57 protein-coding genes, 1 tRNA gene and 1 pseudogene (1 of these 59 cut by a window edge) are annotated in these 52,208 nt (G+C 62.9%); 30 read left to right on the top strand and 29 right to left on the bottom strand.

Annotation, left to right across the window (positions count from 1 at the left end):
• Positions 1–214: 214 nt before the first annotated feature.
• Genes AC1DHL_RS19015 through AC1DHL_RS19005 form a run of 3 tightly spaced genes read right to left on the bottom strand, consistent with a single transcriptional unit; the run spans position 215 to position 2,803 of the window.
• Positions 215–991 (bottom strand): glycosyltransferase family 2 protein, encoded by a 777-nt coding sequence (locus AC1DHL_RS19015; RefSeq protein WP_478162970.1) that lies wholly within the window; start codon positions 989–991, stop codon positions 215–217.
• Positions 958–1,755 (bottom strand): lysophospholipid acyltransferase family protein, encoded by a 798-nt coding sequence (locus AC1DHL_RS19010; RefSeq protein ID WP_478162969.1) that lies wholly within the window; start codon positions 1,753–1,755, stop codon positions 958–960. Before AC1DHL_RS19010 ends, AC1DHL_RS19015 begins: the two co-directional genes overlap by 34 nt.
• 16 nt (positions 1,756–1,771) lie before the next feature.
• Positions 1,772–2,803, bottom strand: a complete 1,032-nt coding sequence (locus AC1DHL_RS19005) for a chorismate transformation FkbO/Hyg5 family protein (protein WP_478162968.1) — start codon at positions 2,801–2,803, stop codon at positions 1,772–1,774.
• Between the two features lie 215 nt (positions 2,804–3,018).
• Between AC1DHL_RS19005 and AC1DHL_RS19000 the strand changes: the two genes are divergently transcribed.
• The 8 genes from AC1DHL_RS19000 to rng are packed head-to-tail and all read left to right on the top strand — an operon-like array spanning position 3,019 to position 9,897.
• Positions 3,019–3,744 carry a YebC/PmpR family DNA-binding transcriptional regulator gene (locus tag AC1DHL_RS19000; protein WP_478102820.1) on the top strand — a complete coding sequence of 242 codons (726 nt, stop codon included), beginning with the start codon at positions 3,019–3,021 and terminating at the stop codon, positions 3,742–3,744.
• A gap of 25 nt (positions 3,745–3,769) precedes the next feature.
• Positions 3,770–5,065, top strand: a complete 1,296-nt coding sequence (purD, locus tag AC1DHL_RS18995) for a phosphoribosylamine--glycine ligase (RefSeq protein WP_478102821.1) — start codon at positions 3,770–3,772, stop codon at positions 5,063–5,065.
• The gene (gene hemF, locus AC1DHL_RS18990; RefSeq protein ID WP_478102823.1) at positions 5,065–5,991 is read left to right on the top strand and encodes an oxygen-dependent coproporphyrinogen oxidase; all 927 of its coding nucleotides are present in this window, start codon (positions 5,065–5,067) and stop codon (positions 5,989–5,991) included. Before purD ends, hemF begins: the two co-directional genes overlap by 1 nt.
• Position 5,992: 1 nt before the next feature.
• A complete protein-coding gene (gene nadD / locus AC1DHL_RS18985; RefSeq protein ID WP_478102825.1) occupies positions 5,993–6,613 on the top strand; it encodes a nicotinate (nicotinamide) nucleotide adenylyltransferase in 621 nt (206 codons plus the stop codon).
• Positions 6,613–7,278 carry a ribosome silencing factor gene (gene rsfS, locus AC1DHL_RS18980; protein ID WP_478162967.1) on the top strand — a complete coding sequence of 222 codons (666 nt, stop codon included), beginning with the start codon at positions 6,613–6,615 and terminating at the stop codon, positions 7,276–7,278. The genes nadD and rsfS overlap by 1 nt, the downstream gene beginning before the upstream one ends.
• The gene (gene rlmH / locus AC1DHL_RS18975) at positions 7,275–7,742 is read left to right on the top strand and encodes a 23S rRNA (pseudouridine(1915)-N(3))-methyltransferase RlmH (RefSeq protein ID WP_478162966.1); all 468 of its coding nucleotides are present in this window, start codon (positions 7,275–7,277) and stop codon (positions 7,740–7,742) included. The genes rsfS and rlmH overlap by 4 nt, the downstream gene beginning before the upstream one ends.
• Before the next feature lie 10 nt (positions 7,743–7,752).
• Complete coding sequence (locus AC1DHL_RS18970; protein WP_478102828.1) at positions 7,753–8,358, top strand: Maf family protein; 606 nt, start codon at positions 7,753–7,755, stop codon at positions 8,356–8,358.
• Positions 8,359–8,370: 12 nt separating this feature from the next.
• On the top strand, positions 8,371–9,897 hold the full coding sequence (gene rng, locus AC1DHL_RS18965) for a ribonuclease G (protein ID WP_478102829.1): 1,527 nt from the start codon (positions 8,371–8,373) through the stop codon (positions 9,895–9,897).
• Between the two features lie 111 nt (positions 9,898–10,008).
• On the opposite strand, the gene msbA is transcribed toward rng, so the two are convergent.
• Positions 10,009–11,793 (bottom strand): lipid A export permease/ATP-binding protein MsbA, encoded by a 1,785-nt coding sequence (gene msbA / locus AC1DHL_RS18960; protein WP_478162965.1) that lies wholly within the window; start codon positions 11,791–11,793, stop codon positions 10,009–10,011.
• Positions 11,794–12,029: 236 nt separating this feature from the next.
• Here msbA and tolB point away from each other — a divergent pair, with 236 nt between their 5' ends.
• The 5 genes from tolB to AC1DHL_RS18935 all read left to right on the top strand — a co-directional run bounded on the left by tolB (position 12,030) and on the right by AC1DHL_RS18935 (position 15,474).
• On the top strand, positions 12,030–13,256 hold the full coding sequence (tolB, locus tag AC1DHL_RS18955; RefSeq protein ID WP_478102832.1) for a Tol-Pal system beta propeller repeat protein TolB: 1,227 nt from the start codon (positions 12,030–12,032) through the stop codon (positions 13,254–13,256).
• Positions 13,257–13,275: 19 nt separating this feature from the next.
• Positions 13,276–13,785: a peptidoglycan-associated lipoprotein Pal gene (gene pal, locus AC1DHL_RS18950; protein WP_478102834.1), complete on the top strand. Its 510-nt coding sequence runs from the start codon at positions 13,276–13,278 to the stop codon at positions 13,783–13,785.
• A gap of 2 nt (positions 13,786–13,787) precedes the next feature.
• On the top strand, positions 13,788–14,525 hold the full coding sequence (gene ybgF / locus AC1DHL_RS18945; RefSeq protein WP_478102836.1) for a tol-pal system protein YbgF: 738 nt from the start codon (positions 13,788–13,790) through the stop codon (positions 14,523–14,525).
• A 13-nt stretch (positions 14,526–14,538) separates the two neighbouring features.
• Positions 14,539–15,342, top strand: a complete 804-nt coding sequence (locus AC1DHL_RS18940; protein WP_478102838.1) for a tRNA threonylcarbamoyladenosine dehydratase — start codon at positions 14,539–14,541, stop codon at positions 15,340–15,342.
• 56 nt (positions 15,343–15,398) lie between these two features.
• A tRNA-Lys gene (locus AC1DHL_RS18935) sits at positions 15,399–15,474 on the top strand.
• A gap of 100 nt (positions 15,475–15,574) precedes the next feature.
• On the opposite strand, the gene AC1DHL_RS18930 is transcribed toward AC1DHL_RS18935, so the two are convergent.
• On the bottom strand, positions 15,575–16,549 hold the full coding sequence (locus AC1DHL_RS18930) for a HEPN domain-containing protein (RefSeq protein WP_478162964.1): 975 nt from the start codon (positions 16,547–16,549) through the stop codon (positions 15,575–15,577).
• 250 nt (positions 16,550–16,799) lie between these two features.
• Between AC1DHL_RS18930 and AC1DHL_RS18925 the strand changes: the two genes are divergently transcribed.
• From AC1DHL_RS18925 to AC1DHL_RS18885, 9 genes are all read left to right on the top strand, one after another.
• A complete protein-coding gene (locus tag AC1DHL_RS18925; protein ID WP_478162963.1) occupies positions 16,800–17,153 on the top strand; it encodes a hypothetical protein in 354 nt (117 codons plus the stop codon).
• Positions 17,154–18,038: 885 nt separating this feature from the next.
• Entirely contained in the window at positions 18,039–18,338 is a 300-nt protein-coding gene (locus AC1DHL_RS18920) for a helix-turn-helix transcriptional regulator (RefSeq protein ID WP_478162974.1), read from the top strand.
• Positions 18,335–18,658, top strand: a complete 324-nt coding sequence (locus AC1DHL_RS18915; protein ID WP_478162962.1) for a helix-turn-helix domain-containing protein — start codon at positions 18,335–18,337, stop codon at positions 18,656–18,658. Before AC1DHL_RS18920 ends, AC1DHL_RS18915 begins: the two co-directional genes overlap by 4 nt.
• The gene (locus tag AC1DHL_RS18910) at positions 18,655–19,383 is read left to right on the top strand and encodes a hypothetical protein (RefSeq protein WP_478162961.1); all 729 of its coding nucleotides are present in this window, start codon (positions 18,655–18,657) and stop codon (positions 19,381–19,383) included. Before AC1DHL_RS18915 ends, AC1DHL_RS18910 begins: the two co-directional genes overlap by 4 nt.
• Positions 19,380–19,625, top strand: a complete 246-nt coding sequence (locus AC1DHL_RS18905; protein ID WP_478162960.1) for a hypothetical protein — start codon at positions 19,380–19,382, stop codon at positions 19,623–19,625. The genes AC1DHL_RS18910 and AC1DHL_RS18905 overlap by 4 nt, the downstream gene beginning before the upstream one ends.
• Positions 19,626–20,048: 423 nt before the next feature.
• The gene (locus AC1DHL_RS18900) at positions 20,049–20,357 is read left to right on the top strand and encodes a helix-turn-helix transcriptional regulator (protein ID WP_478162959.1); all 309 of its coding nucleotides are present in this window, start codon (positions 20,049–20,051) and stop codon (positions 20,355–20,357) included.
• The gene (locus AC1DHL_RS18895; RefSeq protein WP_478162975.1) at positions 20,318–20,443 is read left to right on the top strand and encodes a hypothetical protein; all 126 of its coding nucleotides are present in this window, start codon (positions 20,318–20,320) and stop codon (positions 20,441–20,443) included. Before AC1DHL_RS18900 ends, AC1DHL_RS18895 begins: the two co-directional genes overlap by 40 nt.
• Before the next feature lie 3 nt (positions 20,444–20,446).
• Positions 20,447–21,325 carry a hypothetical protein gene (locus AC1DHL_RS18890; protein WP_478162958.1) on the top strand — a complete coding sequence of 293 codons (879 nt, stop codon included), beginning with the start codon at positions 20,447–20,449 and terminating at the stop codon, positions 21,323–21,325.
• A 77-nt stretch (positions 21,326–21,402) separates the two neighbouring features.
• A complete protein-coding gene (locus AC1DHL_RS18885; protein ID WP_478162957.1) occupies positions 21,403–21,555 on the top strand; it encodes a hypothetical protein in 153 nt (50 codons plus the stop codon).
• A gap of 60 nt (positions 21,556–21,615) precedes the next feature.
• Here AC1DHL_RS18885 and AC1DHL_RS18880 read toward each other — a convergent pair whose 3' ends face one another.
• The 7 genes from AC1DHL_RS18880 to AC1DHL_RS18850 form a co-directional block, all read right to left on the bottom strand.
• Entirely contained in the window at positions 21,616–21,843 is a 228-nt protein-coding gene (locus AC1DHL_RS18880) for a helix-turn-helix domain-containing protein (protein ID WP_478162956.1), read from the bottom strand.
• A gap of 277 nt (positions 21,844–22,120) precedes the next feature.
• Positions 22,121–22,354 carry a hypothetical protein gene (locus AC1DHL_RS18875; RefSeq protein WP_478162955.1) on the bottom strand — a complete coding sequence of 78 codons (234 nt, stop codon included), beginning with the start codon at positions 22,352–22,354 and terminating at the stop codon, positions 22,121–22,123.
• Between the two features lie 38 nt (positions 22,355–22,392).
• Positions 22,393–22,665: a hypothetical protein gene (locus tag AC1DHL_RS18870; RefSeq protein ID WP_478162954.1), complete on the bottom strand. Its 273-nt coding sequence runs from the start codon at positions 22,663–22,665 to the stop codon at positions 22,393–22,395.
• A 3-nt stretch (positions 22,666–22,668) separates the two neighbouring features.
• Positions 22,669–22,977 (bottom strand): hypothetical protein, encoded by a 309-nt coding sequence (locus tag AC1DHL_RS18865; protein WP_478162953.1) that lies wholly within the window; start codon positions 22,975–22,977, stop codon positions 22,669–22,671.
• A gap of 278 nt (positions 22,978–23,255) precedes the next feature.
• Positions 23,256–24,101, bottom strand: coding sequence for a hypothetical protein (locus AC1DHL_RS18860; RefSeq protein WP_478162952.1), 846 nt, complete (start codon positions 24,099–24,101; stop codon positions 23,256–23,258).
• A gap of 226 nt (positions 24,102–24,327) precedes the next feature.
• Positions 24,328–24,462 carry a hypothetical protein gene (locus AC1DHL_RS18855; RefSeq protein WP_478162951.1) on the bottom strand — a complete coding sequence of 45 codons (135 nt, stop codon included), beginning with the start codon at positions 24,460–24,462 and terminating at the stop codon, positions 24,328–24,330.
• Positions 24,459–24,701, bottom strand: a complete 243-nt coding sequence (locus tag AC1DHL_RS18850) for a hypothetical protein (protein ID WP_478162950.1) — start codon at positions 24,699–24,701, stop codon at positions 24,459–24,461. The genes AC1DHL_RS18855 and AC1DHL_RS18850 overlap by 4 nt, the downstream gene beginning before the upstream one ends.
• Between AC1DHL_RS18850 and AC1DHL_RS18845 the strand changes: the two genes are divergently transcribed.
• Positions 24,685–24,966, top strand: coding sequence for a hypothetical protein (locus tag AC1DHL_RS18845; protein ID WP_478162949.1), 282 nt, complete (start codon positions 24,685–24,687; stop codon positions 24,964–24,966). The two genes, AC1DHL_RS18850 and AC1DHL_RS18845, sit on opposite strands and share 17 nt — an antisense overlap.
• 158 nt (positions 24,967–25,124) lie before the next feature.
• Here the strand turns inward: AC1DHL_RS18845 and AC1DHL_RS18840 are convergent, their stop codons facing one another.
• Positions 25,125–25,703, bottom strand: coding sequence for a helix-turn-helix transcriptional regulator (locus tag AC1DHL_RS18840; RefSeq protein ID WP_478162948.1), 579 nt, complete (start codon positions 25,701–25,703; stop codon positions 25,125–25,127).
• Between the two features lie 139 nt (positions 25,704–25,842).
• On the opposite strand from AC1DHL_RS18840, the gene AC1DHL_RS18835 reads away from it, so the two are divergent.
• The 4 genes and pseudogenes from AC1DHL_RS18835 to AC1DHL_RS18820 all read left to right on the top strand — a co-directional run.
• Positions 25,843–26,883 carry a hypothetical protein gene (locus tag AC1DHL_RS18835; RefSeq protein WP_478162947.1) on the top strand — a complete coding sequence of 347 codons (1,041 nt, stop codon included), beginning with the start codon at positions 25,843–25,845 and terminating at the stop codon, positions 26,881–26,883.
• A 116-nt stretch (positions 26,884–26,999) separates the two neighbouring features.
• Positions 27,000–27,395 carry a hypothetical protein gene (locus tag AC1DHL_RS18830; RefSeq protein ID WP_478162946.1) on the top strand — a complete coding sequence of 132 codons (396 nt, stop codon included), beginning with the start codon at positions 27,000–27,002 and terminating at the stop codon, positions 27,393–27,395.
• A 44-nt stretch (positions 27,396–27,439) separates the two neighbouring features.
• Positions 27,440–27,580 carry a hypothetical protein gene (locus AC1DHL_RS18825; protein WP_478162945.1) on the top strand — a complete coding sequence of 47 codons (141 nt, stop codon included), beginning with the start codon at positions 27,440–27,442 and terminating at the stop codon, positions 27,578–27,580.
• A gap of 102 nt (positions 27,581–27,682) precedes the next feature.
• A pseudogene (locus AC1DHL_RS18820) lies at positions 27,683–27,889 on the top strand (transposase domain-containing protein); the annotation flags it as partial.
• A 183-nt stretch (positions 27,890–28,072) separates the two neighbouring features.
• Here AC1DHL_RS18820 and AC1DHL_RS18815 read toward each other — a convergent pair.
• Together AC1DHL_RS18815 and AC1DHL_RS18810 are read right to left on the bottom strand one after the other, a co-directional pair.
• Positions 28,073–29,059 carry a S1 family peptidase gene (locus AC1DHL_RS18815; protein WP_478162944.1) on the bottom strand — a complete coding sequence of 329 codons (987 nt, stop codon included), beginning with the start codon at positions 29,057–29,059 and terminating at the stop codon, positions 28,073–28,075.
• A 9-nt stretch (positions 29,060–29,068) separates the two neighbouring features.
• Positions 29,069–29,269 (bottom strand): hypothetical protein, encoded by a 201-nt coding sequence (locus AC1DHL_RS18810; RefSeq protein ID WP_478162943.1) that lies wholly within the window; start codon positions 29,267–29,269, stop codon positions 29,069–29,071.
• A gap of 287 nt (positions 29,270–29,556) precedes the next feature.
• Between AC1DHL_RS18810 and AC1DHL_RS18805 the strand changes: the two genes are divergently transcribed.
• Positions 29,557–30,171: a hypothetical protein gene (locus AC1DHL_RS18805; RefSeq protein ID WP_478162942.1), complete on the top strand. Its 615-nt coding sequence runs from the start codon at positions 29,557–29,559 to the stop codon at positions 30,169–30,171.
• 306 nt (positions 30,172–30,477) lie between these two features.
• Here AC1DHL_RS18805 and AC1DHL_RS18800 read toward each other — a convergent pair whose 3' ends face one another.
• Positions 30,478–31,110: a hypothetical protein gene (locus AC1DHL_RS18800; RefSeq protein WP_478162941.1), complete on the bottom strand. Its 633-nt coding sequence runs from the start codon at positions 31,108–31,110 to the stop codon at positions 30,478–30,480.
• Between the two features lie 708 nt (positions 31,111–31,818).
• Between AC1DHL_RS18800 and AC1DHL_RS18795 the strand changes: the two genes are divergently transcribed.
• Positions 31,819–32,697 carry a hypothetical protein gene (locus AC1DHL_RS18795; protein WP_478162940.1) on the top strand — a complete coding sequence of 293 codons (879 nt, stop codon included), beginning with the start codon at positions 31,819–31,821 and terminating at the stop codon, positions 32,695–32,697.
• Here AC1DHL_RS18795 and AC1DHL_RS18790 read toward each other — a convergent pair.
• From AC1DHL_RS18790 to AC1DHL_RS18780, 3 genes are all read right to left on the bottom strand, one after another.
• Positions 32,653–32,952 (bottom strand): NrdR family transcriptional regulator, encoded by a 300-nt coding sequence (locus AC1DHL_RS18790; RefSeq protein ID WP_478162939.1) that lies wholly within the window; start codon positions 32,950–32,952, stop codon positions 32,653–32,655. The genes AC1DHL_RS18795 and AC1DHL_RS18790 overlap by 45 nt on opposite strands.
• 141 nt (positions 32,953–33,093) lie before the next feature.
• Positions 33,094–34,527 carry a tyrosine-type recombinase/integrase gene (locus tag AC1DHL_RS18785; RefSeq protein ID WP_478162938.1) on the bottom strand — a complete coding sequence of 478 codons (1,434 nt, stop codon included), beginning with the start codon at positions 34,525–34,527 and terminating at the stop codon, positions 33,094–33,096.
• A 250-nt stretch (positions 34,528–34,777) separates the two neighbouring features.
• Positions 34,778–36,988, bottom strand: a complete 2,211-nt coding sequence (locus tag AC1DHL_RS18780; protein ID WP_478102839.1) for an LTA synthase family protein — start codon at positions 36,986–36,988, stop codon at positions 34,778–34,780.
• Between the two features lie 310 nt (positions 36,989–37,298).
• On the opposite strand from AC1DHL_RS18780, the gene AC1DHL_RS18775 reads away from it, so the two are divergent.
• Positions 37,299–38,171 (top strand): hypothetical protein, encoded by an 873-nt coding sequence (locus tag AC1DHL_RS18775; protein ID WP_478162937.1) that lies wholly within the window; start codon positions 37,299–37,301, stop codon positions 38,169–38,171.
• 8 nt (positions 38,172–38,179) lie between these two features.
• Here AC1DHL_RS18775 and AC1DHL_RS18770 read toward each other — a convergent pair whose 3' ends face one another.
• The 10 genes from AC1DHL_RS18770 to AC1DHL_RS18725 form a co-directional block, all read right to left on the bottom strand.
• Positions 38,180–39,394 (bottom strand): PP2C family protein-serine/threonine phosphatase, encoded by a 1,215-nt coding sequence (locus AC1DHL_RS18770; protein ID WP_478162936.1) that lies wholly within the window; start codon positions 39,392–39,394, stop codon positions 38,180–38,182.
• 2 nt (positions 39,395–39,396) lie between these two features.
• Complete coding sequence (locus AC1DHL_RS18765; protein ID WP_478102845.1) at positions 39,397–39,891, bottom strand: Rab family GTPase; 495 nt, start codon at positions 39,889–39,891, stop codon at positions 39,397–39,399.
• Between the two features lie 2 nt (positions 39,892–39,893).
• The gene (locus tag AC1DHL_RS18760; protein WP_478162935.1) at positions 39,894–41,756 is read right to left on the bottom strand and encodes an OmpA family protein; all 1,863 of its coding nucleotides are present in this window, start codon (positions 41,754–41,756) and stop codon (positions 39,894–39,896) included.
• Positions 41,757–41,775: 19 nt separating this feature from the next.
• The gene (locus AC1DHL_RS18755) at positions 41,776–42,483 is read right to left on the bottom strand and encodes a hypothetical protein (RefSeq protein ID WP_478162934.1); all 708 of its coding nucleotides are present in this window, start codon (positions 42,481–42,483) and stop codon (positions 41,776–41,778) included.
• On the bottom strand, positions 42,480–42,917 hold the full coding sequence (locus AC1DHL_RS18750; protein WP_478162933.1) for an ATP-binding protein: 438 nt from the start codon (positions 42,915–42,917) through the stop codon (positions 42,480–42,482). Before AC1DHL_RS18750 ends, AC1DHL_RS18755 begins: the two co-directional genes overlap by 4 nt.
• Positions 42,917–43,273: an STAS domain-containing protein gene (locus AC1DHL_RS18745; RefSeq protein WP_478102853.1), complete on the bottom strand. Its 357-nt coding sequence runs from the start codon at positions 43,271–43,273 to the stop codon at positions 42,917–42,919. The genes AC1DHL_RS18750 and AC1DHL_RS18745 overlap by 1 nt, the downstream gene beginning before the upstream one ends.
• Before the next feature lie 179 nt (positions 43,274–43,452).
• Positions 43,453–49,317, bottom strand: a complete 5,865-nt coding sequence (locus tag AC1DHL_RS18740) for a GAF domain-containing protein (protein WP_478162932.1) — start codon at positions 49,315–49,317, stop codon at positions 43,453–43,455.
• Positions 49,318–49,480: 163 nt separating this feature from the next.
• Positions 49,481–49,714, bottom strand: a complete 234-nt coding sequence (locus AC1DHL_RS18735; protein WP_478102857.1) for a hypothetical protein — start codon at positions 49,712–49,714, stop codon at positions 49,481–49,483.
• Between the two features lie 186 nt (positions 49,715–49,900).
• Complete coding sequence (locus tag AC1DHL_RS18730; RefSeq protein WP_478102858.1) at positions 49,901–50,473, bottom strand: hypothetical protein; 573 nt, start codon at positions 50,471–50,473, stop codon at positions 49,901–49,903.
• A gap of 13 nt (positions 50,474–50,486) precedes the next feature.
• On the bottom strand, positions 50,487–52,208 hold the 3' portion of the coding sequence (locus tag AC1DHL_RS18725; protein WP_478102860.1) for an ABC-F family ATP-binding cassette domain-containing protein. 303 nt of this gene lie beyond the right edge of the window; 1,722 of the gene's 2,025 nt are visible here — the last part of the coding sequence; its start codon lies beyond the right edge, outside the window; the stop codon is at positions 50,487–50,489.

The following is a 52,208-nucleotide window of genomic DNA, read 5'->3' as shown; positions in this document are numbered from 1 at the left end:
GCGGGCGGTGTGCGCTGGGCCGGCCGTTGAGGCACCGCCGAGCAGCGCAGCGGTACGCGGATCAGGGCTGCGCGTGTTTGAGCGAAGCGAGTTTCGCGCGGACCCCGCGTACCGCGAGCAGCGCAGGGCAGCCGCGAAGCGGCCGGTGACGTCGGCCGGCCCAGCGCACACCGACCGCCTCCGCCACCCCAACCCCAACCCCAACCCCTAGAACTCAACCCTGAAACGGCGGCGCCCCCCGCATCTTGCGAAACAGCAGCCCCGGCAACCGCAGCACAAACTCCACCATCAGCCGCGCATGCATCCAGGTGAGCAGCAGGTTGTCGCGCACATAGCGAAAGTGCGACACCCCGCCTTCTTCCGCCGTCAGGTACTTCACCGGCGCGTCGATGTTGACTGGCTTGACGCCGCGCCAAGCCAACCGCACGACTGCTTCAGTGTCGAAGTCGAAGCGACGCATCCATGGTTGGCGGGCCATCGTGGCGATCAGGTCGGCGACTGGATAGACCCGAAACCCATAGAGCGAATCACCGACGCCTGCGAACAGGGTTTCGAGCTGGGTCCAACTGTTCGAGACGCGCCGGCCGCGCACCCGCAACAGCGGCGCGCTCGCATCGAAGACGGGGCGGCCGAGCACCATCGTCTCGGGCCGAGCCTGTGACGCTTTCATGAAGGCCGGGATCAGTTCCGCCGGATGCTGCCCATCGGAATCCATCGTGAGTGCATGCGTGTAGCCAGCCTCCTGGGCGGCACGCAGGCCGTGCAGCACAGCGGCACCCTTGCCCTGGTTGTGCGGCAGTACCCAGACCCGCAATCCCGGATCGGATGCTGCCATCTGCTGAATGCGTTCGGCGGTTCCGTCGGTGCTGCCGTCAACCACCACCCAGACCGGATTCCATTGAGCACGTGCCGCGTTGACCGTCGAGAACAGGCGTTCGCCCGTGTTGTAGCTGGGAATCAGGACAAGGTGGGTGCGCGAGACGTCTGGCATGCGGGCTGCGCGTGGGGAGCGCGCTGTTCCATGGATTGGCGGAAGTATTGTTCGATTTGCTGCAGCAGCGCATCGCTGTCCTGGGAGGGCGCGAAGCGTTGTCCCAACCGTAGCGTGAAAACGATGGGCAAGGGCGGTACGCGCCACAGCGGCCACCCCTTGGCCAGGTAGGGCGAATCAGTGTCGATGAAAACGGTCTGGATCGGTGCCTGCGCCAGCTTGGCGATCAGCGTGACGCCGGGCCTGAAGGCATTCAGGGGCGGCGTCACGGTCCGCGTGCCCTCGGGGAAGATCACCAACTGCCCGCCGTTCCTGAGGTCTTCGACGGCCAGACGCACCATCGTGCGGGCCGAGTCGTTGCGGATGTAGCGCGCCAGTCGTGCACCGGCACCGAGAAAGATGTTCCGCATCAGGTCGGCTTTCATGATGCAGGCACTGCGCGGCAGCCTTGCCACCAACAGCAGGGCATCGAGCATGGTGGGATGGTTGGCCACGAAGATCAGGCCGCGTTCGTCGCGCAAGGCGTCGAGGCAACTGGCGTCGATGCGCATCATGCCGCTGAAGGACGCCGCGGCCCAGAAGAAGCGGTAGGCGCGCGCGATGACCATTCGGCCCAGTGTGCGCCCTGTTTCCAGGGGCAGCACCGGGTAGAGCAGCATCGCAATCAGGTTCCAGACGAGGGAAATGCTCCCCAGCAAGGCGAGCAGGATGTAGAGCGGCAACGCGAGCGGGATCGAGAGCGCCTGACGAAGCGGCCGGTTCATCGCAAGAGGCGCGTCGTCAAGCGCGCAAGCTGCCGCTGGCAACGGCATGGGCTTCGATTTCCACCAGAAGGTCCTGGCGGCAGATGTCGGCTTCGAGGTAGACCGCGTGGCTGACCGTGTGCGCGTCCACGCCGAGCTTCTCTTCGAGCACCCGCCGCACGATCGGCGCGTCGGCCGCGCGGCGGACATACACCACGCAATCCAGCGCGGAGAGGTCGAACCTCGCGGTCGTCCGCTCATTGGCCGCGGCGATCACCGCGCCCAGGTTGCGCAGTGTTTCCTGCGTCTGGGTCAGAACTTCGCCGATGTGCACGGTCTCGTGCCCGACGATGCTGGCCGTTCCGGAGATGAAGAGCGCGACTTCGCCGCCGCCGATCTCCGCAATGGCGGCGCGCGAGAAGGTGGGTGCGCGCGGCCCGTAGGTCGGCGGATAGCGGTAGGCCGAGACCTGCCGCGGGTTCTCGATCGGCAACGGTGCCGTGCGCCCGGCGAGGAATCGGATGCAGAGCGCACCTTGATGGATGCCGAGCGCACAGGCCGCCGGTGCCCCTTCGAACGCAGCGTGGCCCGCTTCGACGAACGCCTCTTGCCGCCCGAGGTTGAACTGCCGGTAGCGTTCGAGACCGCCGCCGTCGCCATTGATCTGCGGGAGGTAGTTCCAGATGCGCAGCAGGTGCGCGCTGCCTGTTTGCTCCAGCGACCGGAAAAGATCGTGATAAGCCCGCTGGGCGAGCGTGGCCAGCCCCTGCTTTTCGACGGCTTCGTCAAGGTCGATCGCGCCGAGCATCCAGTGCCCGTCGCAGCGCCAGCGCACGACGCCGGTCGTTCCGGATTCGATGTGTTCGCTGGCGTGCCAGACGTCCGCCATGGCGCCACGCGCCGACAGCACGCGTGCATTCACGGTCGGCATCCACGGGAGCCCATCGGGGGTTCCGTAGCCAAGCGCACCGAAGGGTGAACGCCCGCTGGCGGCAAGGGCCAGGCTCTCAGGCAAGGAAAGACGCTCGACGCGCAGGGGCGGCGCCCCGAAAGGTACTCTTGCTGTCACTTGGCCTCGACAATGGTAGGAATGTTCATGCGCGGTGGCTGGGTGATCCAAAGAAGAAGATGCCGAGGAAGGCGGATGGCGCATCAGCGCGGGATTATCCCAAAAAGGCATCGACGCCCGCTTCACCGCCTGTCACATTGCGCCGGTCGCGGCCCGCGCCGGACAGTAAACTCGCTCCTTGCTTTTGAAAACTCAGGATAGCGAGAGATTGAGCCATGGCCGGACACAGCAAATGGGCAAATATTCAGCATCGGAAGGGCCGGCAGGACGAGAAGCGAGGAAAGCTCTGGACCCGCGCCATCCGTGAAATCATGGTGGCCGCGCGCACGGGCGGCGGCGACCTCGGCGCCAATCCACGGCTCCGGCTGGCGGTCGAAAAGGCCAAGGCGGTGAATCTGCCGGCCGACACCGTCAAGCGCAACATCGACAAGGCCACGGGCAACCTCGAAGGCGTCAACTACGAGGAAATCCGCTACGAGGGCTACGGCATCGGCGGCGCGGCCATCATCGTCGACACCATGACGGACAACCGCGTCCGTACCGTCGCCGAAGTGCGTCATGCCTTTGCCAAGCACGGCGGCAACATGGGCACCGAAGGCTCGGTGGCCTTCCAGTTCAAGCACTGCGGGCAGTTCGTGTTCGCGCCGGGTACCAGCGAAGACAAGGTCATGGAAGTGGCGCTCGAGGCTGGCGCCGAAGACGTGATCACCGACGACGACGGCGCCATCGAGGTGCTCACGGCTGTCGGCGATTTCGAGGCCGTCAAGAACGCCCTCGAGGCGGCCGGCCTCAAGCCCGAAGTGGCCGAGGTCACGATGCGCGCCGAAAACACCATCGACCTCGCCGGTGAAGACGCCGCGAAGATGCAAAAGCTGCTCGACGTCCTGGAAGACCTGGACGACGTGCAGGATGTCTATCACAACGCTGCGTTGTCCGAATGATGGACGCGCGAACGAAGGCCCGCGAATGAAGGTACTGGTGATCGGGGGAGGGGGCCGCGAGCATGCGCTGGCATGGCGGCTGGCGCAGTCGCAACGCGTGAGCAAGGTCTACGTTGCGCCGGGCAATGGTGGTACGCGCACCGATGCGCGCTACGAGTGCGTCGATATCTCGGAGCCCGCGGCGCTGCGCGCGTGGGCGCAGCAGGAAAAGATTTCGCTGACCGTCGTCGGGCCTGAGGCGCCGCTGGCGGCAGGCGTGGTCGACGAATTTCGCGCGCATGGCCTGCGCATCTTCGGGCCGACCAAGGCCGCCGCGCAGTTGGAGAGTTCCAAGGCCTTCTCGAAGTCGTTCATGAAGCGACACGGCATCCCGACCGCCGAGTACGAAGCCTTCACCGATGCCGCCGCTGCGCACGCCTATGTGGACGCCAAGGGCGCGCCGATCGTGATCAAGGCCGACGGGCTCGCGGCCGGCAAGGGTGTCGTCGTTGCCACCACGCTGGCGGAGGCGCACGAAGCCATCGACTTCATGCTGCTCGACAACAAGTTCGGCGTCTCGCACAACGAAGGCGGCGCCCGGGTCGTCATCGAGGAATTTCTCCAGGGCGAAGAAGCCAGCTTCATCGTCCTGTGCGACGGCAAGAACGTGACGGCGCTCGCCACCAGCCAGGACCACAAGCGACTGCTCGACGGCGACGAGGGACCGAACACCGGCGGCATGGGCGCCTATTCGCCCGCGCCGGTCGTGACCGCCGAGGTGCATGCGCGCGCCATGCGCGAAATCATCCTGCCGACAATCCGAGGCATGGAAAAGGACGGTATTCCGTACACCGGCTTCCTGTACGCCGGTCTCATGATCGATGCTGCGGGTCACCCCAAGACGCTCGAATTCAATTGCCGCATGGGCGACCCCGAGACGCAACCCATCATGTTGCGGCTCAAGTCCGACCTGTTCGAAGTCTTCTGGCACGCGACCGACAGCACGCTCGATCAGGTCGAGCTGGATTGGGATCGCCGCGTGGCGCTCGGCGTCGTGCTGGCGGCACATGGGTACCCGCTCTCGCCGCGCAAGGGTGATCGCATCACCGGGATTCCGCCCGAATCGCCCGATGCCGTGGTCTTCCACGCAGGCACCACGCTCGAAGGCAGCGAACTCACGACCAGCGGCGGGCGCGTGCTTTGCGTGACCGTGCTGGCCGACAGCGTCAAGCAGGCGCAGCAGCGCGCCTATGCGGTCGCGGCACGCGTCCAGTTCGATGGCGTGCAGTACCGCAAGGACATCGGGCACCGCGCCGTGCACGCGCGCGGTTCGCAATCTTGATGCAAACCCCGCCAGGCGTCGAGCCGGCGGAAGTCGGCGACTACCTTCGCGGCTTGCAGAAGAACATCGTCGCGGCCGTCGAGGCGGCCGACGGTGGCCGTTGCGTTCGCGACGAATGGCACAAGGATCCCGGCGAAGTCTTGCAGGGCAGCGGACTGACCTGCATCCTCGAAGGCGGTGTGTTGTTCGAGCGCGCGGGTTGCGGCTTTTCGCAAGTACGGGGCTCGAAGCTGCCGCCTTCCGCGACGCAGCACCGGCCTGAGCTTGCTGGCGCGCCTTTCAAAGCCATGGGTGTGTCGCTGGTGTTCCACCCGCGCAATCCATACGTGCCGACAGTGCACATGAACGTTCGGATGCTGGCTGCGCTGCCGGCCGATGCATCACCCGTGTGCTGGTTCGGCGGCGGCATGGATCTCACGCCGTACTACGGCTTTGAGGAAGATGCCGTCCACTTCCACCGGACTTGCCGCGATGCGCTCGCACCTTTCGGCGAGGACAAATACCCGCGCTTCAAGACTTGGTGCGACGACTATTTCTTCTTGAAGCATCGCAACGAGCAGCGCGGCATTGGCGGCATCTTCTTCGACGACTTCTCCGAACTCGGATTCGCGCAAAGCTTTGCCATGCTGCGTTCGGTCGGCGATGCCTTCGTGCCGGCCTACATGCCGATCGTCGAGCGCCGCCGCGACACACCCTACGGTGAGCGCGAACGCGAATTCCAGCTCTACCGCCGCGGTCGCTACGTGGAGTTCAACCTCGTGTGGGACCGGGGCACGCATTTCGGCCTGCAATCCGGCGGACGCACCGAATCGATCCTGCTCTCCATGCCGCCGCTCGCCAGCTGGGCCTATCGCCAGCAGCCCGAGCCCGGAAGCGCGGAGGCGGCGCTCTACAGCGACTTCATCGTGCGGCGCGAATGGCTCTGAAATGGCTCTGATGAAACCGCGGATCGGCGTCTTCGGCGGCGCCTTCGATCCGCCCCACGAGGCGCACGTTGCGCTGGTGCAAGCGGCACTTGCGCAACTCGATCTGGCCGAACTGCGGATCTTTCCGACAGGGCAGGCCTGGCACAAGGAGCGCACGCTGAGTGCAGCCAAGCATCGACTCTCCATGTCGCGGCTTGCCTTCGCCGGACTTGCAAACGCTGAGGTCGATCCTCGCGAAATCAACCGCCCCGGGCCCACCTACACACTCGATACCCTGCGCGAATTGCAACAAGAACATCCGGCCGCGCAACTCGTGCTGATCATGGGTGCGGACCAGGCTCTGTCGCTTCCCCGCTGGCACGGTTGGGAGGACATTCTTTCGACCGCTATAATTTCCGTAGCATATCGCGCAATATCCACGGGCTCTTCTGGCGAATTCGATCCTTCGAAACTGCCATCCCTTCCAGCCGGCGCGCGATTCGAAAAGCTCGAACTCCCGCCAATGGACATCAGCGCGACCGACATTCGGGCGCGCGCCGCGCATGGTGAGGGCCTGTACGAACTGGTTCCGCCGGCGGTTGCACGCTATATTGAACAACACCATCTCTACCGATCCGCCTGATGAGAACTGAAGCCGCCGCCAAAAAAGACACCCAGAAACTCCAGAGAGCCATCATCGATGGCCTAGAGGACGTCAAGGCGCAGGACATCCAGGTTTTCGATACCGAGCATCTGTCTCCACTGTTCGAGCGCGTGATCGTCGCTTCCGGAACCTCCAACCGTCAGACCAAGGCGCTCGCCGCGAGCGTGCTCGACGCTGTGCGCGAGGCCGGTTTCCACAAGCCGCGGGTCGAAGGTGAAGCCAACGGCGAATGGATCATCGTGGATTGCGGCGCGGCGGTCGCGCACATCATGCAGCCGGCCATCCGCCAGTACTACCACCTCGAGGAAATCTGGGGTGACAAGCCCGTGCGCACCAAGCTGGGTGCGACGAAGCCCACGGCGGTCAGGGCCTCCGAGTACGAAGAGAAGGCGCCTGCCGCGAAGAACACCTCGCTGCGCCGTTCGAGCGCAGCCAAGACAGCGATCCGCGCTGCCGAGCAAGCCGCCAAGCAGAAGCCCGCGGCCAAGAAGGTTGCAGCGAAGAAAGCGGCACCCAAGCCGGTCGTCAAGACCGTGGTCGTGAACAAGGCGCCTGCCAAGAAGGCCGCCGCGAAAACGCCTGCGAGGAAGACCGCACCGGCAGCCAAGAAGGTTGCGCGCAAGACCGCTGCCTCCAGGTCATGAAACTGCTGGTGGTCGCAGTCGGGCAGCGCATGCCCGACTGGGCGCAGACCGCCTGGGACGACTATGCCAAGCGCTTTCCGCCTGAGCTGAAGCTCGAACTCCGGGCGGTCAAGACAGAGCCTCGCGGTTCCAAGACCCTGGAAACACTCTACGCCGCAGAGCGCGAGCGGATCGAGGCCGCCATCGCCAAGGGCATGCGCATCGTTGTCCTGGACGAGCGCGGCACATCTCTCACCACGAAAGCGCTCGCCGCCCGGCTGCAGGCTTGGCAGGGCGAGGGCGACGATGTCGCATTGGTCATCGGCGGGCCCGATGGACTGGACCCGGCCTTCAAGGCCGCTGCGCATGAGCGGATCCGGCTTTCCGACCTGACGCTTCCGCACGCGATGGCGCGGGTGCTGCTGGTCGAGCAGCTCTATCGTGCCTGGTCGGTCAACGCGGGTCATCCTTATCACCGCGAATGAGCCGACTGGCATGAACCCCGGTTTCATCTACCTCGCTTCGCAGAGCCCGCGACGCGCGCAACTGCTCGGGCAATTGGGTGTTCGTCATGAACTGCTTCTCGCGGGCCCCGAAGAGGACGCGGAGGCGCTGGAGGCCGTGCAGCTCGGCGAATCGCCCACGGCCTACGTACAGCGGGTCACGGCGCTCAAGCTCGATGCGGCCGTCCGGCGGCACGAGCGTCTGGCACTTCCTGGCGCGCCGATCCTGTGCGCCGACACCACGGTCGCGCTGGGACGCACGATCTTGGGCAAACCGGAAGACGAGCCCGATGCCGAGCGCATGCTCGCCATGCTGTCCGGCCGTACCCACCGCGTGATGACCGCCATCGCGCTTCAACACGGTGCCGAACGCCAGGCGCTCCTCAATGTGTCCCATGTGCGCTTCGCGGCGATCGATCCGACGCAGATCGCGGCGTACGTCGCCAGCGGCGAGCCGATGGGGAAGGCGGGCGCCTATGCCATCCAGGGCAGGGCGGCAGCATTCATCGAACACATCAGCGGCTCGCATTCGGGCATCATGGGCCTCCCGATGTTCGAGACCGCCCGGCTGCTGCGCCAGGCTGGCTTCAGGCTTTAGACCTCACAACCGATGCAAGACATCCTGATCAACTGGTCCCCGCAAGAGACGCGCGTCGCCGTGGTCGAGCACGGCGCTGTCCAGGAACTCCACCTGGAACGAACGCTGGAGCGGGGGCTGGTCGGCAATATCTACCTGGGCAAGGTGTCGCGGGTGCTGCCGGGCATGCAGTCGGCCTTCATCGATATCGGGCTGGACCGGACCGCTTTCCTGCACGTTGCGGACATCCTTTCACCGTTCACCCCGGGCTCACGTGCCAGCACGGCATCGCCGGAGCGCGACCATCGCAATGCCGCCGTGATGGTTCCGATCGAAAAGCAGGTGTTCGAGGGGCAATCGCTGCTGGTTCAGGTGATCAAGGATCCGATCGGCACGAAGGGTGCACGGCTGTCCACGCAGATCAGCATCGCTGGTCGACTGCTGGTCTTTCTGCCGCAGGACAACCACGTCGGTGTTTCGCAGAAGATCCCGCCCGACCTTCGTGATGCGCTGCGCAGCCGGATGCAGGTGCTGATCGAGGCGGCCGCAGCGGCCGACGGCGGCGGCGTGGTTCCCGCGAACACCGGCGGCTTCATCTTGCGCACCAATGGCGAGGATTCGAGCGACGCCGAGTTGGCCGAAGACATTGCCTACTTGCGCAAGACCTGGTCGCGCATTCGCGAACTGTCGGTGCGCATGCCGCCCATGTCGTTGTTGCACCAGGACCTGAGCCTGCTGCAGCGTGTGCTGCGCGACATGACCAGCGAAGACACGCAGACGATCCGCATCGATTCGCGCGAGCAGTTCGACGTGCTGCTCAAGTTCGGTCTTGAATTCATGCCGCAGGCGGCGGGCAAGCTGCAGCTCTACAAGGGCGAGCGGCCGATCTTCGATCTCTATTCGATCGACGAGGAAATCGCCAAGGCGCTGGGGCGGCGTGTCGAACTCAAGTCGGGCGGGTACCTGGTGGTCGACCAGACCGAGGCGCTGACCACCGTCGATGTGAACACCGGCGGCTTTGTCGGGGCGCGCAATTTCGACGACACGATTTTCAAGACCAATCTCGAAGCCGCGCAGGCCATCGCGCGTCAGCTTCGTCTGCGCAATCTGGGCGGGATCATCATCGTCGACTTCATCGACATGGCGCGCGACGATCATCGCGAACAGGTGCTGGCCGAATTCCGCAAGCAGCTTGCGCGCGACAGGGTCAAGACCACGGCCGGTGGATTCTCGCAACTCGGGCTCGTGGAGATGACGCGCAAGCGCACCCGCGAGTCGCTGGCACACATGCTTTGCGAGCCATGCATTGCCTGCAGCGGGCAGGGCATCGTGAAGACGGCGCGCAGCGTGGCCTACGACGTTCTGCGTGAGATCCTGCGGGAGGCGCGACAGTTCACGCCGCGCGAATTCCGGATCGTGTCCTCGCCCCAGGTGATCGAACTGTTCCTCGACGAGGAGAGCCAGCACCTTGCGGGACTGAGCGACTTCATCGGCAAGCCCATCTCATTGCAGGCCGAACCCCAAATGGGGCAGGGCCAATACGACATCGTGCTTCTTTAGGCTCGCCCCCAGGTTGGCTCACTTCGTGTAGCCGCCCACCCCCTACCGGGGGCAACACCGGCGGCCCGGCAAAGCCGGTTCCGCGGTGTTTCTGGAAGAGGTTGCGCCGCGTTAGATCCTTGGATCTTGGCCAGGCTGGGCGCCTCGGACCGCTAGGTTTTGGAGGCGGGCGTAGAGGCCGTCGAGGGCCATCAGCTGGGCGTGGCTGCCTTGTTCGGCGATGCGGCCATGGTCCATCACGACGATGCGATCGGCGTGCTGGATCGTCGAGAGACGGTGGGCCACGATGAGGGTCGTGCGGCCTTGCATCAGGCGTTGGAGGGCCTCCTGCACCGAGCGCTCTGATTCTGTGTCGAGCGCTGACGTGGCTTCATCGAGCAGCAGGATGGGCGCATCCTTGTAGAGCGCCCGAGCAATGGCGAGTCGCTGTCTCTGGCCGCCGGACAACTGCGTCGCGTTGTGGCCCAGCACGGTGTCGATGCCGTTCGGCAGGCTCTCGACGTGCACCGTCAGGTTCGCAGCGGCCACGCAGTCGCTGATCCGGTCGCGATCGATCTCGGCGCCGAGGGCCACGTTGGCCGCGAGGCTGTCATTCAGCATGACGACGTCCTGGCTCACCATGGCGAACTGTGTACGCAGGCTCTTGAGCTGCCACTCTGCGACGTCGTGTCCATCGAGAAGCACCTTGCCGCCGCTCGGCAGCACGAAGCGCGGCAGAAGATTCACCAGCGTCGTCTTGCCGGACCCTGAAGGACCGACGAAAGCCACGACCTCACCCGGCTCGATGGTGAGATCGACGTCATCGAGCGCCCTCGATTCGTCGTCTCCGCGATAGGTCACACGCGCCTTGCGAAGCTCGATTCGTCCTTCGGCGCGGCGCACTTCGAAACGACCTTGCGGTTCGGCACCCACGGTATCTACCAGTTCGAGGCCGCGCTCAAGTGCCGCGAGCCCGCGAGTGATCGGATTCGCCATGTCGGCAAGCCGCCGGATCGGCGCGATCAGCATCAGCATGGCGGCGATGTAGGCGACGAAACCGCCGACGGTCAGGCCTTGTTCATTGCTCTGCCAAAGCGCGATCACGACCACCACCGACAGTGCAACGGCGGCAAGCAGTTGCGTCAGCGGCGTCATGGCAGCTGACGCAATGGTCGATTTCACCGCCAGCCGGTTGAGGCTGTGGCTCAGGCGCTCGAAGCGGTCCGTCTGGCTGGCCTGGGCGTTGTGCAGACGCACGACGCGATGAGCCAGCACGTTTTCCTCGACGACGTAGGCGAGTTCGTCAGTCGCGATCTGGCCGAGCCGCGTCAGATGGTAAAGGCGCTTCGACAGGACCTTCATGATCCAGCCGACGCCCGGCACGAGCACGCCGACGATCAGCGTGAGCTTCCAGTTCAGATAAAGCAAATAGAACAGCAGCGCGATCAGCGTCAGTCCGTCGCGCGACAGGYCCAGCAAGGCCTGCACCAACAGCATGCCGCCGGTCTGGACCTCGTACACGACGGTGTTTGACAAGGTGCTGGCGGATTGCCGCGAGAACAGCGCGAGCTCGGCCGCCAGCAGCTTCTCGAACAGCATGCGCCGAAGCCGCTGCATGCCTTCATTGGCGATGCGCGCGAGTGCGTATTGCGAAATGAACTGCGCCAGCCCGCGGACCGCGAAGAGAAGGATCATGCACACCGGCACGATCCAAAGAGCCAACTGGCCACGTGTGAAACCACGGTCGAGCAGCGGCTTGACCAAGGCGGGCATCAGGGGCTCGGTGAGCGCGGCAATCAGGGCTGTAAAGAATCCAAGGGCCCACCAGCGGCGCGAACCGCCGAACCAGGCCATCAGTCGCGCGAGTCGGCGCATCAAGGGGGGGCGCGCGACTTCGGCGGCGGGGGAGGGCTGCATGGCGGCGCATTCTACGTTCGCGCTTTCCTGTAGGACCGCGCCGGGTCATACACGTTTTGTGACGCTACGGGCATCGCAATGTGTACCATGTGGCCTCGTCAAGTCCGAGACAAGAAACTTATTCCTCGGAAACCTCTCCGAACCGCATGAAAAAGCAGTTGCAAGACTTTCCCCCAACCCCTTCTTCATCGTTCCTCGCTCGCCGCGCCTTGATTGCGGCTCTCGCTGCCTCCCCCATGATCCCCGCGCTCGCCCAGTTTCGGGTTGAAGTCTCGGGGGTCGGGTTGACGCAGCTGCCGATCGCGCTTGCCCCTTTCAAGGGTGAAGACGCCTCGCCGCAAAAGATCTCCACGATCGTTCAGGCCGACCTCGAGCGCAGCGGGCAGTTCCGCGGCGTCGATGCCTCCGGCCAGTCACTCGATGAAACCTCGCGTCCCGACCTCAGCCTGTGGCGTCAGCGCACGGCCGATTCGCTGGTCGTCGGCAGCGTGACCCGTCTTGCGGATGGACGCTACGACGTTCGCTTCCGCCTCTGGGACGTGGTTCGAGGCCAGGACCTCGGTGGTCAGAGCTACACCGTGCCGCAGGGCGACCTGCGCCTCGCGTCGCACCGGATCGCCGACTACGTCTACGAAAAGCTGACCGGTGAAAAGGGCATCTTCTCCACGCGCATCGCCTATGTCACCAAGGCCGGCAGCCGCTACAGCCTCTGGGTCGCCGATGCCGACGGCGAAAACGCACAGGCGGCACTCGCAAGCCCCGAACCGATCATTTCACCCCGCTGGTCTTCCAACGGGACGCAGCTCGCGTACGTGTCCTTCGAGTCGCGCAAGCCCGTGGTCTACGTGCACAACGTCGCGAGCGGCCAGCGCCGACTTGTCGCCAACTTCCGCGGCTCGAACAGCGCGCCGGCCTGGGCGCCCGACGGCAGCACGCTGGCCGTCACCTTGAGCCGCGATGGCGGCTCGCAGCTCTACACCATCTCTTCCAGTGGCGGCGAGCCGCGCCGGCTCACGCAGAGCAACAGCATCGACACCGAGCCGTTCTACTCGGCAGATGGCGGCACCATCTACTTCGTGAGCGACCGCGGCGGTGCGCCGCAGATCTACAAGATGGGTGCCAGTGGCGGCAACCCGACACGGGTCACCTTCACCGGCACCTACAACATCTCTCCAGCCATCAGCGGCGACGGCCGGTGGTTGGCCTACATCTCGCGCGTCAATGGTGGCTTCAAACTCCATGTGATGGAGTTGGCGAGCGGCAATGTGCAGGCCATCACCGACACCACCGCCGACGAGCGTCCGAGTTTTGCTCCAAACAGCAAGTTGATCGTCTACGCCACCAAGCTCCAAGGCCGCGAGGCGCTCATGACGACGACGCTGGACGGAAAAATAAAAGCACGCCTGGCGGGACAGGCGGGAGACATCCGCGAACCGGACTGGGGTCCGTTTCAAAAGCAATGATTAACTTGAGGAGTTCGAAATGTTGAAACGTACGATTTATTCGTTGGCCATCGTGGCGCTGATCGCCGGTTGCTCGTCGGGCACCAAGCTCAACGACACACCTGTGGTTGATCGCGGCGGCCAAGGCTCGGGCGGTGCGGCCAGCGGCGTTGCGCCGGTCACCATCGACCCCAATGCACAAACCGCGCAGGGCCCGGTCGGTGTCGCGCGGATCATCTATTTCGACTTCGACAGCTACACGGTCAAGCCCGAGTTCCAGTCGCTGATCGACGGACACGCCCGCTTCCTGAAGGCGAATCCGCAGCGTCATATCTCCATCGAAGGGCACACCGACGAGCGAGGCGGCCGCGAATACAACCTTGCGCTGGGACAGAAGCGCTCGGAAGCGGTTCGTCGCTCGCTGACCCTGCTCGGCGTCAACGACAGCCAGATCGAAGCCGTGAGCTTCGGCAAGGAAAAGCCGGCAGTGCAAGGCTCGGGTGAGGACGTGTGGGCGCAAAACCGCCGCGCCGAAATCACCTACCGTTGATGATGCCCCGTGTTTCCTTGCGAGGGGCGGCCCTCGCAGTTGCCTTGTTGTGCGCCTCCCTGGGCGCACAGGCCGCGCTTTTCGAGGACGACGAGGCACGGCGCGCGATTCTCGATCTGCGCCAGCGCGTCGAGACCATGCGTACGCAGGGCGCCGACGAGAACGCGCAGTTGCGACGCAGCTTGCTCGATCTGCAGAACCAGATCGAGCAGATGCGCGGCGATCTCCAACGCATGACCGGCCAGAACGAGCAACTGACGCGCACCCTCACCGAGATGCAGCAGCGGCAGACCGAAGTCGACAACCAGCTCAAGAAGAACGAGCCTTCAAAGGTGTCGATCGATGGACGCGAGTTCAATGCCGATCCCAAGGAGAAGGCCGACTTCGACGCGGCGTTGGGCGTCTTCAGGGCCGGCCAGTTCGCACAGGCGCAAACGGCGTTCGCCGATTTCGTCAAACGCTATCCGCAGAGCGGCTACAACGCATCCGCGCTGTTCTGGCTCGGCAATGCGCAGTACGCGACACGCAACTACAACGAGGCGATCGCCAATTTCAGGTCAATGCTCACATTGGCGCCTGATCATGCGAAGGCACCCGAGGCCGTGCTGTCGATCGCGAACTGCCAGATCGAATTGAAGGACACGCGTGCGGCGAAAAAGACGCTGGAAGATCTGACCAAGGCCTACCCGCAGTCCGAAGCTGCACAGGCCGGGCGCGAGCGGCTTTCGCGCCTGCGCTAGCTTGTTGAGCACCATGCCTTCTCATGTCGTCACCGCCGACGACGCGGATCTGGCCCGCCGATTCGGTGGGCTGGAGCGGCTCTACGGAGTCGCAGGCGCGGCCGCCATTCGATCGGCCCATGTGCTGGTCGTCGGGATCGGCGGCGTCGGTTCGTGGGCGGTCGAGGCGCTGGCCCGCAGCGGCGTGGGACGGCTGACGTTGATCGATCTCGATCACATCGCCGAATCCAACATCAATCGCCAGATTCATGCGCTCGATGCCACCGTGGGACAGGCCAAGGTCGGGGCCATGCGTGAACGCATCGCGCAGATCAATCCGTCCTGCGAAGTTGTGGCCATTGACGAATTCGTCGAGCCGGGCAATTGGCTGTCGCTGCTCGCCACGGCCATTGACGCGAATGGATCACCCACCGCGGTCATCGATGCTTGTGACCAGGTTCGGGCGAAGCTGACGATGGCGGCATGGGCGCGTGAAACCGGCACTGGCTTCATCACGGTGGGCGCTGCCGGCGGCAAGCGACTTGCGCACAAGGTCGATGTCGATGACCTGGCGTTGGTCACTCACGATCCGTTGCTTGCGCAGTTGCGCCAACGACTGCGCAAGGAGCACAGCGCACCGCGCGAAGGGCGCAAGATGGGCGTGACCTGCGTGTTCAGCCGCGAGAGTGTGGCACCGCCCGATGCTTCGTGCGCGGTGGAGGGCGATGGCTCGCTCAACTGTCACGGATACGGTTCGGTGGTGAGCGTGACCGCCACGTTCGGTCAATGTGCGGCAGGCTGGGTTTTGGACCGGATTGCCAAAAATGGCGCGCTATAATTTCGGGCTTTGCCGGACTCGACGTCGGCAAGGATGAAGAAGCGAGAAATCGGTAGGGGACGTTAGCTCAGTTGGTAGAGCAGCGGACTTTTAATCCGTTGGTCACTGGTTCGAATCCAGTACGTCCTACCAGTAATTGCAAGGGTTAGCCGGTGAGTACCTGCTAACCCTTTCGCATTTCTTGCCTGTCTTGTCACGATCCATGTCACGATCAATCGTGGCCATGTCGTCGTCATGGCTCGGTCCGCGCCTTTTGAAGAATTTCAGCGGTCTTTGGAGCCTTACGCAACTGTTCAAGCACTCCAAGAACCGAATGGTTGGCTTGTAGTGCCTGCACTTCGTTCGACGACTCATCGCCATAGCGCACCTTCGGGGAGCAAGCTGCAAGTTTCAGCAGAGCGGCATTAATAGTGATCCCATGATGCGCGGCCAGAATGCCGGCAATGTGGTCGAGATTGTGGCCGTTGGGTCCGCCCGTTGGAAACTTCGTTCCGGCGATTGCCAGCAAACCCTTCAAAGTCTTCTCTACTGCCTGCTGTGCAGCCCATCTTGCCTGTCCGTAGCGACCTCCGAGCACGCTTGCCGTAGATTCGTCATAGTCGGCGCCTGCCATATTGAGCAACTCCGTTCTTGGAAGTCCGTCACGCCACTGAAGGCTTTCGAACATGAAGAGGTAGAAGTCAAAATATTCTCGAAGCGAGCTGTCGGAAAGGCGGTCGGCGACGCCCTGGGGTAGTCCGTCGACTTCACAAAGAACATTGCTTGTTGGGGCGACACTGCCGCTTCCCTGGTCCGCCCCCTTGTTCAGCAAGTTTCTATCAACGTAGAGCCTTATACGGCCATAGGTGAGCCCCGCTCGGACGCGCCAGACGTTGTTTCCGAGACGGACGGGAGCAAAGCCATAGGCCCAGTCAGCCTTCAGCCGTTCGCCATAGGTGTCCTCGTACCATCTTTGCGCTTTTGCCATAAGCACATCGCCGTCGAAGCCCGGCTGATCCGCCAAAGCTCGTGGCGGAAATATGCTCCCGCCCCATCCGAACGCTTCCCAAAGCTTCCGTCCAATATGAAGCGGGCGCTGAAAGACCTTCAACCCCTCCTCGGACAGCGTGCCATCGATCGCTCTCATCAATGCTTCCAAGTCGGCAGCGGATCGGGGTTGAGCCGGCCAACCAAACCTCGTTGTTGAACCACCTTCTGCATCTGACATCGGCACTCCTCAATTGACTCTTCGAGCTGAATTCTGCCGTAACACTCGACCCGACCCGTCCGATCTCGACGAGGTGATCTTCGATGCGTCGCCGGGCGGCGACTGGGCGATCAATCGCGAGAATGCGGTCCTTGCGGGGGCGTGATATTTCTGGGCAAAACGGCCACCTCGGCGCGACGACCGCTGCTCCTGAATGAGTGCCGTGCGCCACAATCCGTCAGCCAATAACAACTCCGAGGAGTGACCCATCGTGAATGTGGATCTTGAGCTATACAGTCCCCGTTGGGGCCACGACGACACCTACAGAGTCGACTTGCAGCCAGACGTGATGACGATCACCATGCAGGTTCGGAAAGCCACCTGCACGTACCAACCAAACGCGGACCCGGTCTGGACCGGCGAGCCCCTGAGCAAGATCCTGCGCAACGACAGCATCCCGCCGCTCGAACAGCTTACTAACCTGCTTGAGCACGCCTGGCTGGCCTGGCGAGGCGGCGAGATCAACGATGCAGAGGTCGCCGGGGAGCTTCAACTCCTGGCCGATTGGATCAACACCATCACCAAGAACAAGCCCGGCAGCCCGTTTTGGAAGAGGTACTTCTGACCTGCCAGCCGTATGGCCTGTCGGCGGTCGCTCGGCACCGATTTCTCGGTGTTGGTTTGGCTGTTGGTGATCGGCGGAGCGATCTTCGCTCATCTGCGCCGGCAGCTCAAAACTCAGATCACCGAAGTGAACCTAGGTAGCGCATGGCCTCGCGCTCACTTCACACGCAGAACGTCGTCAGAGAGGTCTACCAGAATTGGGAGATCTACGTCCGCTGGTACCCGTCGTTCTTCTGCGCGGCCGAGGGTTGGCTATGTAAGGTCATCGCACCCGGAGCTGCAGCTGCCGTCAATATCGGCAGGTTCGGCAGCAGTTCGACAGCACTCGAACGAGGGCGAGCATGGGTCGATCAGAAGCAGCGGCCTTCAAAGCCAAAGGCGCGAGCTGGGCGTGGGCGTTTGATTCGATAGCGCCATTGCTGTGTGTGGACCAATGGCGACACATGGACCATAGCGACGGTCGTCCTTAGGAGGTGATCCGCGCGCAGACCGCCCGTTGGCGGTCATTTGCATTGAACCCAATCTGCTTCCTGTGGCGCTTCTGAGAGACGTTCTAGCTGAGACGCGAAAAGAATTTTTCTATGAGCTTCGGATACTAGATAGTTTCTACTGACAGTAGTTGTCTATCATGATCGTTCAGAGGGAAAGCGGCACCGGGACCACGTCGCGCCGCAACTACTACAAGTTGAACGATGCCTTGAAAACGGGGTGTCCAGGCGATTTGCCGGTTTATCCGGTTGAGTACAGTTGTGATTCATGAAGTCCGAAAGGTCGCCGGACATAACTGAAGGATTGCCTCTGGAGCATCAAACACCTGGGCCGCGTACATAGCGGCCTCGTTGCAGTCGCCGTGCTGGTCACGGCGTTACAACTGGAGTTGTTGCTCATGAAAGCTACAGAGGCGAGCCATCGGCGTGCGCAATCGTGCCATGCCACCGAGCAGATGCATCAGCGCACGCGAGTGGGCCAATCCCATCTCACCCAGCCAATCGAAGTCGCATCGAATCGGGCCGCATTGCTCAGGCGCCCTACGGTTGAGGCGTTGGTCGGATACTCGAAGTCCACGATCTACGACAAGGTTCGGAGCGGTACATTCCCGGCGCCGATCATTCTCTCGTCCAGGTGCGCCCGCTGGCGCGCAGGCGATGTGATTGACTGGCTCGAAGCTCAAGGCGGTCAGGCATGAACCGCAAGCCGAAGAGTCCCGGAAGCACCTCGACGGGCGCGCAGGAGCGACGCATCGTCGAAGCTCTGCGGAGAGGCCCGAAGACTACCGATGAGCTGAGGGCGATTGGTTGCTACCAGACTTCTGCTCGCATCTTCGGGCTACGTCGTCAAGGCTATCTGATCCATACCGAGCTGTTCAACGGCTATTCGGTGGACGGATACAGCCATGCCCGCATGGCGCGGTACACGCTTATCGGCGAGCCAGGGACGGTCGCTGCACGCGAGCCGAGAAAGGTCGGCGGCGGTCGATCTGGTACCACCAAGCGGAGCGCAGCATGACGAGGGCCAAGCAGTTCCGCGACCCGCGCGGCCATAGCCTGCGCATCTATGACGACACCTTCGACAGCCCAGCATTCAATGCTCTGGACTTGCCCGACGTGCGGGCATACCTGTCATTGCTGCGGGATTTGAGGGGGCACAACAACGGCGACTTGTCGTTGCCGCTCACGGTGGCGAAAGAGCGCGGCATCAAGCACCACGTCACGCTCGCCAGGTCGCTGCGCGCGCTGTGCGCTGTGGGCTTGGTCGCCATCACGCGGAAGGGCGGGTGCACGAAGGGCGGCCGGCGGACGGCAACCCTCTACCGGGTTACTGATCGGGAGTGTTTCGCGATCCCTTCCAAGTTCCTGGAGGCCCTGCCTGCGACCAACGAATGGAAGAAGGTCATGAGCGTCGAGCACGGAAGGGCGTTGATCGCCGCCGCCGAATTGGTAGTCAAAGGGAGCGGCAGAAAAACAAAAGCCGCAGGACACCAAGTGACAGATATCACGTCACCAGATGTCCTAGTCGGGGCAAAAACCAGGACACCTCGTGACACCGGCACGACCGGACCAGGTCACGACGTGACTATGGCGGAAAGCGGCAAGAACCTAGCATCCATGCGGGTTCCGGGCCGATTCAATGGCAAGCGAGAAGTTGCAGGCCATAGGACATCTCGTGTACCACCTTTATATATTGCCACCCCTGACTGCGAAATTGCTGCAGATGTGGAGGTGCTAGCGTGACGAGCGCCGAAGCATTCCTCACTTTGGACAGCGCCGGCTTCACCCTCGGGGTGAAGGATGGTCATCTCTGCATTTCGCCGGCAACCTCGCTGACCACTGAGCTTCGCGCGCTGGCAACCAGCCACAAGCATGAGCTTCTGGTCCTTGCCCGCGAAGCCGAGCGAGCCGCGACCGAACTGATCGAGGCCGCCGTACAGCGACGCCGCTGTGCCTCCACAGGGCGCCAGGGGAGAAGCGTATGAAACGCCGTCTAAGGAAGGACGTTACCCGAGCGATCAACGTCCTGGCATTTGCTGAGAGTCGCCGACGCTACGAGGAAATGGCGATGGAGATGAGGGTCCGAGCCCATGAGTTGCTCGACACAGGATTGTCGTTGGACCGGCTCATCAGCGCCCTATGCGACGAATTCGACATCCGGGCGAAGCCCGCCGACTTCAGCGGCTCAACTGGCGATGGCGCTCGTCGATGAGTGCATTCCAACTGGCCTGCGTGTTGCGGATCGCGCGTCTCATCGAATGTCGGTCGAGGCGCGGAAGGTGGTTTGCAGGCAGAAACGTCCAGAACGCGGGCGCGAGGCAGATTTTATCGAGCCCTCATGCATGTGATTTGGTGAGATTGGGTGTGATGCAACGAGAAAAACGTCCACCCGATCCAGATGACGAAATATGGTTATGGCGAACGACGAGAGCGAGAGCTTCAACCATATGACCAAGACTGTGAAGTCGAACATAGCTGCCGCATCGACATCGCGCAGCGTCCGTGCAAAGCAAGGTGCTGAGCTTCTGGGGTGCTCAATTGCTGCCTATTGGCGATGGACCAAAAGGGCTGGCTTCCCGCCTGCGCGTCGACTTTCACGAGGTGTGACGATCTGGTTGGAGAGCGACCTCATTGAATGGCGAGACTCCCATCAAGGAGTCCCACCGCGTCCTGCGCCTTGGCAGACATCGGCCAGCGTGAGAGGCGGTTCTCAATAACGGCAGACGACTTCCTCGCGGAAGGCTTCGACACCTATCTCGACAACCTGCGCGCCCAGTTCGAGGCCGTGCAATCGAAGGAGTAAGCCATGTGCATGGGCGGCGGCAGCGACAAGAACCTCGGCCTCGCGGCGATGTACACGGCCCAGGCCGACATCGTTCTCGGGCAGCGTCAACTCGATCTGGCTGAAACGAAGAACAGCCAGGACGCGCAGCTCCAGCGCGAGTACCTCGACCTCATCAAGGCCAACCAGCCTATCGAGGAGCGCATCCAGACGGCCCAGGCCGATTCAATGGACCTCGCGCTCCAGCGTCAGCGCGACGTGCAGTTCCCTCTCGAAGACAAGATCATCGACGAGGCGAAGAACTACGACTCGACCGAGCGCATTGCCAACGAGGCGGGCAAGGCAGACTCCGCTGTCGTCCAGGCTTACGACAAGGCGACGGCCGGCGCTCAGCGCGACATGCTGCGCTCGGGCCTCAACCCCAACTCTGCCAAGGCGCTGGCCCTGCGCGAGAACGCCTCGCTGTCCCAGGCCGCCACCGCTGCCAACGCATCGACCGCCGCCGCCGAAGCGGTGAAGGGCAAGGGCTTCGCGATGCGGATGGATGCCGCTGCGCTCGGCCGCAACCTCGCGCCCAACTCGGTCGCCTCTGCGGACAGCTCGCTGCGTGCCGGGCAAGCCCAGGCATCCGGCATGAGCGGCGTGATCCAGGCCGCAAACCAGAGCTTCGACTCGACCATGCGCGGCTTTGGCTCGGCGGGCAACAGCTTCAGTAACGCCGGGAGCAACCTCACCAGCATCGCCAGTCAGCAGCAGGCAGCCAGTGCGCAGAAGAACGCCGGCATCGGAAGCGCCGTAGGCACGGCTGTCGGAGCCCATGCGTCGAGCGCGAGCGCGGCTGGTGGCAGCAGCGCCATCGGCTCGGGTCTGAGCTATCTCGGCTCGGCCCTCGCCAGCATGTAATCGAAGGAGAGCGAAATGGCTGGAGCTGGATTCTGGGGTGGCTTCGCTACCTCTCAACTACAGGCATTCGGATTCCAATGAAGGCTGAAGACTTCCTCGACTTCGACCGCAACGCCTACCTCGCCGAGACCGGCCGTGTTCTCGGCCTTCCCGCTGGGTGGTCCGCCGCGCAGATCGGGGTCGAGTCGGATAACGATCCGACTGCCGTCTCGTGTCGCTTCTGCCGATAGCTCGCAGTCGCTCACGAAAGTCCGCTCGTTCTCTGGGCGTCGCAGGAGCTGAAGCAGCCATCAGATGACCCGATGACCTTGCGCGCCGGGCATTGGAGGCTCTTCGAAGAGGATGGACATCCGAATGCAAAGTGCACACGCGATCACATCCAGAGTGTCGACAGACGGGCAGACGAGGCCGCGCTCGGTTCGAGAGAGCATCGAACGGGAGATCCCCGCTCGCGTAGCTAGCTGACCACCCGACAGACCGGCGGCCAGCCTAAATGCTCGCACGTTGGTTCCAACCATGACGCGCCGGCTCCGGTTAGGCAGTCGGCCTAGCCTGGGCGCGGGCCGATCCGACTCCGGCATGAATGGCGGCGAGATGGTAGGGAAGGGGGAGGTGGAAAATTCTATATACCCTCGACTCTTCCGCCCAAAGAGGCTACTCGCCATTACCCGATCAGGTAGGGGGGCCCACAAACGACAAAGCCACCCGAAGGTGGCTCTGAAGTCCGGTTCCGTTCCCGGCGTCCTCGACACCACACCGAGGACCGTCGCGTCCCCCACCACAGGGGACGCGATTTCAGCCTGCCGTGGCCGCGCTGGTGGTCCTGGCGGATCGGCGCAAGCTAGGCGCATCGGATGCCACCGGGGATGACGGGACGACATCGGCGAGCGGAAGCGCCTCCCATTCCTCCAGCTTCTCGCTCACGATTTCCAAGCCCAGCACCGCGAACATCAGAACCGCCTGGAGCCCCCAGGTCAGTAGCAAGAGCGGAAAGGTCGCCTTGCTCCGTAGCTCTTTCAGAGTCTTCAAGATCGTCCCACACTCGAGGCACCTCCAACGCCTCGACCTCATGGCCTCGGCAGTTGCTGCTCCGCGATTCGACGCAGCGGCGCGGGTATCTCAAAGTCATCACCCGCCTTCCCCTCTAAGGGCACCCGAGGCAATGGCCGACCGTCGAGCTGCACTGCAGATATTTGGTGCAGGGTGAAGTCCGCGTTCCACCACGAGCGATAGCGGTACACGCGGCCGTGCCGGTCTCGTCGAGCGCCTGCCGGCAGCGGCGGCCCGACGAACGGATCGACCTTGCGCAGCCGGGCGGCGAGCCAGCGCATCGTGTTCATGAGCTACTCGTCCGCACTGTCGGATGGCGGGCTCTGTACCGAAGAAGGAGCCTTGGGGAACGGCCACTTGGCGTTCGGCGGCAGCGGCCCCGGCTTGCCGATCACAATCTCGCTGTCCCCCTCCAGGTTGCGCTCCTCGGACATGCCGAGCGCCGCCACCTTGCGATTGGTCTGCCGCCTCAAAGGGCAAGCCTTGTACCGCTCCAAGTCCCGGCGCAGCATCTCCCTCATCTGCTGCGGCGACATCTCGCTCAGCGCCTGGAAGAGCGGATCGCTCACGTCGATTACTCCAGTCTCGCGGGGCTTCTTCATGTCTGATCCTTCGTCGCCCATGGTCGCGGGTGTATTGCTCGGCGACAGCGAAGATGCGGGGTCTGGCCCGACGACGTCGCTATGTTACTCACCCTCGCAAACGTCCGGTCTATGCGGGCCCTGTACAGCCGCTGTGGGCCCCATCGCAGCCTCTGAGCATGCCGTCCCCAGCGGCAGATTCGCGCCCCATTGCTGTCCACTTTGGCTCGCTGGGTGAAAGCAGCAGCAGACTCAATGCGTAGTTCGCCGCTATCACCCTCAATGTCAGACAGGGACTTTTATCGAATCTCGAACGTACAGTAGTACTGATACTCCACGCGCCCAAAAAAATCCTTCTTGCTGCTCTCCCCCGAAGTCAAGACGAGAAGAGTCTTGCCGGGATAGTCTGGTGACAGCTTTGCCTGGCCTTCCTGGCACGCTTGGGCCTGCGTATGCCCACCACCAAGCCAGCCGGTTTGATGGGTAACTGTCGCCGGCTTCGTTTGGGCGACGTTGGTGTTGGTGCTCGGCCTAGTGCTGGGGAGGCTCGGAGTGCTTGTGGATGAAGTCGACGGTAGTGAAGGGGTAGGTGCTGAGATGGCACCGGGGCATTCGCTGCTGGGTTTGGATCGAGCGCTGACGTAGGTGGTGAGCCTCGTGCGACGAGTGAGGTCGGTGACGAGACCGGCTTCAAGAAGGGCATTGATGCTGGCCGCCGCTTTACAGGGGTCCTTGACTGCCTCTTGGATACGGGCAAGTTCGGCCTTCTCGGTCTCGAAGTCCCTCGTCTGCGCAGACTTGTTTGCCTCAAGACTCCGCTGGTTATCCGCGTTCATCAGAGCTATGTAGGCGTTGCTGGCGGCGGCGACGCTCGCCGCAAGCACGGACAAGACCAAGGGACTCGACCAGCGCGCCCTGCGGATCTCGTCCAGTTTCGCCGCCACCTCGTCTCCGCGCAGCTTAAGCTCCTCCTGGGCCCGAGAGTTGTCGGACTTCCACTTCTCGCGCTCAAAGTCGAACTGGCGCTTGCGCAGTTCCAATTCCTCGTTGTCGCGGGCTTCCTGGGCCTCCCACCTCAGTCGGTCAAGATCACCGGCCGCTTGGAGAATGACTTGTTCGTTCGAGCCTACACGGTCGTCTTTCACGGTCCACTCCCGCAAGCCTTGGTTAGGCATCATTGTGGCGAATCTATCTCGCCGCATCCTTAAATCGTGGGATGCAGTAGAGCCCCGGCGCACTTGTCTAGACTAGTGGTCCATGAACGGGGCAGCGATTTGGATTCCGCGGACGTAGCATGGCGCGTGGCTAGGCTGGCTAGGCAACTTGAAGGTCCGCTTCGGACGCCAAGCGCGGTCGACCGCTCCTGGCCGTTCACGGTACTACCGTGATGCCTTGAAACTTCATGGCGGCAACGAAGTTCTCGCGCATTTGGGGTTGCTTCTCGGGCGGATTGGTCATCCGCAGGTTGTCCCAGCGGTTGAAAGTGTCCTTTGCGATTGCCTTCATCCCACACCTTCGCGCTCGACATAGACGGTCACGACCTGGGAGCCTTCGCGGTAGGCCACAGAAAAGCGGTCGATGCTCTGCACCTCGAAGCCATCTCGATCCCGCTGTCGCAGTGGCTTTCGATCGGCGGCCCGCTGTCGCTGCTGATCGACCGACTGGCGCGGCGAGAAGATGGTGAAGCCGACCGACACGGCCGGCGAGACCATGATGGAGGGCACCGACATGGTGGCGAAGTTCATGCTGCCGAACCTGCCGGCGCCGGGCCTGGGCTGGCTGCTGCGCAAGATGGGCGCCCCGGTCGATACCGGCATGCTGGACCCCTACGGATGGACAGGCATCGAGCGCAGGCTCAAAGGGGCGAAGGACGGCTTCGGCAAGGAGGTCGACCCCTGGCGTCCAGACGGCCCGCTCGCTGGGCCTGAAGATCGAGGCCCGGCCGCTGCAAAGCGAGCTTGCCCGCATCGGCCTGGATGCCAAGGCGAAGGAGAAGGAGATCGAGACTGACGCCCGCTCCATCGGCCGCAAGATGGGGCGCGGCGAGATCAGCCGGGAGGAGGGCGAGCGCCGAATTGCCCGCGAGGTCGAGAAGCTGAAGGAACTAGGGAAGAAGACTCGCGAGAAGTTGACGCCAGCCCCCGCCGAATAGTCGGACACGGCGTGGCTCAGCGCGCGTTCTTCTTGGCCTGGGTGTCCACCCACTCCTGAACCTTGGACCTATCCCAACGGCGTGTCATCTGGCTAAGGTTCAGGGCTGGGCGGGGGAAGTCGGGCCGCTTGGTTAGGTTTTCCCTTGCGTGCCGATACCCCACGCCCAGAAGATCGGCGATGTCTTGGATTGTGAGCAGTGGCTTCACCATGACGCCTGCTCGTGTTGAGCATTGGCGCTTCTTCAGAGTTGGCAGCACCCTGGCGGCATACTCCGCGAATGTCTCACCCCGATTGGCGGCCGTCGAGCTTCTCAACTGCGCCTTCATCGGTCGAGTCTGGGTGGTCGCGTGCTTGCTGCCAGCAGGCGCGGGCAATGACGCTCTCGCAGACTCCTTATAGGTCTCCCACGCTGCATCGAGATCGGCGCGTTCGAATAGAACCGTGACGCCGACCTTGGTTCCCTTGCCTGTGAGCAGGGGCGCAATGTGGGTCTCGAATGCGCGGCGCTTGAGGCCAAGGTAGTGCTGCGATTCTTGAATCGAGAAACAACGCTTGAGCCAGTTGGCTCGCGTCGGCGGCTCAACTTCGTTCATGTTTGCCCCTTTGACTCAAGGGGGACGATTTTCTTGTTCGACTGGCTATGGAGGAGTCGGCATTGCCGAATGCCTATGACGAGCGCGCGCCATCTACTGAAGGTAGATGCAACGTCACCTATCGGTAGGTGAAAGCTGCGTGCAGCATGAAGCCTTCTGGAAGACGACGCGGCCGTGCAAACCGTGTCCCACAAGTCAGGTGACGGGATGGTTGATCGGCGTGACGGCAATTTGCCGAGCTTGCTTGCCGGCCGTTGGCAAGGTGCGCCAGCTTCGCCGCCACGGCCGCACCCGGCTCTTGCCACAATGCGCAGCTCAACTCGCCACGATGCCCATGCCACCCACCCGACTGATCATCACCCGCGACGAGAGCACGCTCGTAGCACTTCGCGAGCGCGCCGCTCGTATGGCCGCCGCCCGGCCCGATAAGCTCTCGGAGTTTGAGACGGCAGTCCTGTTTATGCGCGGCGTCGTCTCCAGAGCTGCGATGCTGCTGCCAGCCTACTATTTCTTTCTCGGCGCCACCTGCACCGAGTCGAAGGAAAAGCGCAGCTACGACGAGCTGGTCCTCTCGGATTCGGTCCGCTTCTCGTCGCTGAGTACGATCGCTCTTGTCTGTCGGAAGGTGTTTGACCACGATCCCAAGGGGATGACCGGCCGGCACTTCGCAAAGTGTTCCATTGAGACGTTCGAGCGCCTCGGCGCTTACTGGGCCGAAACTTCCGGGCGAAGCGTGGCCGATGCCATGCAAGCCATCGCCCTGCTACAGATTTTCTTCAACGAGTGTTCCGACTCGACCAAGGTACTGCTGGAAGGGGAGACGGCGTTGCACCTGCGCCTCGGGCTGCTGAAGCAGTACGCGAACAACGCGGCCGCCCACATGACCATGAACCCGTTTGAGATTGCCTTTCTCGACTGCGCGCATCCGGTCGCTGCACTTGCGATCATCGGCAGCATCATTCAGGGCTTTGATGAACCGGGCGGCACCTCGCAGCACTTCAACACCCTCGATGCGACGGCGTGGGCCTGCGCGGCCAAGGTATTTCCCGACTTGGTGGGCCAGAGGCTGTTCGATAGCTTCGATGTGCATCAGCAGGGCACGCTGTACTGGAAGTGGGATACCCTGCGTGGAAGGGACATGCTGCTGAAGCAACTGCCCTACGCAATAGGGTGGTTCTAGGCTGACTCAGGTCACGGGTGTCGCAGCGCCCGCGAAGACGAGCAGCCGCGCCGCCGCCCTGGTACTCGCGCGCTTGGTGCTCAACCATTCGCCTATCTTGTGGGCATGATGGCGACATGGAAGATATCCAAATCACGACGACGGGCGGCGGAATCCATATCGAGGGCTTTCCGGACGCAATCAAACTGGCTCGCGTTGAAGGTGAGAAAGCCTACAAGCTCAAAGACCTCGCACTTCATCGGCTTGACTTGCACTTTGCCGCTCAATGCCTGAAATCCATCAACGAAGAGGCTGCGAGCGATTTCATGCAGGATGCGCTTTGGCGTTGTGCGATCGTTCACTACGTCAAGTGTTTCGGCGAGGGCGCGCGGAAGCCATTGAAGGCCGGCGCTGTCTACAAGGACCATCCACCCGAAGCCTTGGACGCGCAGGAGCATTTTTGGAATCTCCGCAACAAGCACATCGCTCACGACGTGAGTGTTTTTGCCAGGTGTAAGTCGGGGCCGTCATAAATCCGCCAGATTGGCCCCAACGAATCGCCAAGATTCTGTGTCCGATGTTTCGGGTCGACACGCTCGACGATGGCGCGTTCAGCAACCTCAAGCTGTTGATCGAACACGCTCTGGAGTGGGTTGATCGAGAACAAAATCGGCTGTGCGACGCGATCACCGCCGACCTCGAAAAGGAAAGCCACTAGAACCTGCTGCGCCGCCCCAATGTGACGTACACAGCACCGGCCGGCACCGACGTTCGGCGCGGGCGTCGATCCACCCCGACACCGGACACCTTCTGAGGGAGATCCCTGGGCCGCAAGAACTGGCTGTTTGCCGGAAGCGTACTCGCCGGTCAGCGCGCGGCCGTGGTGATGAGCCTGGTTCACTCTGCGCGTCTGAATGGCCTCGACCCCTACGCCTACCTGCGGGACGTGCTCGCGCGGCTGCTCACGCACCTTAACAGCCGCATCGACGAACTGCTGCCTCATCGCTGGCAGAAGCTCGCATCCTGATCCCAGGCAGTTCAGAGCGTCGTTGCCTCGACGCCGTCACCTCACGGGGGACGCCAAGCCGCTCACACGAGGTCAACGATCCCGCCGATTGACCGATTGACCGGCGCTGCGGTCAAGGTGGGACGGCAGGACGCTCACTCTCTACGTCTCGGACCGAGGCAGGAAAACGGCGTCGCGGGTTCGCTATTGCAAAGGCGGGTAGGGATTTTCGCCGTCGACGGGGTGCGTGAAGAGTTGGTCGACCAAAGCAGCATGCCAAGCAACACCAACCTTCAAATCCTCCAGGGACTTATCTCCCACCGCTCCCGAATAGATTCCCGCAAAACGCAGGAGATTGATCTCGCGAGAATTCTTGGCGCCTTCTCTGAGTGCATCGATGTCCAGCGACGCGATTCTGTCTAAGGCTGACCCCGCGTTCTCCAGGCTCTCGAACCGCTCAAGGCTCTTCTTGAGACGCTCGTGGTTTTCAGGCGTCGTCCCGAAGACCTTCTCCTTTGACAGCATAAAAATGGGAGAGCCCGACATGCCTGGCCTGCCCGGAGCATCAAGGTAGAACTTCGGGAGGCTGCCAATGAGAATGGAGGGTTCGGACGCCACGTAAGCGCGCTTCCAGATGGGGTACGGATTCGACCCATCGATGCCGAATGGATACCCGACGATGACCACGTCTCGGCCGATTGTGAGAATGTCCCCCTTGCCGGGCGCGAACTGCTCAATCGGTGTTATCAGTAGCCTATCGTTCGCGCCACTAAAGTCGAAGCCCACCGCCACCAGATCGGCGCGCCCTGCGGCGCCCACTCCTGGAATTTTTGTCTCTCTCCACACAGGCTTGTCGTCTTTGTACAGGGGATAGATCTTTGACGGGACAAAGTGGTTCGGATCATCTTCTCGGGGCAGGTGGATGCGAAAACCACTGGGTGAGGCGGGATACCCATCTAGCAGCGAAGCGGGATTTTCAGGCTTCCGCCCAGCGAGCACATGCCAATTGGTTATCAGAAATGTCTTTCCGTCTCGCCGGTGGAAAAAGCCAGTTCCAGAGCCAGCTGGATGTTCGCTTCCATCAATCCTGCGGCAGAAAACATCGATGCAAACGGCGACGCGGCTGGCTGGGTCAACTTGACCAATGATGGGGTGCTTAAGGATTCTTGAGTCTGCTTGAGCTGAGGCCATCGATGTAGTTTACGAGAGCGTAAAGAGCAAGAGGGTCTTCGGCGCGCGCTTACACCGCACCTTGTCCAGCACCGGCAGGATGTAGCGCTCGCCATCGTGCGCGAGCGGCACCGAGATTGTTGAAGCCCCGTCGTAGATCGCCGCGCGCAGGTTCGGCTTGGATGGCGGCCACCGCAAGGCGAACACCCTCTCGATGACAGCGATAAACAACGGCTTGCACGAAATACTGGATAAAACTACAGCATCCCTTATGGACCGGGAAATTTGGATTGCCGTCTGTGCGCATCGGCTGCAACGACAGTGGCGCACCGTTGATCCCGAGCAGTTGGACGAGGTGGCAGCGGAATTGTGGCGCGACGACGCCTACGAGATCTGCCGCCAGAGGCCGCCGCAGTGGCTTGGTTGGGTCCTATCCTGCCTCGGCCATTCTGAACGAACGTTGGAAAGCGTCCGCGCAGCTGCCCCGTAACATCTCGTCCAAACAACGAGGAGTTTCAATGGCTGACGCCACAACAACAAGTCAACTGATTCCGCTACTTTCCGTGCTGCTCGGCGGCGCCCTGACGGCCGGAGGCGGCTTTGTGGGTCAGTTCTTCACACATCGGTGGACGCAGGAGCGAGAGGAAGGGAAACTCGCCAAGGAGGGGGCGCGCGAAGCGGAAAAAGTACGCAGGGAGCGAATCGAAGCGCTGGTTAAGGCTGTCTATGAGCATGGTCACTGGCTCGATGACAGAAAGCAAAAGATGATCTTTGAGAAGGCTGATCACAATGCGCCTTCGCCGCTAAGCGAAGCGCGCATGCTCCAAGAACTTCACTTTCCCGACCTCGGAGGGGAAGTCCTCGCGATCATGAAAGCACAAGGTCCGATGATCGCCTTCGTCGGTCAGCAGCGCCTGGCCCACATGAAGAATCAGCAGGAATGGGCGGCGGCGCGGGACGACAAGCCGTACTACGACGCCTACGTCGTCTATCTTGCTGCCATCAGTGCACTCACGAAGAAGTGCCGTGAGATGCTCTATGCCAACACCACGCCCATAAGCTCGGCGCCGGCATTGGCATCGGCCGGGCCTATGGCCTCACACGGGAAACCAGGGCCGATGCTGTCCAGGTGATCGTCTTGAAAACCTCGCCCGTAACTTGAAGCGACAGCGCCCCGTTTGTGGTGTCGGCCACGGTGCCGAGAGCCCCATGCGCTCGCGCCGGAGTCGGCGGCCGTGTTTGATGTTTGCCGTGGCCACCAACGAAGCCGCCGCCACGTTCGCACCACGCTTGACCATGCATGGCGGAGAAGACCCACCCTTCGCTGTCGCCTCGTGTTTCTGTCGCGCACACTTGGCCCTGGTTGACCGACCGAAGCCGACGTAGGCTAACAGGGTCCGCGTTGTGACCGAAACTGTCTCCGTTTGCCTCTGCACGGCTCATAGTTGCATGCCCACTTCGCAGTTTTGAAAAGTGCACTGCATGAGTCGGAGCGTTTTGCCATTGCGATCAATGATCTTGAGCACTTCGTGATTGCCTTCGAGCAAGTAGCCTTTGACCTGCATCTTTATACGTTCCACGAAAATGCCTACTGTGGGAACGAATCGAAGCATGAGGGCGATCTCCCCCGGACCCTCTCGCACGGTAAGGAAGCCGCCTTCCACCGTCACATCCCATTGGCCAGCAATGACCTTCCACACGTTTCGCTCGATGTCGAGAGCCGGTGTGCTCTTCGAATCAAAAAAAGTCGCGGAAATGAGGTAGGGGCCGCCTGCCTCATCGGGCTCCTCTATGCGCACGACAGGCATGCCCGAGACTGCTAGCGGCACCGGACAATTGATGAAGTGTGCGCCACCAAGAGCAATGCGGGGCGGTGTTCGTGAGGGGTCAAGTTCGTCGAAAGCGAAACCGGCCTTTTTCGCAAAGGGATTATTCGATCCAGCTTCGACCGTGCTCGTCGCAATGTGGCCTTTGGTCTTCTTCGCGTGACACATGGGGCACAGAAGGGCAATCGCGTCCGGTTCGTGAGCCCTTGCCTCAGCAAAAGGCGGAGCAACGTGGTCGTACTCCACGATCGCGCTTCCACATAGCACACATCCGAACCCGCACCGTTGCCTGACTTCTCGTGCGACAGCGGCGGGGATGGTGCGGGGGAGGCCGTACTTGTTTGTCCTATCGTCTTGGTGCATCTAACAATACTACCCAGTGGAATGATCACGCAAAGACAAGTCAGGGCGTAGTCTTCGATCAATGGTTTTCCATCATCGGGCAGGGGCACACGTAGGCCACCTCCGTCCACGCCCTAACAGCGATCAAGGAGATGCGACGATCATCGCGCGGATGAAGAACAAGTCGGCAACTTCATAGCCGGCAAATTGAGGTGCGAGTCGCTCCAAAATGTGTGCCTGTGGAGGGACGTTACGCGGGCGCAACGCCGATCGAAATCAACATTCAGTTCGACGCCGGAAGTGGCTCGACGACCTTCACCGACACCGGAACGTGTGGCACAAGCTGGAGCGGATCGGCGGGCGCCGCATGCAGGGTCGTTCAGGTGTTTTCGGGTGCATCGTCCCTGCTCCTGCGAGCGAAAACCGACTAGACGCGCTTCCCGACCTTCACGTTCTGGTGGTGCAGCAGCGCCTGGGCGGTCTCGTCGGCCTCCGAGTCGCTGGCCGCTTTGGCCCGCATTTCGCGCCCTTGGCCGCAAGATGGATCGCGGCGAGATCAGTCGCGAGGAAGGCCAACGACCGATTGATGCGAGGTGGAGAGTTGCGTGGCCCTTGGACAATTTGAGCCTCTGTAAACTCGCGCCAACAAAACCACAGACTGCCTGGAGCGATATGAAGCCAGAGGAAATTGCAGCGTACATTGGGGCGTTGGCGTGGATGCCACAAGTGGCGACTTGGCTTCATCGCGTTTTCACGAGACCGAAGGTTCGCTTCATCCCGGCTCCGGAAGCCCAGGTCGGGTTCACGAACTTCGGGCCGATCTTCAACATTCGGATGGCCTGTTTTGTCGAGCACGGCGATGTGATCGTGGAGGATATGGAGTTGAGCATCGCCCATCAGGACGGCGACACTCGAACATTCAGGTGGGCTGGCATCGCTGAGAACTTCAGCGAGATTAGGGATTCGGCAGGCAATCAGCAGCAGATCGTCGGTCGAGATCAGTCGCCCATTGCGCTAAAGATCACGCAGGTCGGCTACACCGAGAGGTTCGTTCGGTTTCAGAACCCCGACTTTCAGCGGGTTGACAAAGCATTGAGTGACACCCTGCTAAACCATTTCAATTTCCTAAGGCAGACGAAGCCAGAGACCTTCGCCGAGGAGTGCCTCAAAAGCAAAGAGGTCTTTGACCTCATTGGTTCACGTCAAAAGTGGCCGGCGTGGAAGGCGGGGCACTACACAGTCACCCTGAGTGTCACTTCACCGCAACGGGTTACGTTTGAGCGGACCACGTTCGAGTTTGATCTGTCGCCCGCCGACATCGAGCATCTCAAGAAGAATGTGCCGATGCTTGAACATGAGTTGCGCAACATCATCGGCTCGAACATCAAAGATTTCAAACACACCGCCTTCACCTTCCAATGGGTTATGCCGCGCGTCACTCGTGCTTCAGCTGCAAGACGGTCCATCTGGTGGAAAAAGGCTCCCCACTAGCATGCCACGGGGTAGGTCTGGAATCTTGCGGTTAACGTGCGAGGGCGCGGCACTGTTGATCTCCTTGACCAGCATTGCAAGTTGCCGCATGCCCTCGGCGGCTTTCTCCAGCAGCGATAGATTCTCGGCCGTCATCTCGATGGTCCTCCAACGGTGTCCGCAGGCGCCGCAGCGGCGGAGGCGGACGATCTTCTCGCCCACCGGGCGCGTTGTCATCACCAGTTGCTCGGTGCTTTCACAGGCGGGGCATTTCATGGTGGCCCTTCTCAGAAGAGAGCAGTGAAGCACGCGAGCTGTCGCGTGTCTCGGATGCCGTTGGGCGCCCATGCCCGCAACGCGCCATCTACCAAGAGTAGGTCGACAACAACCTCTGGTAGTGCCGGCTCTGATCTCTCTTTAGGCGTGGCGGCGGTTGAGCTGTACGACGTTGCTGTCAACGTTGGGTTGACCAATGCACAGGTCGGCCAGGTAGTCGTTCCACTTCCGTAGCGCCGCCCCCTTGCGCTCCAGGTAAGTTCCACGGTCATAGTGCCGATCCTGCACGCCGCTCAGGCCGTGGCTTAGGAGTTGGGCGCGAGTGTCCTTGTCGACGCCCAGTCGCTCGCCAAGCATGGTCTCAGCGGTGCGCCGGATGTCTCCGCCACGGAACGGCCGCTCCGCCTGATTGGCTTCGATCATGGCTTCGCTGATGTCGTGCACAGCGGCAGATAGTGTCTCAGCGGCCATGGGGATTCCGTTGGTGGCGAAGAGAAGGCGACTCTCGCCTGGATCGCCAGCGTCCCTCAATTCGCGCAGCATGTCGATTAGTTCGGCCACTTCATGAATGGCCGGCAACTCGTGTCGCCGAGCCTCCGCGCGCTTGCCCTTTGGGTCGAATAGCGTGATCGAGTCGCCAGCAATGTCATCGACGCTGAGGCGAAGTAGCTGTCGGATCCGTTGTCCGCCAAGAGCGAGTTGAAGGCGCAGAGCTATGCGTGTGAGTGTGGAGGGCAGGGCGTCCACATAAACGAGGTATTGCGTCAGCTCTTCAGCAGATAAGACGCGCTCGCCGGCTCTATTGAACCTTGCAGCCATCGAGGTGGCAGGAACTGCGGCGGCTGGGTTGAAGGTTAGCTTAAAGCCGGCTGCGCTGGTTGGCGCCATCGGATCAGTGCTGGCGCCGAGTGCCAGTTTGAAGGCGGCTCCCATGCACGCACGCAACTTCAAGGCTGTGCGGCCCTTCTTCGCAGTGACATCAGGCCCAACAAGGCGAGCCAAGACGCGGGTGACATGCTCTGGTCTGATGCTTGCCGCAGGCAATGCCGCCAGTTCGGGGAAGGGGCGCCTCACATGGTTGTCGAAGAGGTTCTTGGCATCGTAGGCACTGCGTTCCTTGCTCTTGCTTCGCAGGCTATCGACGTATGCATCCAGCAGCGCAGATAGGTTCTTGTCCTGAGCCTCGCGCACTTCCGCTATGGCCGCCCGCTGCGCATTCTTCGCCTGTTGTCGTTCAAGCTCGCGCTGTCCCGCAGGGTCCTTGCCATTTCGGACCAGCTCTTGCAATGCCGTTGCCTTCGTCCGAGCTTGGGGGAGGGTGAGGGCTCCCTCGGCTTCGGTAACGCTGTGTCGTCCGATGGTCAGACGTGCCGTCTTGCCATCGCGCCTTGACTCAAACAGCCATTCGGTTACTACGCCCCCAGCAGTCTTGCGCTTCCGGACCTTCAAACTGCCGAAGCCCGGCCGGATCGCGCCGTCTGCGAGCACAGTGCCGGGGCGCATATTCGTAATGGCCGTCGCGGTTAGCGGGCGCGGGGCAGTCCTCTGAATCTTCTGGGTGTTGTCACGTTTCATGTCACGTTCCGAGACTGGATGTCAGCGGCCCGGATTGTGCCATAACGGACAATGTGTTGATCTAAGTGATTGATTTGAAAGGAATCATCGAAGGTGGATCGTGACACTTTGGGCTACCTCGGAATCGGCTTCACCTGCCTTTTAATCCGTTGGTCACTGGTTCGAATCCAGTACGTCCTACCACTCAATTGCATAGTTATTGAAGAGCCCGCTGCCAGATTGGTAGCGGGCTCTTTTGTTGCGGCGGCGGTCAGCGCCTTTCCCATGCGGAGGCCGTTGTCGCGTTTGGCTCGCGCTTCGCGTGCATCGACAGCTCGCTCTTGATCTTCCACTCGAGCATCTTGCGCTTCATGAGTGCGAGCTGTTCGTTCGGAACGACCAGCGGACGCGACTCCGTAGGATCGGTCGCCAGATCGAAGACCTCCATCGGGGTGCGGTCGTAGTAATAGATGAACTTCAGCGAGCCCTGCCGGGCCCCCAACGCAGAGCCGTCCATGCTGGTGGACATGAAAACTTCGCGGTCCTGGTCCGGCGGCGCGAGCAGCGAGACGCCGGGCAACCGTCCGCCCCGGCCTTCATAGCCAAGCAGTTCGAGCACGGTGGGCACCACGTCGATCTGCTGCCGCGCACCTTTGATCACACCTTTGAGTTCCGGCATCCCGGGCGCGTAGATCAGCGTGGGAATCTGGACACTTTCCTGGTAGAGACCGTTGTAGGCCTGCTTGAGACCGTGCCCGCCCATGGGCTGCCCGTGATCGCCGAGGATGATGAAGATGGTGTTGTCCCTCAGGCCCTGCCTCGCGTAGCCCTGGATCAGCTTGTCGAGGAAGCCGTCGATGTACAGCAGGCAGTTGTAGTAGTCGTTGAGCCGCTCGTCGGTGACGCCAGGGAACTGCACCTTCTTCCAGGTTTCGGGCGTCATGTAGGGGTGATGCCCGACGTTGGTCATGATCGCAGTCAGGAAGGGCCGGCCGGCCTTCTGCTGCGCCGCCGACCACTCGAGGATCGGTTCGATCATGGATTCGTCCGCGCCGCCCAGGTAGTTGACGCGCTTGCCCCCATCCTTTTTCAGTTCGGGGTCCGAGACGATGTGCTCGAACTCCAGAGCGCGCACGACATCGATTTCGTCGATGAAGTTCAGATCCGTCGGCGTGAAGAAGGCCGTCGAGTAGCCTTGCGCGGCCAGCAGCGACGGCAACGCGTGGATGCGACGCTGGCGTTTGTTCTCCTCCGTCCAGCGGGTCACGCCTTCGATGGTCAGGGGGTATTGGCCGCCCAGGATGGCCATCCAGGCGCCGTTGGTACGCGGATAGACGACGCTCATGTCTTCCACCATCAGGCTGTCCTTTGACAGTCTTCGCAGGAATGGCGTCGTCGGCAAGTCGGGCTGGTAAACCGACGTGGAAATGGCGCGCACCGACTCGAGCATGACGATCACGACGTTAGCCTGCCGGGTCTTGGCAGTGGGTTGCAGCGTCATGTCGATGCTGTGCCAGGGCGGCTGCCCGTCTGAATCGAATTCTTGTTCGACGCGCAGAGCCACGTCCCGCGTGGCCGACGACGCCGTCGATCTCAGGAAGGCGATGACCGTGCCTTCCCTGTGCCGTTCGAACGGCGACAAGTCGGTCGAGTTGAGGGGTATCAGTAGGGCCAGCGAGCCGATTCCGGCGGCCAGCAAGGCCTGGCGATCCAGGCGAAGGGACGCCCCACTCCCCGCCTTTCGACGGCTCAGCCAGTAGAACCACGCGACCGCAAATGCACCACCACCCAGGATGGCGAGCACGCGCGTCGGCGTGACCTCCGACTTGACGAGCGGCATCATGTCCTGCCAGCTCGTTATCGCAAAAAGCACCACGGCCGCGTTTGCCGGCTGCCCGATCGCCGCCTCGTAGGCGAAATCGGCCCCCATCAGCATGCACAGCACGACGACGATCGCCATCACGATCCAGCGGAGTCCGCGGTGGAGCGCAACGGGCAGGAAGCGAAACAGCAGGCCGACCGTCAGCGCCAGGAGCGACGCCGTCGCCAGTTCGCGCCACATGCAGTCGAGGTACACCAGGATCTGGTGGATCGCTGCGGTCGTTCCGGCGATGAGAAGGCCCATGAAAGTGCGGCCAGGAAGGTACCAGGCGAAAAACGCCGCCATCCCGATCCAGACCAGCGCCCACAGGGGCCACAGCGCCATTGGCCGCCTTCGAAAGAAGATCTTCTGAAGGACAAAGGCTGCGACGAAGGCGCAAGCCAGGCGAAACCAGCCGTAGAAAAACATCCACATCAGGAACTCTCGCGGCGTCTGGTTGCGTGGCATCCCTTGCAACTGGGGCTCCATCAACGTCAGCGAGAACTTGGCCGTCTTGTCCAGCAGCAGCCAGATCGCGAAGGGCGCGATCAGGAGCCATGCAGTGAGCCAGGGGTGGCGCTTCGAATCAGGGGCGAATTCTTCTTTTGGCAAGGTGCTCACGTGCGAGGTCCTCCGCGTGCCCACGTCCAGGGGAAAGGACGCAACGCATGGATAATACTTTCTTTTACATGTTTGTCACACCGTTGACACAAACTTGTGCTTGTCCAGAAGAGGACTTGCGATCAATCGCAGCCGCCCAGGGGTGTCCAAGTTTGCGATCCCGGTTCCTGCTCCGATACGTGCCTGTCGATCGAACGGGTCAACGGGCCGCCGCTTCCGCGGCGATGGCGCAAAAGCTGTAGTTCTTCCTGTAGATGCGCGAATCGATGTTCTCGGCTACGTTCGGCCAAGATGCTCGCGGAGGCCTGACATGTTCAACAGCACAGTGCTGGAAGTTGCCATTGGGTTGGTGTTCTGCTTTGCATCCGTCAGCCTGATAACGAGCCAGATCAACGAGGCCATTGCTTCGATGCTGGGCTTGCGTGCCAAGGGGCTGCTGAAGGGCGTCAAGGACCTGCTGAACGACCAGCAATTCAATTCCCTGGCGCTGTCGATCTATCGGCACGCCCTGGTCAATCCGCGCGGCACCTTGATGATCACGAGCGAGAAAGACCTGAAGGCCAAGCCGTCGTACATGGACCCTTTGCACTTTGCCCAGGCGTTGCTGGACAGTATCCAGACCAACGCCGCCGCGGCGGGCAAGGATGGCTCGAACCTCGCGACTGCCATCGACAGCGTCGGCGATCCCCAGATCCGGGGCATGCTGGCGGGGATGTATCGGCGCGCAAACGGAGAGCGTGCTGTGCTCGAAGCGCAGCTCTCCACCTGGTTCGACTCCGGCATGGAACGTGTGGCGGGGTCTTACAAGCGCCGCACGCAAGTCGTGTCTGTCGTCATTGGCCTGGCTGTGGCTGCGGCGCTGAACATCGACAGCGTCGGCGTCTTCAGCGCGATATGGGCTCGCCCAGCCTATACCGCGCAGATTGCCGCAAGCGGAAAGGTCGACGGCCAATCGCTCACGTCGGTGGTCGACTCCATGGCCAAGCTGCCCGTCGGCTGGACAACCGACAGCGTCAAGGCGTTCGACCTGCAAACGCCGAAGACATGGCAACAGATGGCGGGCTGGTTGCTGACCGGGCTGTCGGTGTTGTTCGGAGCGCCGTTCTGGTTCGATTCACTTCAGCGCCTTGTGCAGTTGCGAGGGACGGGGAAGAAGCCGGGCGAGAGCGACAAGGACGCGTGACGCGGGCCTCACAGCGCCATCTTGATGATCGTGAAATCATCCTCGAGCACACCCGGCCCGTGCGCATCCCGCGCGTAGTCCAGAAGGCTGTCCAACTCGGACCGACCGTCCTGCACCGGCCGTGCGAGCAGCTCTGTGAACGCAGAGAACTCCAGCATGGACCCATCGGGCCTTTTGATTTCGTAGGTCCCGTCGCTGAAGATGAAGAGCCGTGCAGGGGACTGCAAGACGCACTCTCCTTCCTGGTAGCGGGCTGTGGGGGAGATGCCAACGCAAGGCCCCGATGCCTGGAGTTGTTTCCCCTCGCCAAGGGCTTCACAAGGTCCGCTCACGAGGATGGCCGGCGGATGTCCGGCAGAGGCGAAGCGCAGGCGGCCTGACTTGCGATGGTAGACCCCGTACCAGACGGTGCAGAACAGCTCGCCATGACTTTCCATCTGGTAGGCCAGATTGAGCGCCGTGAGCACCTCGCCGGGATTGCGAAAGTCGATATGCGCAAGCGCCTCCGAGCGCAACGTGTCGGCGACCGCCACGGAAAGGAGGGCGGAGCCTACGCCGTGGCCGCAGACGTCGATGAGGTAGAGCGCGAAGTGCTCGTCATCGACCCAGTGGTAGCCGAACGAATCGCCGCCCAATTCGGTCGACGGAACGAAGCGCCAGTCGACCACCAAAGGCTCCGACAGCGGCGCAGGCAGGATCGCGCGAACGTAGCGCTCGGCGTCGCGCAACTCCTGCTGCAGCCTGTCGTGGGTGCGTTGAAGGTCTTCGCGGGATGCGGCGAGATCGCGATGGGTCCGCGTCAGTTCCTCATTGGCCGATTCGAGCTGCGCGATGAGGCGAGCTTCGCGCTGGCTGAGCAAAGTCATGTCATAGGCCTTCTGCTGCACGCGCCGGGCCTCCTCGTATTCCGCCGTCACGTCGAGCAGAAGAATCCAGACGGTGTTGTCATCCGCGAAGAAATGAACGTCTGCCACGCGCCCGCTGGGCATTTCCATGGAGCGAATGAGAAACGGGGTCTCCGCCAGCGGCAGCAAGCCTTCGAGGAACGGGATCTGGTCGGATGCACAGCCACCGGACCGAAGATCAGCCAGCCCGTAGTGTTCCAGGTGTCCGCCGGCCTGCACCAGGTTCAACGAGCCATCCACGACAAAGTGCGCCAGAACGCGCTGCGAATGGAGCAGCAGCAGAAGCGAATCGGAGATCCGTGTCGGCAGGTCCAGCATGACTATCGCGCAAGCCGCGCCGCCAGTGCCGCGAAGGTCTCTTCGACGCTATCGCCCGTCTTGGCGCTGGTACGGCGAAAGATCCAGCCCGCCGCCTCCAGCACCTCGATCCGTTCCGGTGGGAGCGCCCAGTCCTCCACGAGGTCCGCCTTGTTGAGCAGCACGAAGAAGGGCGCGGCGCCGATTTCCGCGGTGATGCGCTTCTGGATGGACTCCGCGGTGTCCAGCGTCTCCGGCCGCGTGCCGTCCACCACGAGGAGATAGCCCGCGGCGCCGCGCAAGTAGCTCACGCGCACGGCTGCGATCTCGTCTTCGCCGGCGATGTCCCAGAGGATGAGAGCGATCTCTTCCGTGCCGACGGTCAATACCTTCTTGTCGATCTTCACGCCGACGGTGGTCAGGTAGGCGTCCGAGAAGATGGAGTCGACATAGCGGCGTATCAGGCTGGTCTTTCCGACGCCGAAAGCTCCGAGCAGGCAGATCTTCTTTTGAAGCATGGTTATTCGCCCGTGGTCACGGCGAAGGACACGCGCCGATTCATCGACAACTCGTCTTCGCTGGCGCCGGGCCGGAGGGGTTCCAGTGGGCCGGCGCCGCGCACGGCGAGCAAGCCCTGATCGATCCCGCGCGCGCGCAGCATGGAACGCACGACCTCCGCGCGGCCTACGCTGAGTGCGAGGTTGGAGGTGTCCTTGCCTGTGGCATCGGCATGGCCAACGATGGTGACCTTCACCGGGAACCCCAAGTCGCGGGCAACCTGAACCAATTCACGCATGTCCTTGGCGATGGCATCGAGCTTGCCCTCCTGGTCTGCCGCAGGTCGCGGCATGCCGAAATCGAAGTGAATGAGCTGCGACTGGATGGCGTCGCGCAGGTGAACGTAGGTCGGATCCTCCACGTCCTTGAGGGCGCTGAGATCGACTTTCGGGGCGCCGGCGGGCAAGGTCAGCAGGTAGGTGCGTGCCTTGTCCGTCCACTGTTGAGTGGCACTGCCAGTGACGCGAATGCCGCCGGCATCCTGGGCGAGCTTGACCGTCGGCGGCGGATTCAAGGTCGCCTGCAGCCGCTTCAGCATGATGGCCGGATGCAGTGCCTGGTAGGGCTCCCACCGGCCGACGACGCGCGAGGGATCCAGACGCGACTTTTCCAGCAGCGCTTCCGGCGGCATGGCCAGCGGGTCGCGGAGCCCGGACACCAACCACTTTCCGTCGCGGCGATCGGCGGCCGTCACGACGATGCCCGGCTGATCCTGCAGCGCAGAGACATAGGCATCGACGCGGCGACTCTCGATGATCCGTTGCGCGAGCCAGTAGCCCAGCGCCAGCAGCAGTGCCAAGGGGATGATCCAGAGCAGCGGCGAAAACTTCCTGTGCGTCTCCGAGGTCTGGGACAACAGGCAGGGGCGCAGGCGCTCGCCGGCGGCCTCGAAGGGGTCGGTGTCGCCTTCGAAGTCTTCGAGTTCGTTGCGCCATTCGCTGTGGATGACTCCCAGCGTTTCCCCGATCCGGGTACGCACCATGGCGGGCGGATTGCCGTGGATCACCGCGGCGAGGAAAGCCAACGGGCCTTCTTCGCACCACAGCAACAAGTCGCCCAGCCGGAGGCTGTCGATGCCGCGCCCGCTCGTGCCGCCGCTGCCGGATTCGTCGAACGAATCGCGCACGAAATCCTGAATCGCGGAGAGCATCGCCGAGACCAACTGCGGGTCTCGTGTCGTCGCATCGTCCCTGGCGACGTGCGCAAGCAGCAGGCCGGTCTTGCGATGGATGAGGAAAAGGTGCTCGACCCGGAACACGGCCGTGTGCTTGAGAACCACGTCGCCGAAGGTGCTGCCGGTGCGCCAGGCCTCGATGCGCCACTTGAGGCCGCGCCATGACAGGCTGTGCTTGAGCGCCTGGTTGACTGATTGGAGCGTGCCCTCCAGGGTCTCGGCGATGGCCTTGCGAATCGCCGGCCCCATGACGGGGTAGAGGATGTCGACCATCGTGCCCGGGTTCTTCCGGATCGACGCCTGGGTGGCGCGTTCGACCGTGGGGGCGATCACCTGGCCGAGGCGGTCGTCCTGCTCCGCCGCCAGCGTGAAGGCGGCGGGCAGCACCGCGCCCACCGCATCGGCGAATTCGCGCGGATCGTCGAATTTCTGTTGCAGTCTCGCCAGGGCCACCTGCTCGCGTTCGAGCAGCACGCCGCGCAAGGCCTCCAACCGCGGATCGTGGTCCAGGGAACTCGGCACCGTCGCGGCCACGTCCGGGTTGACGCAACGGGCCAGCTCCAGCAAAAGTCCGGCCAGCCGCCGGCTCCGGTCCTCATCAGCCGGGCTGCCGGGGGTGCTCGTCGGAGCCAGCGACAGGCGTGCGTTCACCGCGCACCCGTCCCGGCGCTCATCCGCGCTCGCTGCCGTTGCTGCCCTTGGGCGATACGTCCTGGTTCAGGCATTTGGCGATCTCGACAAACAGTCCCGCGAGCAGATTGCGATCGGTCTTGACGTTGCTGAGCTCGGCGAACATCCGCTCGGTCGTCGCGCGCATGTCGTCCTGGCGCTTGCGCATCTCTTCCCGCAAGCCCTGGACCTCATGGCTCAGGCGATCCGTGAAGTCGCGCTCCTGGCGTGCCAGCTGGTCCGAGACCTGCGCCAGACGCTTTTCCAGCGCCTGGGTGTGATCGCGCAAGCTGCGCTCCAGCTCCTTGTCGGCGTCGGCGCGCAGATCCTTTTCCTCGCGGAACTGGCCGGCGACCGATTCGAGCTGCTTCTTGATCGTGGTTTCGAGATTGGTCAGGCTGCGGGACGACTCCGATTCCAGATCGCGCATCCTTTGCTGGAAGCGGTCTTCGAGAATGGAAAAGCGCTTGTCGTAGTCCTGCATCTGGTTGCCGAACAGCAATTCGCGCATCTTGTCGACGCCGGACGCCTCGCCCGCGCCGTTGCCCTGGGTGGCGAGCGCCGCCTGGGCCGCCAGTGCGCTTTGCGCATCGATCATTGGTGAGTTCTTGGCTGCAGTTCCCATCGAAATATCTCCTCGGTAGTGGATTGAGAGGGCGACGCCGTCGGCGTCGTGATGCGAATCTCCGGAATCAAGGGGGTCGGTCATGGTGGCTTTCCGGCTCGGAAGAGCAGCGTCAGGCAGTTGCGTCCGTCTTCGTGGCGGTAGCGCAGGTCGTCGGAGAAGCGGCGAACAATGGGGATGCCCCAGCCACCGACGCGCGCGTCGCGGACGTTGGTGGCCGGGGCCGGTTCCGGCACCTTCCGAGGGTCGAACTCGCTGCCCTCATCCTCGACCTCCAGGGCCACGTCTTCGCCTTGCCAGCCCAGGTGCAGGTGAATACGCTGCGCCTGTTCGTTGCACGCGTAGTTCATGATGTTGGTTACCACCTCGGTCGAGCAGAGGTCGAGCTTCTGTGCGACCTTTGCCGGAAGTCGCTGACTCTTTGCCCAATCCTGGATCCAGGCGCTCACGCGCGAAAGTTCGCGCAATTCGCTGCCGACGATCAGGGATGCGCTTGGATCCCCGTCGCTGGGGGACATCAGCGGCTTTCGGCGAGCGCCATCAGCGCGCTGCAGGCTGTGTCGACGTCTGGGTATACCGGGATGATCGTGTCGATGCCTGCCATCTTGAGCACCTCCGCAACAAGGGGCTGAGGGTTTGCCAGCGCCATGCCGCCACCGCGCATGGACTGTGCCCTCGCATTGATGACCAGCGTGCGAATGCCGATGGAAGCCAGAAACGACACTTCGGAGAGGTCGACCACAGCGAGAAGCTTCCGGGTCGCCACGAGCGCGGCAAAGCGCGTATCGATGTCATGCCCGCCGATGCTGTCCATGCGGCCGACGAGACTGATTTTTTCGACGCCGTCAGCCAGCTGTTCGCTTCTCAGATCCATACGGTCTCCGCAGTCGATATCGATGGGTTCCGGACCGGTCCTCCGCCGCAAGAATGGCCTCAATCGCTCAAACGGCTTCTTGTTCCTAAAACAAAACAAGAGCGTCTTACGATCGACAGGTAGAACCTTCTTCTAGCTTACGCCCAAATTTTGGTCACGTCGATGGGCGGAACGCGCATTCAACTGTCAGTGCGCGGCGGAACATTGCGCAGGGCTTCGACCAACCGATCGACGCGAATCGGCTTGGTCAGATAGTCGTCCATGCCGGCGGCGATGCAGATCTCCTGGTCGCCCTGCATGGCATTGGCGGTCATCGCGACGATGCGCGGCCGGCGGTCGGCCTCCATCAGCGTGCAGATCTGGCGGGTGGCGTCGAGCCCGTCGAGTTCGGGCATCTGCACGTCCATCAGCACCACGTCGTAGGTCTGGCGCTGCACGGATTCCACCGCCTCGATGCCGTTCGAAGCGAGGTCGGCGCGGTAGCCCATCTGCTGCAACAGGCGCATCGCGAGCTTCTGGTTCACCGCGTTGTCCTCGGCCAGCAGGATCCGCAACGGATGGTGCGCCGCCATCGTCGGATCGATCTGGGGCTTGGCCGCGGCGCTGGGGACTGGCTTCGCGGCCGACTCGTGTGCGAGCAGGCTCACCAGGGTGTCGAACAATTGCGATTGGTGGATCGGCTTCGACAGAAAAGCATTGAAAAGCGATTCGGCATCGCCCACGTCGCGCCGCCCCAGGGAGCTGAAGAGCACGAGCGGAAGCGTTGCATGGCTGGCACGAATGCGCCGCGCCAGTTCGATGCCGTCCATCTCGGGCATGTGCATGTCGAGGATCGCGAGGTCGAAGCGCTCGCCCTGGTCGAGCAATTGCAGCGCCTCCCGCGGCGATTCGACATCGCGCGATTCCATGCCCCACTTGGCGGTCTGCAGCGCGAGCACGCGGCGGTTCGTCGCGTTGTCGTCGACGATCAGCACCCGCTTGCCTTGGAGTTCAGCCTGAACGCCGGTGACGATGCGACGCTTGCTCGGCGGCATCTCGGCGATCGGCGCTTCCATGGTGAAGAAGAAGGTCGAGCCCTTGCCCGGGCCTTCGCTCTCGACCCACATGGTTCCACCCATCAGTTCGGCCAGGCGCTTGCTGATGGCGAGGCCCAGGCCGGTACCGCCGTATTTGCGCGTGGTGCTGGAGTCGGCCTGCGAGAAGGACTGGAACAGCCTGCTCATACCTTGCGCCGAGAGGCCGATGCCCGTGTCGCGCACGGCAAAGGTCAGGCCGACCTTGCCCGCAGGCAGGGGGCTCGACCTGACCGTCAGCACCACCTCGCCGGCCTCGGTGAACTTCACCGAATTGCTCAGCAGGTTCAGCAGGACTTGCCGCAGACGCGTGAGGTCGCCGCTCACGCCCAGCGGAATGTCGCCTTCGAACACATAGGCGATGTCGAGCTTCTTTTCGGCGGCGCGCGTGCTGACCAGGTCGAGTGCCGACTCCACGCAATCGCGAAGATCGAACGGATGCGATTCGATATCCATGCGCCCGGCCTCGATCTTCGAGTAGTCGAGGATGTCGTTGATGATGGTCAGCAGCGCATCCCCCGAATCGCGGATGGTGGAGACGTAGTCGTGCTGCTCGGTGTCGAGCGGCGTGTCGAGCAGCAGACCGCTCATGCCGATCACGGCGTTCATCGGCGTGCGGATCTCGTGGCTCATCGTGGCGAGGAACGCGCTCTTGGCTTCATTCGCGGCCTCGGCCGCTGCGCGCGCTTCCTTGGTCTCGTTGAACAGGCGCGCGTTCTGGATCGCGATCACCGCCTGGTCGGCGAAGGTTTCGAGCAGCTTGATTTCCTTGCAGGTGAACGCCTCCGGCGGCTGGCGCGCGACGTGGATCGAACCGATGTACTTGCCTTCCCACACCAGTGGCGCAATCAGGATCGCGAAGTTGCCCATCTGGTCGGCCACCTCGCGCATGAAATCAGGCAGATACGGTTCGGCGAGCACGTCCGGAAGGTGAAGGACCTCGGGCCCGGCCATGGAGTCGCCGAAGGGCGAATGGTCGATGGGCCGGGGATAGAAGCGCTCCAGCGTTTCGCGGGCGGATCCGCGATGCGCTGCCAGGTGCACGAGCCCGTCGTTGTCGCCCATCAGCGAAATGCCGAGCTGCGAGCCGGAGAACAGGCGCTGGCAACTCTCCAGGATCTTGTCGAACACCGGCTGCGCGTTCTCCATCGATTCGCTGATGACTTGCAGGACGTCCGCTGTGGCGGTCTGTTGTTCGAGCGCTTCCTGCGTCTCGTTGAAAAGCCGCGTGTTCTCGATCGCGATCACGGCCTGGTCCGCAAAGGTCTTGAGAAGTTCGATCTGGTGCCTGGGGAACGGACCGGCCGCCTTTCGTGTCACGCTGATCAGGCCGATGGGCAAGCCTTCATGCACCAGCGGCACAACGGCCTGGCCTCGCCATCCCCTGCGCCGCGCGAGTTCACGTAATGCCTCCGAGATCTGGGTATTCGACTCGGTGTCTTCGCAGACAAGCGGCTCGCCGGTTGCCAGCGTCTGGTCGATGAAGTAGTCGGACGCCACCGGCGCGGGGAAGAAGTTCTTCAGCGCCTGGTCGCCTTCCTCGGTGGTGGGTGTAAAGGCAGCAAGGTGGACCGAATCCCCGATGCGGCGCACCAACGTCGCGGAAAAGCCGTCAATCAATTGCCGCGCGCTGTGCACGATGGCGGCGAATACCGGCTGCACGTCGGCGGGTGAGCTTGCGATGACCTTCAGGATGTCCGCGGTCGCCGTCTGCCGTTCCAGCGCTTCGGCGGTCTCGTTGAACATCCGCGCGTTCTGGATCGCGATCACGGCCTGGTCGGCGAAGGTCTTCAGCAGCGCGGCTTCCTGCTCACTGAAGGGCTGCGGCGGTCGGCGGATGACGTACAGCGTGCCGATACCCCGGCCTTCCCACTGCATGGGCGCGAAGACTTGCGAGTAGTTGCCGATATCGAGCATGACTGCGACATTGCGCACGCCCTTGGGTGTGTCGGCCCCGTTCATCACGTCGGCATAGCGCAGCACGCGGTTGTCGCGGATCGCCCGATGGACCTCCTCGTCGCGCAAGGGCAGCGGGAAAATGCGCTTCACTGCGTGCTCAGCCTCGCCGCGGTAGGCGGCGGAACGCAGCATCTGGTTCTCCTCGTCGATGGTCAGGATGCCCAGTTCGGAACTGCGAAACAGGTGGGCGCAACTCTCCAGGATCTTGTCGAAGACCGGCGCGGTGTCGGCGACCGAACTGCTGATGACCTGCAGCACGTCGGCGCTGGCGGTGCGCTGCTCCAGCGCCTCCCGAGTCTCCCTGAACAGGCGCACGTTCTCGATGGCGATCACCGCCTGGCGGGCAAAGGTCTGCAGCAGCGCGACCGCCGTGTCGGGAAACAACCCCGGCTCTTCGCGCGCCACGCCGATGGTGCCGATCGCCCGTCCTTCGTGAAGAAGGGGCACGGACATGATGCTGCGAAAACCCATCCGTTGTGCGGCCTCGACGTCGGGGTAACCCGGTTCGACGCGCACATCGGGAATCTGGACCGGCGCAAGTTCGCGAATCGCGCGTTGCAGATTGGGCGGTGCCAGTTCGAGCGCCACCGGAAACACGTTGCGCATCGCCGCTTCGGTTTCTGTAGACGTGCCGCACACGCTGGCCAGATGCACCACGCCGCCCTCCAGATACGACGTAGCACCCACCTGTGCCTTGCACAACAACCGCGCATGCCTGGCAATGGCTTGAAACACGGGCTGCACGTCAGTCGGTGAACCGCTGATGACGGCCAGGATGTCGGCGGTGGCCGTCTGGCGCTCGAGCGCCTCGCGGGTTTCATTGATCAGCCGCACGTTCTCGATTGCAATCACGGCCTGGTCGGCGAACAGCTTGAGCAGGTCGATCTGCCGTTGCGGCGTAGGGCCGGGTTCCGGCCAAGCGGTCGTGATCACGCCGATCGGCGCGCCGTCCTTGAGCATTGGCGCGCCGATCACCCGGCGCCTGTTCCCGCTGTTCGCCAGTCTGCGGTCGTAGTTCGGATCCGACCACGCGTCCTCGATGTTCAGGGCCCTTCGCTCCACGATGACTCGGCCGTTCAGCTGGCGCGGGTCGGGCGGTGCGGGCCACACCGCTCGCGCGGCCTCCAATGCCTCCGCGGACCAGTTGCGGGTCGCGGCCAGGTGCACCATGCGTCCATCGAAGGTGAATACCGCGGACGCCGGCCCCTCGAACAGCCACATGGTGCAGTCCAGGATGGCCTCGAACACCGGCGTCACATCGGTGGGCGATTCGCTGATGACGCGCAGAACATCGCTGACGGCAGTCTGGTATTCGAGCGACTCGGTCAGCTCGGCGGTGCGCTCCTCGACCTTGTGCAGCGCGACTTGCGTCTCGTTGAACAGGCGCGCGTTCTGGATCGCGATGACGGCCTGGTCGGCGAAGGTCTTGAGCAGGGCGCGCTCGCTGGGCCGGAACGGGCCGACCTCGGCGCGCTGCATGCTCAGGATGCCGATGCCGCGGCCTTCCCAGATCAGCGGCGCCGACAGATTCGCGAAGCTCGTCCCCGCATGCGCAGCATGGCGGCGCAACACCGGCGGCGCGGCGGGATCGTTCAGTACGTCGGGGATTTCCACGAGATCGCCGGTGCGAAAGGATCGTTCAGCCGAGGTTCCAGCCAGCGACATCGGGTAGTTCGACTGCATCTGCTCGGCAAGCTCGGCCAGACGTTCGCCGTTCATCGCGGCGCGACCGGCCGCCGTCATCAGCCAGCGTGTCAGCTCGAGGTTCCCCTGGTCGTCGGTCATCATCAGGGCGAAAGAGCTGCCGTCGAACAGGCGCGCGCAGCATTCGAGGATCTTGTCGAACACGGGCCCGGGGTCGGCCACCGAGCTGCCGACGACCTGCAGCACCTCGGCCGCGGCGGTCTGGTGGGCGAGCGCGTCTTCCATCTCGCGGCCTCGGCGCTCGGTCTCATCGAGCAGGCGTGCGTTCTCCAGCGCCAGGCCCGTGCTGGCCGCCACCGTTTCGAGCAGGCGGAGCTCATGCGCCCCGAAGGCGTATTCGCGTTCATGGTTCTGCAGCGAGATGATGCCCAGGGCGCGATCGCGGCCGATGATCGGGACGGCACAGACTGAAAGCGCCCAGTCCGTTCCGGGCGCGGGACGAAGGCCTATCCGGGTCTGCTCCTCGCGCGTGTTGGCCGCACCGGCATGGCGCGTGCGCAGCAATCCCGCCAACGGCTCGTCCGGCTGCAGGGGCCGCGCCGGCAGCAGCGGGAGGGGGCGGTTGTGTTCGTAGCGGTAGAGCACCTGGACCAGGTTGGTCTTGTCGTCCCACCACACGATGTTCAGATTGCCGGTGTCGAACAGTTCGCGCAGCTTGTCGCCCACGAGGTCGACGATGGCCTGGAATCCCAGCTTGGCCGCCATGCCTTGCTGGATGCTGTTGATGAGCGTGAGTTCGTTGGAACGCTGCCCGAGCGCGCTCGCGCGGTCGGTCAATTCACGCCGGAGGTCTTGCTGGATGCGGATGTTTGCCAGGGCGCTTGCGGCCTGATGCGCCAGGGTGTCGAGGAAGTCGCGGTCTGCGCGGTCGAAACGTCCGAAAGGGCCTTCGATGTCGGCGTAGAGATAGCCGAACAGTTCCTGTTGCACGACCCACGGCGCGATGAGGCACGAGCGCTGTTCGACGGCTTTGGCGCCCTCGGGGCCATGCCGCAGGGTCGCCTTGCGGCTGCGGCGTGTTTCGGTCAGCCAGGGCGTGATGGCATCGAGCAGCTTGGCAGCGTCTTCGCGAGGCGGCAGGGCCGCGCCGGCGTTGTGCAGGCCGGCGTCGGTCTCGAGCACCAGCAGCACACGTTGCGCGCCAATGAGCCGGGCGGCCTCGTCGACCAACAGCGTGTACACCTCTTGGGCGCTGCGAAGTGCGTTCAATCGCAGGCCAGCGTCGACCAGCCGCTCGCGCGGATCGCGCAGTTTGCTGTCGGCACGCGGCGCGTGCTTGGACAGGGGTCGAGATCGGGACTCAGCCATGGGGCATTTGCCTTCAGCGATCAGCGGGTTGATGCGCGGTGGCGCACACGGCGTGGAGTCTAGCGGCGAAGAGGCATTCGTTGCATGGGAGCGCTCCCCAGGCCTCCATAACGAATCAGGCCGCTGATGCGGCCCGATTTGTATGCTTGTCTTCTATGGCGGGTCAGCCCGCGGTTGCGTCGTTGCCGTGCATCGACGGCTCTCGTGAAACTGCGATGGTGGAGACGATGCCGACCGCACCGGCGCGAATCAGTTCTTGTCGAAGTGCAGCTTCCAGCAGCCGGCGCGCAGTCTCCGGTCTGTCGTGGTCATACTCTTCGTCCAATTCACAATGCAGGTAGTAGTCGACTCGGGCCATCAGCCGCTCTACCGACGCTGCAAGGTCTGTCTCATTCATATATTCCGCTCCTCCGAAAAACCGTCGTGCGGAGTGGATCTTTTTTGATCCGAACCTACGCTCCCAAGAACTGACACCAGCCTGACCCATGTGGCTTCGGCGCATTATCCACCGCTTGCACACCAGTGTTGCATCAGGTGTCGCGGGAGTCCAACAGGGCGTCATGGACAAATAACCCCGTACTTGCTAACGCAATTTGAGGCGATTCCAGACGCCGCCCAGACGGGAAGGCGGCTTCGGTCCTTCGGGCCGGGGCTTGATCGGCGCGTCCGGCGGTGGCAAGAGATGACGGACAGATTGGGCGACTTTCACGCAATCCTTGATGTGCAATTCCCCCAATGCTCGGAGCGCCGCGTAACTGAGTGTTGCGGATACAACCTGTCCGACGATGGGAACGTACCTCGCAGCCTGCCTCGCCGTCATCCGGAAGCCGGCGTGACGGGCCAGGCTGATCAGCAACTCTCGCGTGAGCAGCCTGCCCACGAGCAATGCGCCGACAGCCGTGGCTGCTTTCTGGATGCGTTCGCGGTCGTAGGGAGCGAGGCGGTCGAGTTGCGTGACCGACAGACCGAATTCCGCGCTGATCTGCGGAATGACGCGCGAGAGGAGGGTGGCGTCGGCCGCCCAGTCGATGCCCGGAATAGGGACCGCGCCCACCGCGGCAGCCATCAGGGCCTTGCGGCTCAACAGGCGGCGGCTGCGGCGGATGGCCGCAATCAGTTGCGGGTCACCTTGGGCGAGATCGAAGGCGGAAGACATGCCGCGTGCATTATCAGGCGGCGAGCGCTTCCAGTTGACCCGACAGGGTCAGCCAGCGTTCCTCGAGTTGCTCGATCTCGTCGTTGAGTGCCTTCAGTCGCTTGCCGGCCTCGGCGATTTCAGCAGCGGGGAGCGGTTGCGCAAGCCGTTGCTCGATGGACGCCCTTTCGCTGCCGGCAGCCGCCAATCGCTGGTCGACTTGTGCGAGCTCCCGCTTGAGCGGTCTGGCCTGCTCGCTGCGTTGCTGGCGTTCCTGTGCGTCCTGCTTGCGCTGGTCCTTGCCGGAAAGGGTCGCCTCCTGGGCGGCTGGCGCTGGGGCCTTCGCGACTTGCACCGGTGGCGCGACCTCTTCTTCGGCCGCAGCAGCTTCGCGGGTTGCCAGCTTGGCTTCTTCGCGCAGGCGCTTTGCCTCGTCCAGCAGGTAGCGCTGGTAGTCGTCGAGGTCGCCGTCGAAGTCGCCGACCTTGCCGCGGCCGACCAGCCAGAACTCGTCGCAGACCGATCGCAGCAGTGCCCGGTCGTGGCTCACCAGCATCAGCGTGCCTTCGAACTCGTTCAGCGCCACCGCGAGGGCTTCGCGGGTTGCCAGATCCAGGTGGTTGGTGGGTTCGTCGAGCAGCAGCAGGTTGGGGCGTTGCCAGACCATCATCGCCAGCACCAGCCGCGCCTTCTCGCCGCCGCTCATCGTGCCGACCGCCTGCTTCACCATGTCACCGCTGAAGTTGAAGCTGCCGAGATACCCGCGCAGATCCTGCTCGCCCGTGCGCTCCTTGACCGTCGACCCGAGTTCGCGCGCCATGCGGACCATGTGTTCGAGCGGCGTGTCCTGCGGACGTAGAACGTCAAGCTCTTGCTGCGCAAAGTAGCCGATGTTCAGGCCCTTGCCCTCGGTGACCGTGCCGGCGAGAGCGCCCATTTCGCGCGCGATGGTCTTGACCAGCGTCGACTTGCCCTGGCCGTTGGCGCCCAGGATGCCGATGCGCTGGCCGGCCAACACCGAGCGGTTGACGCCGGTCAGGATGATCTTGGGCAGCTCGTCCTCGCTCCGGTAGCCGAAGCTCGCATCGCTGATCGAGAGCATCGGGTTCGGGATGTTGCCCGGCTCCTTGAACTCGAAGCTGAAGTCGGCTTCGGCCAACAGCGGCGCGACCTTTTCCATGCGCTCCAGCGCCTTGACCCGGCTCTGTGCCTGCTTGGCCTTGCTGGCCTTGGCCTTGAAGCGGTCGATGAACTTCTGCAGATGGGCGATCTTGTCCTGCTGCTTGGCGAAGGCGGATTGCTGCAGTTCCATCTGCTGGGCGCGCAGGGTTTCGAAGGCGCTGTAGTTGCCGCCGTAGCGGGTGAGTCTGGCGTGCTCGATGTGCAGCGTCACGTCGGTCACCGCATCGAGGAATTCACGGTCATGGCTGATCACGATCATCGTGCCGGCGTACTTCTGCAGCCATGCTTCCAGCCAGACGAGCGCATCGAGGTCCAGGTGATTGGTCGGTTCATCAAGCAGCAGCAGGTCGCTCGGACACATCAGCGCGCGTGCCAACTGAAGCCGCATGCGCCATCCGCCGGAGAAGCTGTTGACGGGCTGGTCGAGTTCGTGCACCTTGAAACCCAGCCCCAGGATCAGCGCCTGGGCGCGAGGCACGGCGTCATGCTCACCGGCATCGGCCAGATCGGTGTAGGCGTGGGCCAGGGCCATGCCCATATCGTGATCGTCGGGGTCGGCCTCGTGGCCGGCTTC

It is taken from the genome of Variovorax sp. 10L426, from assembly GCF_056395305.1.
This window is presented reverse-complemented; position numbering and strand designations above follow the sequence as displayed.

Coding starts and splice junctions, on each gene's coding strand:
- AC1DHL_RS18840 (WP_478162948.1), bottom strand. CDS start 25,703: ATGAACGAAGTTGAGCCGCCGACGCGAGCCAACTGGCTCAAGCGTTGT.
- rng (WP_478102829.1), top strand. CDS start 8,371: ATGCAAGACATCCTGATCAACTGGTCCCCGCAAGAGACGCGCGTCGCC.
- pal (WP_478102834.1), top strand. CDS start 13,276: ATGTTGAAACGTACGATTTATTCGTTGGCCATCGTGGCGCTGATCGCC.
- AC1DHL_RS18885 (WP_478162957.1), top strand. CDS start 21,403: ATGAAGGCTGAAGACTTCCTCGACTTCGACCGCAACGCCTACCTCGCC.
- AC1DHL_RS18765 (WP_478102845.1), bottom strand. CDS start 39,891: ATGCTTCAAAAGAAGATCTGCCTGCTCGGAGCTTTCGGCGTCGGAAAG.
- AC1DHL_RS18805 (WP_478162942.1), top strand. CDS start 29,557: ATGGCTGACGCCACAACAACAAGTCAACTGATTCCGCTACTTTCCGTG.
- AC1DHL_RS18890 (WP_478162958.1), top strand. CDS start 20,447: ATGTGCATGGGCGGCGGCAGCGACAAGAACCTCGGCCTCGCGGCGATG.
- AC1DHL_RS18915 (WP_478162962.1), top strand. CDS start 18,335: ATGAACCGCAAGCCGAAGAGTCCCGGAAGCACCTCGACGGGCGCGCAG.
- AC1DHL_RS19000 (WP_478102820.1), top strand. CDS start 3,019: ATGGCCGGACACAGCAAATGGGCAAATATTCAGCATCGGAAGGGCCGG.
- AC1DHL_RS18910 (WP_478162961.1), top strand. CDS start 18,655: ATGACGAGGGCCAAGCAGTTCCGCGACCCGCGCGGCCATAGCCTGCGC.
- AC1DHL_RS19015 (WP_478162970.1), bottom strand. CDS start 991: ATGCCAGACGTCTCGCGCACCCACCTTGTCCTGATTCCCAGCTACAAC.
- AC1DHL_RS18880 (WP_478162956.1), bottom strand. CDS start 21,843: ATGGTTGGAACCAACGTGCGAGCATTTAGGCTGGCCGCCGGTCTGTCG.
- tolB (WP_478102832.1), top strand. CDS start 12,030: ATGATCCCCGCGCTCGCCCAGTTTCGGGTTGAAGTCTCGGGGGTCGGG.
- AC1DHL_RS18730 (WP_478102858.1), bottom strand. CDS start 50,473: ATGTCTTCCGCCTTCGATCTCGCCCAAGGTGACCCGCAACTGATTGCG.
- rlmH (WP_478162966.1), top strand. CDS start 7,275: ATGAAACTGCTGGTGGTCGCAGTCGGGCAGCGCATGCCCGACTGGGCG.
- AC1DHL_RS18790 (WP_478162939.1), bottom strand. CDS start 32,952: ATGAAATGCCCCGCCTGTGAAAGCACCGAGCAACTGGTGATGACAACG.
- nadD (WP_478102825.1), top strand. CDS start 5,993: ATGGCTCTGATGAAACCGCGGATCGGCGTCTTCGGCGGCGCCTTCGAT.
- AC1DHL_RS18870 (WP_478162954.1), bottom strand. CDS start 22,665: ATGAACACGATGCGCTGGCTCGCCGCCCGGCTGCGCAAGGTCGATCCG.
- AC1DHL_RS18750 (WP_478162933.1), bottom strand. CDS start 42,917: ATGTCCCCCAGCGACGGGGATCCAAGCGCATCCCTGATCGTCGGCAGC.
- AC1DHL_RS18745 (WP_478102853.1), bottom strand. CDS start 43,273: ATGGATCTGAGAAGCGAACAGCTGGCTGACGGCGTCGAAAAAATCAGT.
- purD (WP_478102821.1), top strand. CDS start 3,770: ATGAAGGTACTGGTGATCGGGGGAGGGGGCCGCGAGCATGCGCTGGCA.
- AC1DHL_RS18865 (WP_478162953.1), bottom strand. CDS start 22,977: ATGAAGAAGCCCCGCGAGACTGGAGTAATCGACGTGAGCGATCCGCTC.
- AC1DHL_RS18900 (WP_478162959.1), top strand. CDS start 20,049: ATGGTTATGGCGAACGACGAGAGCGAGAGCTTCAACCATATGACCAAG.
- AC1DHL_RS18855 (WP_478162951.1), bottom strand. CDS start 24,462: ATGAAGGCAATCGCAAAGGACACTTTCAACCGCTGGGACAACCTGCGG.
- AC1DHL_RS18920 (WP_478162974.1), top strand. CDS start 18,039: ATGAAAGCTACAGAGGCGAGCCATCGGCGTGCGCAATCGTGCCATGCC.
- AC1DHL_RS18755 (WP_478162934.1), bottom strand. CDS start 42,483: ATGACCGACCCCCTTGATTCCGGAGATTCGCATCACGACGCCGACGGC.
- hemF (WP_478102823.1), top strand. CDS start 5,065: ATGCAAACCCCGCCAGGCGTCGAGCCGGCGGAAGTCGGCGACTACCTT.
- AC1DHL_RS18850 (WP_478162950.1), bottom strand. CDS start 24,701: ATGAACTTCGCCACCATGTCGGTGCCCTCCATCATGGTCTCGCCGGCC.
- AC1DHL_RS18785 (WP_478162938.1), bottom strand. CDS start 34,527: ATGAAACGTGACAACACCCAGAAGATTCAGAGGACTGCCCCGCGCCCG.
- AC1DHL_RS18825 (WP_478162945.1), top strand. CDS start 27,440: ATGTTTCGGGTCGACACGCTCGACGATGGCGCGTTCAGCAACCTCAAG.
- AC1DHL_RS18940 (WP_478102838.1), top strand. CDS start 14,539: ATGCCTTCTCATGTCGTCACCGCCGACGACGCGGATCTGGCCCGCCGA.
- AC1DHL_RS18775 (WP_478162937.1), top strand. CDS start 37,299: ATGTTCAACAGCACAGTGCTGGAAGTTGCCATTGGGTTGGTGTTCTGC.
- rsfS (WP_478162967.1), top strand. CDS start 6,613: ATGAGAACTGAAGCCGCCGCCAAAAAAGACACCCAGAAACTCCAGAGA.
- ybgF (WP_478102836.1), top strand. CDS start 13,788: ATGCCCCGTGTTTCCTTGCGAGGGGCGGCCCTCGCAGTTGCCTTGTTG.
- AC1DHL_RS18815 (WP_478162944.1), bottom strand. CDS start 29,059: ATGGCCTCAGCTCAAGCAGACTCAAGAATCCTTAAGCACCCCATCATT.
- AC1DHL_RS18845 (WP_478162949.1), top strand. CDS start 24,685: ATGGTGGCGAAGTTCATGCTGCCGAACCTGCCGGCGCCGGGCCTGGGC.
- AC1DHL_RS18930 (WP_478162964.1), bottom strand. CDS start 16,549: ATGTCAGATGCAGAAGGTGGTTCAACAACGAGGTTTGGTTGGCCGGCT.
- AC1DHL_RS18735 (WP_478102857.1), bottom strand. CDS start 49,714: ATGAATGAGACAGACCTTGCAGCGTCGGTAGAGCGGCTGATGGCCCGA.
- AC1DHL_RS19010 (WP_478162969.1), bottom strand. CDS start 1,755: ATGAACCGGCCGCTTCGTCAGGCGCTCTCGATCCCGCTCGCGTTGCCG.
- AC1DHL_RS18830 (WP_478162946.1), top strand. CDS start 27,000: ATGGAAGATATCCAAATCACGACGACGGGCGGCGGAATCCATATCGAG.
- AC1DHL_RS18770 (WP_478162936.1), bottom strand. CDS start 39,394: ATGCTGGACCTGCCGACACGGATCTCCGATTCGCTTCTGCTGCTGCTC.
- AC1DHL_RS18970 (WP_478102828.1), top strand. CDS start 7,753: ATGAACCCCGGTTTCATCTACCTCGCTTCGCAGAGCCCGCGACGCGCG.
- AC1DHL_RS18740 (WP_478162932.1), bottom strand. CDS start 49,317: ATGGCTGAGTCCCGATCTCGACCCCTGTCCAAGCACGCGCCGCGTGCC.